The sequence below is a fragment of the Serratia sp. PL17 genome (genome assembly GCF_017832355.1).
Taxonomy (GTDB): domain Bacteria; phylum Pseudomonadota; class Gammaproteobacteria; order Enterobacterales; family Enterobacteriaceae; genus Serratia.
In genome coordinates this window covers 343,934-400,943 of record NZ_JAFIBY010000002.1, presented here as the reverse complement: position 1 = coordinate 400,943, position 57,010 = coordinate 343,934, and the positions used below count along the sequence as shown (strand labels likewise).

58 protein-coding genes and 3 tRNA genes (2 of these 61 cut by a window edge) are annotated in these 57,010 nt (G+C 55.4%); 16 read left to right on the top strand and 45 right to left on the bottom strand.

Annotated features, from left to right (window positions below):
- Positions 1-698, bottom strand: the 5' end (the start) of a protein-coding gene (sltY, locus tag JOE25_RS10625) for a murein transglycosylase (protein WP_209634952.1). The gene continues 1,231 nt to the left of window position 1, outside the view; the window shows 698 of its 1,929 coding nt (coding positions 1-698); it begins with the start codon at positions 696-698; its stop codon lies off the left edge, out of view.
- A gap of 383 nt (positions 699-1,081) precedes the next feature.
- Between sltY and JOE25_RS10620 the strand changes: the two genes are divergently transcribed.
- From JOE25_RS10620 to ettA, 5 genes are all read left to right on the top strand, one after another.
- Positions 1,082-1,456 (top strand): hypothetical protein, encoded by a 375-nt coding sequence (locus tag JOE25_RS10620; protein ID WP_209634949.1) that lies wholly within the window; start codon positions 1,082-1,084, stop codon positions 1,454-1,456.
- Entirely contained in the window at positions 1,440-2,054 is a 615-nt protein-coding gene (locus JOE25_RS10615) for a YfiR family protein (RefSeq protein ID WP_209634946.1), read from the top strand. Before JOE25_RS10620 ends, JOE25_RS10615 begins: the two co-directional genes overlap by 17 nt.
- Positions 2,051-3,298 carry a diguanylate cyclase gene (locus tag JOE25_RS10610; protein ID WP_209634944.1) on the top strand — a complete coding sequence of 416 codons (1,248 nt, stop codon included), beginning with the start codon at positions 2,051-2,053 and terminating at the stop codon, positions 3,296-3,298. Before JOE25_RS10615 ends, JOE25_RS10610 begins: the two co-directional genes overlap by 4 nt.
- Before the next feature lie 160 nt (positions 3,299-3,458).
- Positions 3,459-3,956 carry an OmpA family protein gene (locus tag JOE25_RS10605; protein ID WP_037420612.1) on the top strand — a complete coding sequence of 166 codons (498 nt, stop codon included), beginning with the start codon at positions 3,459-3,461 and terminating at the stop codon, positions 3,954-3,956.
- Between the two features lie 265 nt (positions 3,957-4,221).
- Positions 4,222-5,889: an energy-dependent translational throttle protein EttA gene (gene ettA / locus JOE25_RS10600; RefSeq protein ID WP_037420609.1), complete on the top strand. Its 1,668-nt coding sequence runs from the start codon at positions 4,222-4,224 to the stop codon at positions 5,887-5,889.
- Positions 5,890-5,918: 29 nt separating this feature from the next.
- On the opposite strand, the gene JOE25_RS10595 is transcribed toward ettA, so the two are convergent.
- Positions 5,919-6,830 carry a LysR family transcriptional regulator gene (locus JOE25_RS10595; protein WP_209634942.1) on the bottom strand — a complete coding sequence of 304 codons (912 nt, stop codon included), beginning with the start codon at positions 6,828-6,830 and terminating at the stop codon, positions 5,919-5,921.
- 98 nt (positions 6,831-6,928) lie between these two features.
- Between JOE25_RS10595 and JOE25_RS10590 the strand changes: the two genes are divergently transcribed.
- Positions 6,929-7,930 (top strand): zinc-binding alcohol dehydrogenase family protein, encoded by a 1,002-nt coding sequence (locus JOE25_RS10590; protein WP_209634940.1) that lies wholly within the window; start codon positions 6,929-6,931, stop codon positions 7,928-7,930.
- On the opposite strand, the gene JOE25_RS10585 is transcribed toward JOE25_RS10590, so the two are convergent.
- From JOE25_RS10585 to serB, 4 genes are all read right to left on the bottom strand, one after another.
- A complete protein-coding gene (locus tag JOE25_RS10585; RefSeq protein ID WP_209634938.1) occupies positions 7,924-9,399 on the bottom strand; it encodes a glycosyltransferase family 39 protein in 1,476 nt (491 codons plus the stop codon). The two genes, JOE25_RS10590 and JOE25_RS10585, sit on opposite strands and share 7 nt — an antisense overlap.
- Positions 9,400-9,526: 127 nt before the next feature.
- Positions 9,527-10,801, bottom strand: a complete 1,275-nt coding sequence (gene nadR, locus JOE25_RS10580) for a multifunctional transcriptional regulator/nicotinamide-nucleotide adenylyltransferase/ribosylnicotinamide kinase NadR (protein WP_209634937.1) — start codon at positions 10,799-10,801, stop codon at positions 9,527-9,529.
- A gap of 56 nt (positions 10,802-10,857) precedes the next feature.
- Positions 10,858-12,243, bottom strand: a complete 1,386-nt coding sequence (gene radA / locus JOE25_RS10575) for a DNA repair protein RadA (RefSeq protein WP_020825123.1) — start codon at positions 12,241-12,243, stop codon at positions 10,858-10,860.
- A 144-nt stretch (positions 12,244-12,387) separates the two neighbouring features.
- Positions 12,388-13,365, bottom strand: a complete 978-nt coding sequence (gene serB / locus JOE25_RS10570) for a phosphoserine phosphatase (RefSeq protein WP_209634935.1) — start codon at positions 13,363-13,365, stop codon at positions 12,388-12,390.
- A 104-nt stretch (positions 13,366-13,469) separates the two neighbouring features.
- Between serB and JOE25_RS10565 the strand changes: the two genes are divergently transcribed.
- On the top strand, positions 13,470-14,156 hold the full coding sequence (locus tag JOE25_RS10565) for a YtjB family periplasmic protein (RefSeq protein WP_209634933.1): 687 nt from the start codon (positions 13,470-13,472) through the stop codon (positions 14,154-14,156).
- A gap of 17 nt (positions 14,157-14,173) precedes the next feature.
- Here JOE25_RS10565 and yjjJ read toward each other — a convergent pair whose 3' ends face one another.
- From yjjJ to JOE25_RS10495, 14 genes are all read right to left on the bottom strand, one after another.
- Positions 14,174-15,517, bottom strand: a complete 1,344-nt coding sequence (gene yjjJ, locus JOE25_RS10560) for a type II toxin-antitoxin system HipA family toxin YjjJ (protein WP_209634932.1) — start codon at positions 15,515-15,517, stop codon at positions 14,174-14,176.
- A gap of 139 nt (positions 15,518-15,656) precedes the next feature.
- Positions 15,657-16,388: a purine-nucleoside phosphorylase gene (gene deoD / locus JOE25_RS10555; protein ID WP_061807400.1), complete on the bottom strand. Its 732-nt coding sequence runs from the start codon at positions 16,386-16,388 to the stop codon at positions 15,657-15,659.
- A gap of 167 nt (positions 16,389-16,555) precedes the next feature.
- On the bottom strand, positions 16,556-17,779 hold the full coding sequence (gene deoB, locus JOE25_RS10550; protein ID WP_209634929.1) for a phosphopentomutase: 1,224 nt from the start codon (positions 17,777-17,779) through the stop codon (positions 16,556-16,558).
- A 186-nt stretch (positions 17,780-17,965) separates the two neighbouring features.
- Positions 17,966-19,288 (bottom strand): thymidine phosphorylase, encoded by a 1,323-nt coding sequence (gene deoA, locus JOE25_RS10545; RefSeq protein ID WP_209634926.1) that lies wholly within the window; start codon positions 19,286-19,288, stop codon positions 17,966-17,968.
- A 69-nt stretch (positions 19,289-19,357) separates the two neighbouring features.
- Complete coding sequence (deoC, locus tag JOE25_RS10540; protein WP_209634924.1) at positions 19,358-20,137, bottom strand: deoxyribose-phosphate aldolase; 780 nt, start codon at positions 20,135-20,137, stop codon at positions 19,358-19,360.
- Positions 20,138-20,510: 373 nt separating this feature from the next.
- The gene (locus JOE25_RS10535; RefSeq protein ID WP_209635291.1) at positions 20,511-21,776 is read right to left on the bottom strand and encodes a NupC/NupG family nucleoside CNT transporter; all 1,266 of its coding nucleotides are present in this window, start codon (positions 21,774-21,776) and stop codon (positions 20,511-20,513) included.
- A gap of 210 nt (positions 21,777-21,986) precedes the next feature.
- Entirely contained in the window at positions 21,987-22,763 is a 777-nt protein-coding gene (locus JOE25_RS10530; protein ID WP_209634921.1) for a TatD family hydrolase, read from the bottom strand.
- Positions 22,760-23,881: a patatin family protein gene (locus tag JOE25_RS10525; RefSeq protein WP_209634917.1), complete on the bottom strand. Its 1,122-nt coding sequence runs from the start codon at positions 23,879-23,881 to the stop codon at positions 22,760-22,762. The genes JOE25_RS10530 and JOE25_RS10525 overlap by 4 nt, the downstream gene beginning before the upstream one ends.
- 10 nt (positions 23,882-23,891) lie before the next feature.
- On the bottom strand, positions 23,892-24,077 hold the full coding sequence (locus JOE25_RS10520; protein WP_209634914.1) for a stress-response protein: 186 nt from the start codon (positions 24,075-24,077) through the stop codon (positions 23,892-23,894).
- Positions 24,078-24,136: 59 nt separating this feature from the next.
- Entirely contained in the window at positions 24,137-24,298 is a 162-nt protein-coding gene (locus JOE25_RS10515) for a DUF1328 domain-containing protein (RefSeq protein WP_004955572.1), read from the bottom strand.
- Positions 24,299-24,454: 156 nt separating this feature from the next.
- Positions 24,455-25,069, bottom strand: a complete 615-nt coding sequence (gene osmY, locus JOE25_RS10510) for a molecular chaperone OsmY (RefSeq protein WP_209634911.1) — start codon at positions 25,067-25,069, stop codon at positions 24,455-24,457.
- A gap of 532 nt (positions 25,070-25,601) precedes the next feature.
- Positions 25,602-27,191, bottom strand: a complete 1,590-nt coding sequence (prfC, locus tag JOE25_RS10505) for a peptide chain release factor 3 (RefSeq protein WP_209634908.1) — start codon at positions 27,189-27,191, stop codon at positions 25,602-25,604.
- A 168-nt stretch (positions 27,192-27,359) separates the two neighbouring features.
- Positions 27,360-27,803, bottom strand: a complete 444-nt coding sequence (gene rimI / locus JOE25_RS10500) for a ribosomal protein S18-alanine N-acetyltransferase (RefSeq protein WP_209634904.1) — start codon at positions 27,801-27,803, stop codon at positions 27,360-27,362.
- On the bottom strand, positions 27,748-28,185 hold the full coding sequence (locus tag JOE25_RS10495) for a DNA polymerase III subunit psi (RefSeq protein WP_209634901.1): 438 nt from the start codon (positions 28,183-28,185) through the stop codon (positions 27,748-27,750). Before JOE25_RS10495 ends, rimI begins: the two co-directional genes overlap by 56 nt.
- Before the next feature lie 316 nt (positions 28,186-28,501).
- Between JOE25_RS10495 and rsmC the strand changes: the two genes are divergently transcribed.
- Positions 28,502-29,545, top strand: coding sequence for a 16S rRNA (guanine(1207)-N(2))-methyltransferase RsmC (rsmC, locus tag JOE25_RS10490; RefSeq protein WP_209634898.1), 1,044 nt, complete (start codon positions 28,502-28,504; stop codon positions 29,543-29,545).
- A 64-nt stretch (positions 29,546-29,609) separates the two neighbouring features.
- Here the strand turns inward: rsmC and JOE25_RS10485 are convergent, their stop codons facing one another.
- Entirely contained in the window at positions 29,610-30,602 is a 993-nt protein-coding gene (locus JOE25_RS10485; protein ID WP_209634895.1) for an aldo/keto reductase, read from the bottom strand.
- A gap of 119 nt (positions 30,603-30,721) precedes the next feature.
- Here JOE25_RS10485 and JOE25_RS10480 point away from each other — a divergent pair, with 119 nt between their 5' ends.
- The 4 genes from JOE25_RS10480 to JOE25_RS10465 all read left to right on the top strand — a co-directional run bounded on the left by JOE25_RS10480 (position 30,722) and on the right by JOE25_RS10465 (position 32,076).
- Complete coding sequence (locus tag JOE25_RS10480; RefSeq protein WP_209634892.1) at positions 30,722-31,666, top strand: LysR family transcriptional regulator; 945 nt, start codon at positions 30,722-30,724, stop codon at positions 31,664-31,666.
- A 72-nt stretch (positions 31,667-31,738) separates the two neighbouring features.
- Positions 31,739-31,825 (top strand) — tRNA-Leu (locus JOE25_RS10475).
- Between the two features lie 34 nt (positions 31,826-31,859).
- A tRNA-Leu gene (locus JOE25_RS10470) sits at positions 31,860-31,946 on the top strand.
- Positions 31,947-31,989: 43 nt separating this feature from the next.
- Positions 31,990-32,076, top strand: a tRNA-Leu gene (locus JOE25_RS10465).
- An 83-nt stretch (positions 32,077-32,159) separates the two neighbouring features.
- Here the strand turns inward: JOE25_RS10465 and JOE25_RS10460 are convergent.
- Entirely contained in the window at positions 32,160-32,444 is a 285-nt protein-coding gene (locus JOE25_RS10460; RefSeq protein ID WP_037424165.1) for a DUF1435 domain-containing protein, read from the bottom strand.
- Between the two features lie 263 nt (positions 32,445-32,707).
- On the opposite strand from JOE25_RS10460, the gene JOE25_RS10455 reads away from it, so the two are divergent.
- The gene (locus JOE25_RS10455) at positions 32,708-33,781 is read left to right on the top strand and encodes a diguanylate cyclase (RefSeq protein WP_209634889.1); all 1,074 of its coding nucleotides are present in this window, start codon (positions 32,708-32,710) and stop codon (positions 33,779-33,781) included.
- Positions 33,782-33,798: 17 nt separating this feature from the next.
- Here the strand turns inward: JOE25_RS10455 and JOE25_RS10450 are convergent, their stop codons facing one another.
- The 7 genes from JOE25_RS10450 to JOE25_RS10420 form a co-directional block, all read right to left on the bottom strand.
- Positions 33,799-35,028, bottom strand: coding sequence for a sugar MFS transporter (locus tag JOE25_RS10450; protein WP_209634886.1), 1,230 nt, complete (start codon positions 35,026-35,028; stop codon positions 33,799-33,801).
- A 23-nt stretch (positions 35,029-35,051) separates the two neighbouring features.
- A complete protein-coding gene (locus tag JOE25_RS10445; protein ID WP_209634883.1) occupies positions 35,052-35,405 on the bottom strand; it encodes an L-rhamnose mutarotase in 354 nt (117 codons plus the stop codon).
- Positions 35,402-36,178, bottom strand: a complete 777-nt coding sequence (locus JOE25_RS10440; RefSeq protein WP_209634880.1) for an SDR family oxidoreductase — start codon at positions 36,176-36,178, stop codon at positions 35,402-35,404. Before JOE25_RS10440 ends, JOE25_RS10445 begins: the two co-directional genes overlap by 4 nt.
- Complete coding sequence (locus JOE25_RS10435) at positions 36,156-37,019, bottom strand: amidohydrolase family protein (protein ID WP_209634877.1); 864 nt, start codon at positions 37,017-37,019, stop codon at positions 36,156-36,158. Before JOE25_RS10435 ends, JOE25_RS10440 begins: the two co-directional genes overlap by 23 nt.
- Positions 37,020-37,033: 14 nt before the next feature.
- Entirely contained in the window at positions 37,034-38,311 is a 1,278-nt protein-coding gene (locus JOE25_RS10430) for an L-fuconate dehydratase (RefSeq protein ID WP_209634874.1), read from the bottom strand.
- A gap of 14 nt (positions 38,312-38,325) precedes the next feature.
- On the bottom strand, positions 38,326-39,171 hold the full coding sequence (locus JOE25_RS10425) for a fumarylacetoacetate hydrolase family protein (protein WP_209634871.1): 846 nt from the start codon (positions 39,169-39,171) through the stop codon (positions 38,326-38,328).
- A gap of 125 nt (positions 39,172-39,296) precedes the next feature.
- Positions 39,297-40,037: an SDR family oxidoreductase gene (locus tag JOE25_RS10420; protein ID WP_209634868.1), complete on the bottom strand. Its 741-nt coding sequence runs from the start codon at positions 40,035-40,037 to the stop codon at positions 39,297-39,299.
- A gap of 235 nt (positions 40,038-40,272) precedes the next feature.
- On the opposite strand from JOE25_RS10420, the gene JOE25_RS10415 reads away from it, so the two are divergent.
- Positions 40,273-41,031 (top strand): FadR/GntR family transcriptional regulator, encoded by a 759-nt coding sequence (locus JOE25_RS10415; protein WP_209634865.1) that lies wholly within the window; start codon positions 40,273-40,275, stop codon positions 41,029-41,031.
- Between the two features lie 160 nt (positions 41,032-41,191).
- Complete coding sequence (gene ampH / locus JOE25_RS10410; protein WP_209634862.1) at positions 41,192-42,334, top strand: D-alanyl-D-alanine-carboxypeptidase/endopeptidase AmpH; 1,143 nt, start codon at positions 41,192-41,194, stop codon at positions 42,332-42,334.
- 36 nt (positions 42,335-42,370) lie between these two features.
- Here ampH and hpaC read toward each other — a convergent pair whose 3' ends face one another.
- From hpaC to JOE25_RS10355, 11 genes are all read right to left on the bottom strand, one after another.
- A complete protein-coding gene (gene hpaC, locus JOE25_RS10405; protein WP_209634859.1) occupies positions 42,371-42,883 on the bottom strand; it encodes a 4-hydroxyphenylacetate 3-monooxygenase, reductase component in 513 nt (170 codons plus the stop codon).
- Positions 42,884-42,900: 17 nt separating this feature from the next.
- A complete protein-coding gene (gene hpaB / locus JOE25_RS10400) occupies positions 42,901-44,463 on the bottom strand; it encodes a 4-hydroxyphenylacetate 3-monooxygenase, oxygenase component (RefSeq protein WP_209634854.1) in 1,563 nt (520 codons plus the stop codon).
- A gap of 193 nt (positions 44,464-44,656) precedes the next feature.
- Positions 44,657-45,553, bottom strand: a complete 897-nt coding sequence (gene hpaA, locus JOE25_RS10395; protein WP_209634851.1) for a 4-hydroxyphenylacetate catabolism regulatory protein HpaA — start codon at positions 45,551-45,553, stop codon at positions 44,657-44,659.
- Positions 45,554-45,640: 87 nt separating this feature from the next.
- A complete protein-coding gene (hpaX, locus tag JOE25_RS10390) occupies positions 45,641-47,011 on the bottom strand; it encodes a 4-hydroxyphenylacetate permease (RefSeq protein WP_209634848.1) in 1,371 nt (456 codons plus the stop codon).
- An 87-nt stretch (positions 47,012-47,098) separates the two neighbouring features.
- Positions 47,099-47,893 carry a 4-hydroxy-2-oxoheptanedioate aldolase gene (gene hpaI, locus JOE25_RS10385; RefSeq protein ID WP_209634845.1) on the bottom strand — a complete coding sequence of 265 codons (795 nt, stop codon included), beginning with the start codon at positions 47,891-47,893 and terminating at the stop codon, positions 47,099-47,101.
- A 75-nt stretch (positions 47,894-47,968) separates the two neighbouring features.
- Positions 47,969-48,772: a 2-oxo-hept-4-ene-1,7-dioate hydratase gene (hpaH, locus tag JOE25_RS10380; protein ID WP_209634842.1), complete on the bottom strand. Its 804-nt coding sequence runs from the start codon at positions 48,770-48,772 to the stop codon at positions 47,969-47,971.
- A gap of 10 nt (positions 48,773-48,782) precedes the next feature.
- A complete protein-coding gene (locus tag JOE25_RS10375) occupies positions 48,783-49,169 on the bottom strand; it encodes a 5-carboxymethyl-2-hydroxymuconate Delta-isomerase (RefSeq protein ID WP_209634839.1) in 387 nt (128 codons plus the stop codon).
- A gap of 9 nt (positions 49,170-49,178) precedes the next feature.
- Positions 49,179-50,036: a 3,4-dihydroxyphenylacetate 2,3-dioxygenase gene (hpaD, locus tag JOE25_RS10370; protein ID WP_209634836.1), complete on the bottom strand. Its 858-nt coding sequence runs from the start codon at positions 50,034-50,036 to the stop codon at positions 49,179-49,181.
- A gap of 51 nt (positions 50,037-50,087) precedes the next feature.
- Positions 50,088-51,542 (bottom strand): 5-carboxymethyl-2-hydroxymuconate semialdehyde dehydrogenase, encoded by a 1,455-nt coding sequence (gene hpaE, locus JOE25_RS10365; RefSeq protein ID WP_209634833.1) that lies wholly within the window; start codon positions 51,540-51,542, stop codon positions 50,088-50,090.
- Positions 51,539-52,303: a fumarylacetoacetate hydrolase family protein gene (locus tag JOE25_RS10360; protein WP_209634830.1), complete on the bottom strand. Its 765-nt coding sequence runs from the start codon at positions 52,301-52,303 to the stop codon at positions 51,539-51,541. Before JOE25_RS10360 ends, hpaE begins: the two co-directional genes overlap by 4 nt.
- On the bottom strand, positions 52,300-52,932 hold the full coding sequence (locus JOE25_RS10355) for a fumarylacetoacetate hydrolase family protein (protein WP_209634827.1): 633 nt from the start codon (positions 52,930-52,932) through the stop codon (positions 52,300-52,302). Before JOE25_RS10355 ends, JOE25_RS10360 begins: the two co-directional genes overlap by 4 nt.
- A 325-nt stretch (positions 52,933-53,257) precedes the next feature.
- On the opposite strand from JOE25_RS10355, the gene hpaR reads away from it, so the two are divergent.
- Positions 53,258-53,710, top strand: a complete 453-nt coding sequence (hpaR, locus tag JOE25_RS10350) for a homoprotocatechuate degradation operon regulator HpaR (RefSeq protein WP_209634824.1) — start codon at positions 53,258-53,260, stop codon at positions 53,708-53,710.
- Positions 53,711-53,847: 137 nt separating this feature from the next.
- Here the strand turns inward: hpaR and JOE25_RS10345 are convergent, their stop codons facing one another.
- The 5 genes in view from JOE25_RS10345 to JOE25_RS10325 are tightly spaced (at most 10 nt apart) and all read right to left on the bottom strand, a layout consistent with a single transcriptional unit that may run on beyond the window.
- Positions 53,848-54,639, bottom strand: coding sequence for an SDR family oxidoreductase (locus tag JOE25_RS10345; protein ID WP_209634821.1), 792 nt, complete (start codon positions 54,637-54,639; stop codon positions 53,848-53,850).
- 4 nt (positions 54,640-54,643) lie between these two features.
- Entirely contained in the window at positions 54,644-55,441 is a 798-nt protein-coding gene (locus JOE25_RS10340) for a MoaF C-terminal domain-containing protein (protein WP_209634818.1), read from the bottom strand.
- A 10-nt stretch (positions 55,442-55,451) separates the two neighbouring features.
- Positions 55,452-56,234 carry an SDR family oxidoreductase gene (locus JOE25_RS10335; RefSeq protein WP_209634816.1) on the bottom strand — a complete coding sequence of 261 codons (783 nt, stop codon included), beginning with the start codon at positions 56,232-56,234 and terminating at the stop codon, positions 55,452-55,454.
- Positions 56,227-56,814, bottom strand: coding sequence for a DUF3156 family protein (locus JOE25_RS10330; RefSeq protein WP_209634813.1), 588 nt, complete (start codon positions 56,812-56,814; stop codon positions 56,227-56,229). The genes JOE25_RS10335 and JOE25_RS10330 overlap by 8 nt, the downstream gene beginning before the upstream one ends.
- Positions 56,789-57,010, bottom strand: the 3' end of a protein-coding gene (locus JOE25_RS10325; protein WP_209634811.1) for an APC family permease. It continues 1,272 nt past the right edge of the window; the window shows 222 of its 1,494 coding nt (coding positions 1,273-1,494); its start codon lies off the right edge, out of view; its stop codon occupies positions 56,789-56,791. Before JOE25_RS10325 ends, JOE25_RS10330 begins: the two co-directional genes overlap by 26 nt.

Here is a 57,010-nt window from a genome sequence, read left to right as displayed (position 1 = left end):
ACGCTCCGAGCAAAGGACTCCACCGTCGTCGGATCATTTTGCAGCCGTACCAGTGCGTCGCCCATTGTCTGATAATCTGAGGGTAACTGGCGGTAAAGGCTGTTCACCAATCCGCTGTTCCCTTCTTTCAGTGCCAGCTTCATACGCTCCAGGATAAGCGACGGCGTTTGCTTACCCGCCCCCTGCCAAACGCTGAACAGCTTGTCACAGGCGCCCGGCAACGATTTGCCGCTCATCCAAACGTCGCTTGCACCACTCCAGGCCGCCTGTTGATCGCCCGTGGCCCATTTGGCGTAGTAATAATTACAACGCGCAGCGATAGGTTTCGGTGCCTGTGGACTGAAAGCCAACAGACTGCGCCAGTCTTCACGCCGTGCTAGCTCATTAACAAAGCGCGGAGCTAATGATTTGGCCGGCGGCAGTGTCGGGTGCTGCTTAATAAAGTCATTCACCTCAGAGAACCCCGCCTGGCTGAGATCTTGCGTCAGCTCGCGGTACTCCAGGTAAGGGTACAGTGGATAATCGCGCAACGTCGGCATCAGTTGTGCCACAACGCCCATTTGATTACTGTCCCACGCCTGCTTAATCTGCAGGTAACGTTGACGCTGGGCATCCAGGGAATCCGCCAATGCCGCGCCCGAAAATGCCGTCAGACACAGGCCCACAGCCCAAAACCGCCACTTGTCTACCTTGACCATACTGACTCTTTCCTCGCTAATGCTTATGTGTTGCCAGAGACGACGCCCCCCGTTGCCGCGCTACGCCAGCAGTCAACGGACGGGGAAATCGGCTCTCCGAGTGTTTCACGTCCTGTCGTGGAAAATCACCGTCATCACGCCAGAACAAAAGGGTGCGCTAAGCGACCGGCTCAGCCATCTATCATAGACAGCACGATTGCTTATCCATTCACTACTGTAGAAGAAGTTTATCGTCACGATGGGCTATAGGTAAAAAAGGTTTACCGTCGCTGACAAATAAAATAAAGCCGGCGGCAATTTCTGCCGTATTAATCATTTTGGCCAGGTGTTATCACTGAAAAATGACGCGCTCAGCCATTATTAATGACGACGTCGATAATAAGATGAAGTCATTTGAAATTATTAGCCACCATAGAATTCCACTGTCGGAACAACGAAAGAACGATGTTGCGCAAACCGCTGAATCCCTGACCTGCTGCACCAACTTTGCTGAAAACGCCTGGCAAACTCGGGGGCACGTTTTTATACTGTTAAAAAAAGATAAGATAATTCCGAGAAAACGGCACATAAAGCGCGCAACCGAGATATCTTATAATACAATCCGCGCCAATTATGGGTTAGATAGTGTTCATCAGGCAGTGCGATTGACAGTTTTCAGTAAGATAATTATCCCTTCAACCGGGTCAGGCTTCTCATTGTTACGTTGCCGCAACAGTGCGCGGACGTGGGCAGGAATGGCAGATGAAGATGGCGAATAATGCCGCGTTATTGGCAACCTGCGCAAAAAACTCATTTATGAGTTTCATTTGCGCACGTCTAAATTATGGTCGCTTATTGTCGCTGCTTCTTGCCACACTGCTGGTCTTTCCCAGTTTAGCCAGCCCCGAGACGGCCGATCCCTATAAAAATCGCACCCATGCTGTTACCACCGTGGTCGTTGGCATTATCAGCTACGCACGCTGGAACAGTGAACCCAACCCGATACGGTTATGCGTGACGGCGCCAACCCAGTATGACAAGGGCCTGTTCGATCCCATTCTACTGAGCGCCCCTCGGCCAATCAAAACTGAGCGTATTCCCTTCGATAGTCCACTGCTGAGCACCGGCTGTGATGTGATCTATCTGGGTAATGTCAGCGCCAGCCAAAAACAGAACTTTATGCAACGCATTAGCGGACGTTCCATTCTCAGCATCAGTGAGAACGACGGTGAATGTTCTGCCGGCAGCGCGTTTTGCCTGCAGATCGAAGGTGACACCGCCAGCTTTAAAGTGAACCTTGACGCACTGGCACGCAGCGGCGTACGTGTTCACCCTAACGTGCTTCAACTGGCACGCAAACAGGCGCCTCCGTTATGAAGTGGTTGCGCAAGAACAGATCGGGTCAATCACGACCTACGCTGGGCGGGGTGTTGCAACGCGTACATCTTGCACTGGCATTGATTGCTGTCGGCACCGCCGGGATTTTCCTGACGTTGGTCGCGCTGTTTGCGCTACGTGCCTATGCCAACCACAACTTGCACCTGATCGCGCGCTCCATCAGCTATACCGTCGAAGCTGCTGTCGTGTTTGAAGACCGCACCGCCGCACGCGAAGCGCTGGTGCTGATCGCCTCCAATGAGGAAGTGTCAGAAGCAAAAATCCTGAACAATAACGGCAAGGTGCTCGCCAGTTGGCGTCATCCTAAAGACGGTCCTTTACACGGTATGGAGCAAGTCGTCGCTCACTGGGCGCTACCGGAACCGGTGATCCTGCCGATTACACATGAAGGCAAAGTGGTCGGTAAAGTGTGGCTTAGCGGGCATGGGGGTAGCCTACTGCGCTTCCTGCTGCGCGGTATGGTGGGGATGCTCGCCTGTCTGGTGCTCAGTACGCTGTGCTCATTGGTTCTTTCCCGCCGCATGTTGCTAGGGATTGTCAGCTCATTGGACGATATTGCCAACGTGGCACATGCGGTGCGACGCGATCGTACATTTGGTCTGCGGGTGCCTTCTGCCCCCATTGCCGAACTGCATGAGTTGAGCAGTGACTTTAACGGCCTGCTCGACGAGCTGGAAGCCTGGCAAGCGCATCTGAAACAGGAAAATGACTCACTGACGCACCGGGCGACCCATGACAGCCTTACCGGTTTGCCAAACCGCGCGTTCTTTGAAGGCCGACTGAGCCGTGCGTTAGGAGACATTAAGCCAAAAGAAAAACTGGCGGTGCTGTTTATAGACGGCGACCGCTTCAAGGAAGTTAACGACAGCTACGGGCACGCCGCCGGCGACGTAGTACTGACCACCATTGCCGGGCGTATTCGCGCGCAACTGCGTGAAAGCGATCTGGTGGCACGTTTAGGAGGTGATGAGTTCGCCGTATTGTTGGCGCCGGTCCACACTACGGAAGATGTGCTGCAAATTGCCGATAACATTATCGACTGCATGACCCAACCGGTAATTTTGCCGAACAACGAGACGGTGATTTCCTCTCTGAGTATCGGTATTGCGCTTTACCCTGAACATGCGGTAACGCCTCAGGGGCTCTTGCACGAAGCTGACGATGCCATGTACCAGGCAAAACATCGTTATAACGGAGGCTGGCGGCTAGCAATACAGAAATAAAGCCCCGGCGATACCCAACATCATTGGCGTTGCATCAAGGCGGCCAGAACGTCAGACCCAAAGCACTGACTGAAGTCAGTGACTGGGGCGAGCGCTCGCAGCCAACACAGATGCAGCATCAAGAATGACGGGTATATAAAATAAAACTAGGGATTTGATTATGATACAGCAAACACTAAAACGCCGTTTTTCACTGCTGACGATGATGTTTATCGCCTTGTTAGCCCTTGCCGGCTGCCAGAGCAAACCGCAGGGCTTAACCCCTGAGCAAATTGCGCTGTTGCAGTCACAGGGATTCAAACTGACGGATAACGGCTGGGAATTTGGACTGTCCGACAAAGTACTGTTTGGTAATAACGTCGGCAAGCTGAACCCGGAAAGCACCGAAACGGTACAAAAAATGGGTCGCGCACTGATGAGCGTTGGCATCACCCAATTCCGTCTGGACGGGCATACCGACAATTACGGTGAAGACAGCTATAACGATCAGCTGTCGCTGCGCCGTGCCGATGCCGTCGCCGACTTGCTGGCCAGCGTAGGCATTCCTCGCGCCAATATTGAAACGCGGGGTATGGGCAAGCGCGATCCTGTAGCCGATAACCGCACTTCCAGCGGTCGTGCGGAAAACCGCCGCGTCGCGATCGTCGTCACGCCTTAAGCAACCAATATGCGCCTTCACGGGCGCATAAAGAGTTATACTTGGCGATCGCGGAGTGATGTCTGGGATCCGCTTTCGAAACGGGCTACACTCCGCAGCCAGACATCCTATCTACCCCAAATAATTGGCGTTGCATCGCGACGGCAACTAAATGCATCCCCGGAGCGTACGCGTAGTCCGTGACAGGGGTAAATGCAGGCAGCCAACTAAGATGCAGCACCAAGTATGACGGGTATAAAAACTGATATAGAGAGGCTAGAGCAACGTGGCTCAATACGTCTATACCATGCATCGCGTCGGCAAAGTGGTTCCGCCGAAGCGTCACATCTTGAAAAATATCTCTCTGAGCTTCTTCCCTGGCGCCAAAATTGGTGTGCTGGGTCTGAACGGCTCGGGTAAATCCACCCTGCTGCGCATCATGGCTGGCATCGATACCGATATCGAAGGTGAAGCTCGCCCGCAGCCAGGGATTAAAATCGGCTACCTGCCACAGGAACCGCAACTGAACCTGGAGCATACCGTCCGCGAGTCGGTCGAAGAGGCGCTGGCGGAAGTGGTTGGTGCTCTGAAACGCCTGGATGAGGTGTACGCGCTGTACGCTGAAGAAGGCGCTGACTTTGACAAGCTGGCCGCTGAACAGGGCCGCCTGGAAGAGATCATTCAGGCTCATGATGGCCACAATCTGAATACCCAGCTTGAGCGTGCCGCCGATGCGTTACGCCTGCCAGAATGGGACGCGAAAATCGCCAACCTTTCCGGTGGTGAGCGTCGCCGCGTAGCGCTGTGCCGCCTGTTGCTGGAAAAACCGGACATGCTACTGCTCGACGAACCAACCAACCACCTGGATGCTGAATCCGTGGCTTGGCTGGAACGCTTCCTGCACGACTTCGAAGGTACCGTTGTGGCGATCACGCACGACCGTTACTTCCTCGACAACGTGGCCGGCTGGATCCTCGAGCTTGACCGTGGTGAAGGTATTCCATGGGAAGGTAACTACTCTTCCTGGTTGGAACAAAAAGACGCTCGCCTGGCACAGGAAGCCTCTTCTGAAGCCGCTCGTCGTAAATCCATTGAGAAAGAGCTGGAGTGGGTTCGTCAGGGCGCTAAGGGCCGTCAGTCTAAAGGCAAGGCCCGTTTGGCGCGCTTTGAAGAGCTGAACAGCACTGAATACCAAAAGCGTAACGAGACCAACGAACTGTTTATCCCACCTGGCGCACGCCTGGGGGATAAAGTCGTTGAAGTCAGCAACCTGCGTAAGTCTTACGGCGACCGCGTGCTGATTGACGATCTCACCTTCGCAGTACCTAAGGGCGCGATTGTCGGCATTATCGGCCCGAACGGCGCCGGTAAATCGACGTTGTTCCGCATGATGTCCGGTCAGGAACAGCCTGATTCCGGCAGCATCGTGTTGGGCGATACCGTTAAGCTGGCCTCGGTCGATCAGTTCCGCGACAGCATGGACAATGCCAAAACCGTCTGGGAAGAAGTCTCCGGCGGTCAGGACATCATGCGTATCGGCAACACTGAAATGCCAAGCCGTGCCTACGTCGGCCGCTTTAACTTCAAGGGCGTCGATCAGGGCAAACGCGTAGGCGAGCTGTCCGGTGGTGAGCGTGGCCGCTTGCACCTGGCCAAGCTGCTGCAGGTTGGCGGCAACGTGCTGCTGCTCGACGAACCGACCAACGACCTGGACATCGAAACCCTGCGCGCGTTGGAAAACGCCCTGCTGGAATTCCCAGGCTGCGCGATGGTTATCTCGCACGACCGTTGGTTCCTTGACCGTATCGCCACCCACATTCTGGATTACCAGGATGAAGGCAACGTCGAATTCTTCGAAGGCAACTTCACCGAATACGAAGAGTACAAGAAACGTACGCTGGGCGCTGAAGCGCTTGAGCCACACCGTATCAAGTACAAAAGAATCGCCAAGTAATCCGAAAGGCGCCGCATGCGGCGCCTTTTTTAATCCCGCGCCAGCTCGCGGGCGTAATCGTCAAATACCGGGTGTTGCAGCACCACGTCAATAAAACAGGCCAGCGCCGGCGAATTCAGCTTGCGGCTCGGATAGACCAAATACAGCTCATTGCCTTCTGCCTGCCATTCCGGCAGCACTTCTACCAACTGCTTCTGCGCGACCACCTCACGGCTAAGAAATGCCGGCAAGAGGGTTATCCCGGCCCCGGCAATGGCACATTCACGCGCGTACAGCAGGTTATCGGTAATATGCCGCGTCGGCAGCTGCCAACGGAAATATTCATCCCCCCGGCGCAGGTTCCAGGCCGGCCAGGAACTGTGTGCAATACACCGATGCTGCTGCAACTGCTGCGGGTGAAGGATCGGTGAGTGCTGCGCCAAATAAGCCGATGAGGCCAGTAAATAACGTGGCGCATGGCCCAAACGGCGGCCAATCAGTGAAGAGTCCTGTGGCTTGCCGGTCCGCAGCGCTGCGTCATACCCTTCCTGCACCATATCTACCATCGCATCAGACACCGACACTTCCAGTGAGACATCTGGATATTGGCGTTGAAAATCCGCAGTCAGCCGCGGTAACAAGGTTGCGCCTAAGCCTGCGGGGGTCGATATACGTAACCGGCCGCTGGGATTATCACGCAACCGTTGCAGCGCCAGGTCTGCCCGTTCGGCGGCGGTGAGCATTTCCTGACAGTGTTCCAAATAACGCTCACCGGCAAAGGTCAGGTTGAGCTGACGGGTGGTGCGATTCAGTAACCGCAGGCCCAGCGTTTGTTCCAATTGGCTAATCCGCTGGCTGACGCTGGATTTTGGCAAAGCGGCGCGTTTGGCGGCGGCGGTAAAACTGCCGCACTCGGCCACCAGCGCAAACAGCGCCATGTCCTGTAACTGTTTAAACCGCATTGTTCACCTCAAACGAACACTTAGTTAGTTATTGTCCATCTTATCACTCCCCATCAAGAGGTCTACACTGTGGCTATTCATTCGAAAGGAGCACAGTCATGCCGATTAAAGCCATTGCCGTAGACCCCAAAAACCCCGCAGCCTTCATTGAGATCAACCCGGAAAAGCCCACTCCCGGTCAATACGATCTGTTGGTGGACGTTAAAGCGGTGTCGGTCAATCCGGTGGACACCAAGGTCCACGCTGGCCTGCAAAAAAGTGGCCTGCAACAGCCGCGCATCCTCGGCTGGGATGCCAGCGGTATCGTGGTTGACGTGGGCAGCAGCGTCAGCGGCTTCAAACCCGGCGACGAGGTCTGGTACGCCGGCGATATCACTCGCCCAGGCAGCAACAGCACCCTTCAGTTGATTGACTCTCGTATCACGGCCCACAAGCCGCGCAGCCTGAACTGGGCAGAGTCCGCCGCCATGCCGCTGACTGCCCTGACCGCCTGGGAGGCCTTGTTCGAACACCTGAAAATTCAGGACGCGGCAGCAGGGAAAACCCTGTTGATTATTGGCGGTGCCGGTGGCGTCGGTTCGCTGGCGATCCCCTTTGCCGCACAGCGCAGCCAGGTGAAGGTGATTGCAACCGCCTCACGCCCGGAATCAGCAGCCTGGTGCCTGGAGCGCGGTGCCGATCTGGTCGTTGATTATCACGATCTGAAAGGCAACCTTGCACAGCAAGGCATTGAGAACGTGGATTATATTCTTTGCCTGAACGACACCGACGGTCACTGGAAAGCAATGTCTGACTTGATCGCGCCGATGGGCCACATCTGCACCATCGTAGAAAATGCGCAACCGCTGGACCAGAGCGCCCTGAAGTTGAAAAGTGCGGCACTGCACTGGGAATTAATGTTTACCCGCAGCATGTTCAACACGCCGGACATTGCCCAGCAAGGTGAGATCCTCAAGCACGTTGCGCAGCTGCTCGACGAAGGGAAGTTAAGCACCACCCTGAGTGAGACGCTGCATGGGTTGACGGTAGACAACCTGACCGCCGCGCATGAAAAACTGCGCGATGGCCATATGCAGGGCAAATTGGTGATTGTTTACTGATGAGGCAAAGCGCGTGGCGTTATGGCGTCACGCGCCTTTTCCGGCCGCACAAAAGCAATGCACACCGGTTGCGGCGCAGCTTTAGGATCGGCTTGGAACGGCAGGCTTTGCTGCACGTCAATGCGTATCTTGGGCCAACTGGCCAGAGCGCCATCGAAATCCGTTTGCTCACAGGACTCCCCCAAGTGACCAAACAGCACGGCCCCGTGCTGCGCAATCTGCGCATAACTGACATGGGCGTTATAAATGTTCGGCCGCTCATGATTGGACCAACGCGTAATCGTCTCCGGGCGCGAAGCGGCATACACCGTCATCCATTGTGATAAATAAGCGCCGCCGACATAATTTAATTCCATTGCGTAATGTTGCAACCAACGCTGTTCAACTCCAGCACTGAACGCCTTGATCCCCACCATCTTTTGCCCAGCATTACGCACGTTGCCGACCATGATGGCGGCATAACCCAAATAAATCACCAGCGCTGCGCACATCATCCCCACGACAGCACTGCGCAACGAACGGTGAGGCGGTTGTTTTACACAACCCACCAACAACGCGGGAGCCAACACAAAGAAAGGCTGCAGCCACTCGGTCAATCGGCCCCCCACATTGAAGGAAAACCAGAAAGTAATAATGCCCAGCGGCAACAGATAGATGCCTAACAGCACCCGCATCGAAGGATCGTCAGGCCAGGCCAGCACCGCTCCCGCACGTCGCAAAATCAGCCACAGGAACAATGACGGATAAAACACCAACAGCAGCGATTGCAGCATATCCAGGTTTAACTGCATTTTGACTTGCGAGTCGACCCACTTGAATGCGGCAAAGTCATGCTGCCACAGCCAAACCAGGTTTGGCACGACAATAGCCAGCCAAGCAGCAACTGCGAGGTAAAACTGAGGCTGTCTGTAGCAGCGGCGAATATGGGGTATAAACAGCGTCGACAGGAAAGCGAAATAAACAAATGCAAAGGTTGAGTACTTCGCCATCGTCGCCAAACCCGCCGTGACGGCAAACGCCAGCCACCAGTTAGCGGAACGGGTGATCGCCAGATGAAAGCACAGCATCATCCAGGGCCACAGCATCACCAGCAAATAGTTGTCGTTATAGGGGATAATATCGAAATTAATGATGCCTGAAAGGTTCAGCGTCAACAGTGCCAACCAAGCCAGCCGGGTACTGCCACTCAGGTGCCGCGCCAGAAGCCATACCCCCAGCATACCTATGGCGATTGCCACAAAGTGGCTCGCATACCAATAGATATTTAACGGCAACCAGGGCAACCAAATCACCGGGTGCATCGCTACACCCACTAGCCACGGGTTTTTCGGCGAGCCCCACTCTGCATTGATGCCCCAGTTTACGGCTTCGACAGCATCGTAAGGCACGGTTGGATCGAGGTGAACAGTCAGCAGTGTCCAGGCAGCGGCATAGAACAGTAACCAGATAGCAAGTAAGCGATACGTCATAGTCTCTACGGCATTTGTTTCGACGAAACGCTTAACCTAATAAATGATTAATGAACCTTAACTAAACAACAGTGAAATCCAGCGTTTAACGGCTAATTTTGCCCAGGTGATCACACATTGGGCGACATCAACCAATGACGTGCTGATTTTCAGGTGCCGCTATCAAACGGCTGGCGTCGGCCGCCAACAGCTGTTTTACCAAGTCGACACAGCGCAGGAAACGCTCGTCATAGCCGCTGGATTCTACGTGCACGTACTCGATATTATTGGCGCGCAGCATCTCCTCCAACAACTGCTGGAAGGCTTTGCGATCGTTGGGATTGCCGAGGCTCCGCAGGCCGTCCGCCACCCATGGGGTGTTATTTTCCAAGAGTATCACCAGATCAAACCGATACTCATCAATCAGCGCCTGCACAAAGGGGTGCTCCCTGCCTTCGTACTTCTTGCAGAATGCCTGGGTGGTAACAAAGTCGGTATCGATAAACGCCACTTTATTGGCATATTTAACCGCGAAATCAACGTATTGAGCCTGACCCAACGCGATCTTGTCGTAGTCAGAATACTGCAACGCCATTTCATCACCACCCAGGTGCGAGAACACATAGTCGCGGCCATATTCCCAGGCGCTGGTGGTATTAAAAATGTTCGCCAGCTTATTCACCAACGTCGATTTGCCACTCGACTCACCGCCGAGAATCGCCACGGTGCGGACAAAGAAGGGTTTCACTTCGGTCGGGATATAGTCCCAATAGCGGAACGGATCCTGGCGGATCTGGCTGCCGCTGATATTCATAAATGAACGTTCTGGATCGATCAGGATGGTTTCAATCGCCAAATGTTCGCGATAACGCGGGGCGTCCTGCGCCTCGCTGGAATAGATAAAACTCGGCACGATGGCTTTCTGTTCCAGAAAAGCTTTCATCCCGTCGCTCCATACATTCCAGCCGTGCGGGTAGGGTTCAATACCCTGCTCGTCGAATGAATGAATATGGATGTTTTTCTGGTACTTGAAGGTTTGCAGTAGCCAGCGCAGACGATCGCTGACCGTCGGCTGCTGCGACATCGAGCTATTGTCGAACAGCTCCCGATCGCGCGGTTCGTCGTGGCACAGGATCACGTGCAGTTCATCTACCTGGCTGCAGGCACGTTGAATCAGGTAAATATGGCCAGTATGCAGAGGGTAAAATTTACCAAACACCACACCGACCTTTTTCTCACGACGCGGAAACTCCAGACCCAGATAACGGTGTAGCGCTTCCAGTTTCTGGGCGCTCGGGCTTTTGATTTTGTCGTTTAACAGCTGGCTAAGATAGCCTTTGGTCATGCCACTGGCATCTGCCACCTGTTGCAGGGTACAGTTCTTCTGCTTAATCGACGCCTTCAGGTAATCAAATTGCCGCATAACCCCTCCGTTTAGTATGCTAAACAAAATAGCATAATCTTCACCCCGCGTGGCAATTAATAAAACTGTTCCAGCACGTCCAGTGCATCCGCCAGCTTCTTCACGCCGAACACCTGCATGTTGGCCGGCGGTTTTTTCGGTACGTTGGCGTGCGGTACGATAGCCCGTTTGAAGCCATGCTTGGCCGCCTCAGAAATACGCTCCTGACCACTGGGCACCGGACGGATTTCTCCCGCAAGACCGACCTCACCAAACACCACCAGATCGTTTGGCAGCGGGCGATCTCGCAGACTGGATACCAGCGACATCAGCAACGCCAAGTCGGCGCTGGTTTCACTCACTTTCACCCCGCCGACCACGTTAACAAAGACGTCTTGATCGGACATCTGCAAGCCACCGTGGCGGTGCAACACCGCCAGCAAGATAGCCAGGCGGTTTTGCTCCAGGCCAACCGCCACCCGCCGCGGGTTGGACATCATGGAATGATCGACCAGCGCCTGGATCTCTACCAGTAACGGCCTTGTGCCCTCCCAGACCACCATAACCGAACTGCCTGAGGTCACCTCATCACCCCGGCTCAGGAAGATGGCCGACGGGTTGCTGACCTCACGCAGACCTTGTTCGGTCATGGCGAACACGCCCAGTTCATTCACCGCACCGAAGCGGTTTTTGTGGCTGCGCAAGGTACGAAAACGCGAATCGGCATCGCCGTCCAGCAGTACCGAGCAGTCGATACAGTGCTCCAAGACTTTCGGCCCGGCCAGAGAACCGTCTTTGGTCACGTGGCCAACCATCACTATCGCCACACCGCGTGTTTTGGCAAAGCGCGTCAGATAAGCGGCAGTTTCACGCACCTGTGCCACGCTGCCCGGCGAAGACTGAATATCCGCCATGTGCATCACCTGGATGGAGTCAATCACCATCAGCTTTGGCTGCTCCTGCTCGGCGATCAGGCAGATCTGTTCGATACTGGTTTCCGACAGCATATTCAGGCCCCCCGTCGGCAAACCGAGACGGTGGGCACGCATGGCAACCTGTTGTAAGGATTCCTCACCGGTAACGTACAGGGTCTTCATTTGTTCGGACAGTTTGCATAATACTTGTAACAGCAACGTACTCTTACCGGCACCGGGATTACCGCCAATCAGGATCGCGCTGCCCGGCACCACGCCCCCACCCAGCACGCGGTCAAACTCAAGAAAACCGGTAGAGAAACGCGGCAACTCTTCGAGACTGATATCCGACAACTTTTGCACTTTGCTGATGCCAGCATCGCCGGCATAACCGCTAAGGCGCTCGTTGCGAGAAGAAGAAGACACGGCAGCCAGGCGCACTTCTGTAATGCTGTTCCAGGCGTGACAAGCGCTGCACTGCCCCTGCCAGCGCGGATAATCAGCCCCACACTCATTACATACAAACGCCCGTTTTGCTGCTTTTGCCACGTATTACCTCAATCATTTTTTATACCCTAGATAATTGGAGTTGCATCAAGGCAGCCAGTGCGGGAATCCTCAGGAGCTTACTTAGGTAAGTGACTGGGGTGAGCGCACGCAGCTAACGCGGAGGCAGCTTCAAGTATGACGGGTTTAGCGAACTTCGTGTTTCAGGCTGCCGGTCAGTACACACAGCACACCGATAAGGTCAGCATGGCGAATCGACACCTGCGCCTTCTCATACACTTTCGGTTTGGCGTGATAGGCGATGCCTAATCCGGCAACCTGCATCATTTTCAAATCGTTGGCACCGTCACCGATGGCGACAGTTTGCTGTATTGGGATGCCCAGCTTTTCGGCCAACGCAACTAACGTATCCGCTTTGAACTGCGCGTCGACTATCGGCCCCAAAACGTCACCGGTCAGCTTGCCGTCACGGATTTCCAGCTCATTGGCCGCCACCGCGACCAATTTCAGTTTGTCGCGCAGGTACTCGGCATAATAAGTGAAACCACCAGAAGCAATCGCCACATGCCAGTCCATTGCCTGTAACTTACGCACCAGGCTGATCAATCCAGGCATCAACGGCAACTCATCACGCACCTGCTTGAGAATATTGGCGTCGGCACCTTTAAGCGCACCTACGCGCTGGCGCAGGCTGGCAGTAAAGTCCAATTCGCCTCGCATCGCACGTTCGGTGACTTCCGACACTTGCTCGCCGACGCCTGCCAGTTTGGCTATCTCGTCAATGCATTCAATCTCAATTGCGGTCGAATCCATATCCATCACCAGCAACCCTGGAGTGCGCAGATGCGGGATCTTGCCGAGCGGTGCCACATCCAGCCCGCTCTCTGCCGCCAGCAGCTTGGCGCGCGCCGTCAACGTACCGGCCAGACGCACAACCTGATAATCCTCAACACACCAGGCGGTCACGATCACCATCGCCGCACCCAACTTACGCTGGAAATCGGTGATGCGCGTTTTGTTCAGTTCTCTGCCATATAATAGCCAACCGGTATGACCCGCCCGATAATCCAGCGGCATCACTTCGTCACCGCTCAGCGAAAGGGGAAGACCCGGCCATTGAGAGATCTCTGCCGGGAGATCGCAATAGGTCAGACTATTCGACATCCTTAACTCCTGAAAAAACACTGCATGATAAAACGACGCATCAAGCTATCCTATCGCCATTGGTTCTGGCAACATAAAGTGTCCAAGATGCCCAAGGAACCTGCATGGCTCGCGCTAAACTGAAATTCCGCCTGCACCGCACTGCTATTATCCTGATTTGCCTGGCTTTACTGGTTTTGTTGATGCAGGGTGCGTCCTATTTTAGCCTGAGTCACCAGTTGGCGCGATCCGAACAGGTGGAAGAACTGGCACAAACGCTGACCAAACAGGTGGCGTCGAGCCTTGCTCCCCTGATGGACGACGACAGTGATGTCGACAATCAGCGCATCAATGCCATTCTCAAACAGCTCACCGATCACAGCCGTATTCTGGACGCCAGCGTCTATCAGCTTGACGGCACATTGATTTCCCATGCCGGTGAGCAAATAAGTATACGCGATCGCCTGTCGCTTGATGGCAAACGCGCCGGGAGTTACTTCAACCACCAACTGGTGGAGTCTATTCAGAGCAAAGACGGCCCGATTGGCTTTATCCGCATCACGCTCGATACCCACGTGCTGGCAACTGAATCCAAACAGGTGGACAACACCACCAACCTGCTGCGCCTGATGATCCTGCTGGCGTTGGCGATCGGCATTATTCTGGCCCGAACCTTACTGCAACACCGTCGCAGCCGCTGGCAACAGTCACCGTATCTCCTGACCGCCAATACCCCCTTGGATGAGGGTAACACGGTGGAAAATGACGATGACGAACAGCAGGAAGAAAAGAAAGAAGAGAGGAAGCCTTAAACCGGCAGACAGCCAGTTTAAGCCATGCGCTGGATGTGTTCGTTCATTCCCTGAACCTGTTTCAGCATCTGCTTGGCAATATCGCGGAACGCTTCGCTGATCGGTTCATGTTGTGACACACGTTGCCAAAACTCCAGCGCCATCAATTCGGCCTGCCGCCAAACAGCACCCTTGACCTCATGGCCCAGTCGGATCTCCACCGCTTGATGACGCATGTTACCGCTGCTGGTTGGTGCAAATGCCATCGGCAACATATCATACAAAGGTGCTAAAACCACTGGCCGCTGTTCGGGGCGTAGAAACGACAAGTTACCCTGATGCATATCGCTATTGGCAATCAACCTGCCAAATGCCCAATACAGAGCCATTCTCTGACAGGTATGGCGATCTATCACACCCTGTTTCAATAACCCTTCAGCCGCTGTGGCCCAATTGGCATTACCACTACCGCTAAACTCGGCATCCAATGCTTCCAACGAAACCATCGCCACCCGACCAAAGGGACCGATGCGATCGAACCGTTCAATTTCCAGAAAACACTGCCGATCTTCACCCAGCAAGATGTCACTTTGTGCCGCAGGCAACCCCGCCTCCGCCACGACCTGCAACGCCAGTGACTCTGCAATAAGCAAGTCGCTCCAACGCTGAGCATTAGGGTTTGTCGGAACCGAACAGAACTTAACCAGCACATGACGACATCGGCCGCCCTTCAGTTCAGCATAAGCGATAAACTTGGGTTGCTCGCCACCGGCAGACGATCCAACCAGTTCCCCCGCCAACGCCTGCTTAGCCAGTTCCGCGTAACGAGTATTTTTATCCAATACCGGTACAGCGCTCTCTGGACCCCTTACCAACCAGCGTTGATAGCTGCCATTGCCGGGCAGTAGGTTGCCGCTCATGTCGTCACCAAAGTGGCAAAGCGCCAATAGGCGCTGATCTTCATTCCAGAGCTGCGTATCTTCCGGCAAACGCAGTACTTGCGAGACGGCTTTCCCCCAGGCTCGTCCAAGAAAGCCTATCGGTCGCAGATCGTTTAGGTACCAAGGCAAACCGTCATAAAGATGCCACTCGCCATTTTGCTCATGCTGAACGGCATAGCAGCCCGCCGGATAGACAGGATAAAGTGTGAGCAGCTTAGAAACCTTGCCCAGTTCATCCACCTGATACAGCGGAAAATACGACTCCCCTCCCACAACCCGGCACAATGCATAGCGAGTGGCGCGACCTTTGCCAATGGCCAATACCCTGCCCGCCAGGCCGCGAATACGGCGCGACAACGTTGGTTGGCTAATGCCCAACGCATCGGTAAGCACTTTTGACGCAGCCGGGCCATTCCGCAGAACCTGCTCAAGGGTAGTCATAATTGAATAGATTGGTGAATAGATTGATGAATAGATTAATAGCGCTAATTACCTATAAGGTAAAGTTTTTCAAATAATAAGTGGGGCAGGATGAATAGATTTATCCGAGGCGCGGCAGGGTGCCGCGCCCGCAGTGTTATTACGCTTTGTCACCCAGCAGTACAGATTCCAGCGCGATAACGATCATTTCGTTAAAGGTGGTCTGACGCTCTGCCGCGGTGGTCGCTTCATGACGCAGAATGTGGTCTGAAACGGTACAAATGGTCAGTGCTTTACAACCGAACTCTTCGTACATCTCCGCAGCCACACCGTAGATGCCGGCGGCTTCCATTTCCACACCCAGGATGCCGTACTTCTTCATCACTTGGAACATGTCTGGATCTGGCGTGTAGAACAAATCAGCAGAGAAGATGTTACCCACGCGCGCCGGGATACCCTGCGCTGCCGCTGCGTCTACTGCGTTACGCACCATGTCAAAATCGGCAATCGCCGCATAGTCATGATCCTTGAAACGCATGCGGTTCACTTTGGAATCGGTGCAAGCACCCATACCGATCACCACGTCACGCAGTTTGACATCGTCACGAACCGCGCCACAGGAACCCACACGGATGATTTTCTTCACGCCGAATTCGGCAATCAGTTCACGCGCATAAATGGAGCAAGATGGGATCCCCATACCGTGGCCCATGACAGAGATCTTACGACCTTTGTAAGTCCCGGTGAAGCCCAGCATACCGCGCACGTTATTCACTTCCACCGCGCCTTCCAGGAAAGTTTCCGCGATGTATTTTGCACGCAACGGATCGCCCGGCATCAGTACTACGTCAGCGAAATCACCCATTTCAGCATTAATATGCGGCGTAGCCATAATTGTCTTCCTTTAGAAATCGTATTGAATAAAAACGTCAAACATCCAAACCATTGAACGCCAAACTGCAGTGTTCTCACTCGCGGGCGAGTCCCCAGCCACTGACCTGAGTCAGTCACTGGGACCCACGCATAAAGCTAATAACGCTGCAGCTTGAAATAGGGGGCTTAGAGCATGGATTTACCGTAATCCATCGGTGACACGCCAAAGTAGCTGGCGACCGTCTGGCCGATGTCGGCGAAGGTCTCACGGTGACCCAATGAGCCTGGTTTTACTTTCGGACCGTAAACCAATACCGGAATGTGCTCACGGGTATGGTCGGTGCCCGGCCAAGTTGGATCGCAACCGTGGTCAGCGGTGAAGATAATGATGTCTTCATCTTTAACCAATTTTAACAGCTCAGGCAGGCGGCGGTCGAACAGCTCCAATGCTGCGGCATAGCCTGCAACGTCACGGCGGTGGCCGTAAGAGGAGTCAAAATCAACAAAGTTCGTGAACACAATGGTGTTGTCACCGGCTTTTTCCATTTCGATCAGGGTTGCGTCAAACAACGCGTCGATACCGGTCGCCTTGACCTTCTTGGTGATGCCCACGTTAGCGTAGATATCGGCAATTTTACCGATCGACACCACTTCACCGCCCTTCTCGTCCACCAGCTTTTTCAGCACGGTAGGGGCAGGTGGTTCTACTGCCAAATCATGGCGGTTACCGGTACGCTGGAAGTTGCCCGGCTTGTCGCCCAGGAAAGGACGCGCAATCACGCGGCCGATGTTGTAACCGCCTTCCGTCAGCTCTTCACGGGCGATTTCACACAGCTCATACAGACGGTCCAGGCCGAAAGTTTCTTCATGGCAGGCAATCTGGAACACTGAGTCAGCAGAGGTGTAGAAAATCGGCTTGCCGGTTTTCATGTGCTCTTCACCCAGTTGGTCGAGGATCACCGTGCCGGATGAGTGGCAGTTGCCGAGATAGCCGGGCAAATTGGCACGTTCAACCAGTTTGTCCAGCAGTTCTTGTGGGAAGCTGTTGTGCTCGTCGCTGAAATAGCCCCAGTCGAACAAGACCGGCACACCGGCGATTTCCCAGTGGCCTGACGGCGTATCTTTACCAGAAGAAAGCTCGCTGGCATAACCGTAGGCACCAATGATATCCGCATTGCGATCCAGCCCTTGCGGGAAGGTGCCAGTGGACTCTTCCGCCGCTTTACCCAAGCCCAAACGGCTCAGGTTAGGCAGTGTCAACGGGCCCTGACGGCCAACGTTGGCTTCACCGCGCGCGCAAACATCGGCAATATGGCCCAGCGTATCGGAACCCTGATCGCCAAATTTCTCAGCATCTTCGCTTGCGCCAATACCGAATGAGTCTAATACCATAATAAATGTGCGTTTCATCATGCTCTCCTGTATACCCGTCGTCTTTCAAGCCGCAGGTGTGTGTGGGTTGCCTTCACTCACCCCAGTCACTGGATTTACCAAGCTCCTGGGATTCCTTCCGTTGCCGCCTACCTGCACCTTGAAATTCATTGGGTATAGCGGCAGCGAGTTTGGCTACCGCTATAAATGTTGTAAAGGTAATACTTATTCCGAAATGCGTTTGTAAACTACCGGCGTCTCTTCCGGTGCTTTGTCGCTTAGCGTCATGGCACTGCGGACCGCTTCGGCCGCCTGCTGCCAAGTTTCTTCGTCGTTGGCATGGATCACCGCCAGCGGCTGCTGAGTATCCACTTTGTCGCCCAGACGTGCCATGCCAGTCAGGCCCACGCTGTAATCAATACTGTCGGTCGCACGACGACGGCCACCGCCCAGTGACACGACAGCCATGCCCAGCGCGCGAGTATCCATCGCGCTGATAATGCCCTGCTTCTCGGCATAAACGGGCTTGCTCAGGGTTGCCGCAGGCAGATAGCTGTCGTAACGCTCAACGAAATCGGTCGGGCCTTGTTGTGCAGCCACCATCCGACCAAACACCTCTGCTGCCTTACCATTGTCCAATACCGCCTGGAGCTTGGCACGCGCATCGGCGTCGTCTTTCGCCAGCCCACCGGAAAGCAACATCTCCACGCACAACGCCATGGTCACTTCCAACAGGCGTGGGTTGCGGTATTCACCGGTAAGGAAGCGCACCGCTTCACGCACTTCCACCGCATTACCCGCGCTCGAAGCCAGTACCTGGTTCATGTCTGTCAGCAATGCCGTGGTTTTGCAGCCCGCACCGTTGGCCACGCCAACAATCGCCTGTGCCAAATCAGCCGACAACGCGTAAGTTGGCATAAAGGCACCAGAACCGACTTTAACGTCCATCACCAAGGCATCCAGGCCTTCTGCCAGCTTTTTCGCCAGAATAGACGCGGTGATCAGCGGGATAGAATCCACGGTCGCGGTAATGTCACGGGTCGCGTAGAAACGCTTGTCCGCCGGTGCCAGCGAGCTGGTTTGGCCGATAATCGCAACGCCTACGTCCTGAATAATCTTACGGAAGGCATTGTCGTCCGGGAAAATATTAAAGCCCGGGATGGCCTCCAGCTTGTCCAATGTCCCACCGGTATGGCCCAAACCACGGCCAGAAATCATTGGGACATAACCGCCACATGCGGCGACCATGGGACCGAGCATCAACGACGTCACATCGCCCACACCGCCTGTGGAATGCTTGTCGACTAAAGGTCCATTCAGCGACAGACTTTTCCAGTCCAGCACGGTGCCGGAATCACGCATTGCCATGGTAAGCGCCACGCGCTCCGGCATGGTCATATCGTGGAAATAAATGGTCATCGCCAGCGCGGCGATCTGACCTTCGGAAACCACATTGTCACGGATCCCATTGATGAAAAAGCGGATTTCCGCTTCGCTCAACGGCTGACCGTCACGTTTCTTACGAATAATTTCTTGTGCCAGGAACAAGGCATCCCCCTGTTTTAGCGAATGTAGGGTGCAGGCAGGCGCCGTATCGCGCGTTGCCGACGTAATCGATCAGTAACCGCTACCGGACGTCTCGGCACTGTGGCCCAGCGTCGTCAGCAGGCTGGCTAACAAGCTGGACGCCCCGAAGCGGAAATGACGCGCATCGGCCCAGCCTTCACCCAGAATACGATCGGCAAGTTGCAGATAATGCAGCGCATCTTCCGCCGTACGAACACCACCGGCCGGCTTAAAGCCCACGGTTTTGGCGACATTCATATCGCGGATCACCGACATCATTAGCTCAGCACTTTCCAGCGTCGCGTTGACGGGCACTTTACCGGTAGAGGTTTTGATAAAGTCAGCACCGGCCTTGATGGCAATCTCCGACGCCTTACGAATCAGATTCGCCTGCTTTAGCTCACCGGTTTCGATGATCACTTTCAGCAGGACATTAGCCGCCTGACAGACCTGTTTGCACTGTTTTACCAGTTCAAATCCCACTTGCTCATTACCGGCGAGCAACGCGCGATAAGGGAATACCACATCCACTTCATCAGCACCGTAGGCGATAGCCGCACGGGTTTCCGCCAGCGCGATGTCGATATCGTCGTTGCCATGCGGGAAATTGGTTACGGTCGCAATGCGGATATCCGGCGTCCCCTGTTCGCGCAACGTTTTACGCGCTATAGGGATAAAACGCGGGTAAATACAGATGGCCGCCGTATGGCCTGCCGGGCTGTTAGCCTGACGACACAACGCGATCACCTTCTCGTCGGTGTCATCATCGTTCAGCGTGGTTAAATCCATTAAGGTCAGCGCACGTTGCGCTGCTGCGGTTAGTTCGGTCATAAAACTCTCCAACTGAGAATCTGGATGTTGGCGAGCGGACTTGGTTCCTTGAAGACAGCGCTGGGGAACAGAGCTCCCACGGCGGCCACTGAGATCCTTCTCACCGCGCATGACCCTTCGTTTCGTGCAGGGTCAGTAATAGCTATTTGAACACGATCGCCCGAGGCGATTCGCGCTCACAGTCACACTATATGAAATAACACTGTAACAGGCCGGAATTATATGTGAAGAGCATCACAAAATAACGCGATATCGTTCACAAATTCGCTAAAGAAACGGACAAAGACAACGGGCACAGCATCTGTGCCCGTCTTAGAGTATAGGCGGAGTCCTGCCATAGAGCATGTTGTGCCAGGGCAAGACAGAACCTGGCTTACAGTGCCAAGAAGAACCCGGCAATGGTTGCGCTCATTAAGTTGGAGAGCGTGCCGGCAGCCACGGCTTTCAGACCGAAACGCGCAATATCGTGACGACGGTTTGGCGCCATGCTGCCTAAGCCACCCAGCAAGATCGCCACCGATGATAGGTTGGCGAAGCCGCACAGTGCAAAGGAAATGATGGCCTTGGTATGCATAGACAGCACCTGCAGCCCGTCAGCCGCAACCACATCGTCTGGACGTAGGTAAGCGCCAAAGTTCATGTAGGCGACAAATTCATTCACGATAATCTTCTGGCCGATAAACGAACCGGCAGTCATCGCTTCATGCCATGGCACACCAATCAGGAAGGCGATCGGTGAGAATACCCAACCCAAAATCAGTTCCAGCGACAGTTGCGGATAGTCGAACCAACCGCCAATACCGCCGAGAATACCGTTCAACAACGCAATCAATGCGATAAACGCCAACAGCATCGCACCGACGTTCAGCGCCAATTGCATGCCCGAAGCCGCACCGGAAGCCGCCGCATCGATCACGTTAGCCGGGCGATCCTCTTCGGCGATCAGCTTCATCGCATCGTCTTTATCGTGGGTTTTTTCGGTTTCTGGCACCATCAGCTTGGCAAACAGCAATCCACCCGGCGCTGCCATGAACGACGCGGCAATCAGGTATTCCAGCGGCACACCCATCTGGGCGTAACCCGCCAGCACTGAACCGGCGACCGAGGCCAGGCCACCACACATCACGGTGAACAATTCAGACTGGGTCATGGTAGCGATATAGGGACGTACCACCAGCGGGGCTTCGGTCTGGCCAACGAAGATGTTGGCGGTTGCAGACAGCGACTCGGTACGTGAAGTACCCAGCAGTTTTTGCAAACCACCCCCCAAAATACGAATCACCAGTTGCATGATGCCGAGGTAATAAAGCACCGCAATCAGCGAGGAGAAGAACACGATTACCGGCAGCACGCGCAGTGCGAAAACAAAACCGCCGCCGCCGAAGACTTCAAACATCTTGTCGGAAACCAAGCCGCCAAAGATAAATGAAATCCCTTGGTTGCCATAAGCGATGACGTTAGCGACACCCGCCGACATACCGCCAAGAATGGCTCGGCCAACCGGGACATACAGCACCAGCGCGCCGATGGCGACCTGAATAACAAATGCCCAGACAACGGTGCGCAATTTAATCGCGCGGCGGTTGCTGGAGAGCAGCACGGCAATGGCGATCAGCGCCGCCATACCGACCAGGCTCATGATGAGTTGCATGCAAAGTATCCCTGTTGCGAAAAAAAGAAATGCATCCCTGTCCGGTAATACCGCGAGGGTTGCTTATGAGTGATTTCGGGATGCGATTATACGGAGCGAAGCCGCACCCGCACCGATTTATGTCACAAATGTATACAACAGGAAGCAAATGAAAATCTTATAACGTGATGGACATCACATTTATGACGGGTTTACATCTCAGAGCTTAAACAGGGTGTGAGTGTTGTGTTGCAGATGGGCCGCAATATCATCAGGAGATTCAGCACGCAGTTGGCATAACACCTTAAATACCTCTGCGGCACGCTCAGGGCGGTTGGCCTGGCCTTGATAACCGGCTAGCGGCATATCCGGCGCATCGGTTTCCAGCAGTAAAGAAGTCAGCGGCAGTTGGGCCATGACGTTGCGGGTTTTCTGCGCCCGCTCATAACTGATGGTGCCCCCGACGCCGATGTAATACCCCAGACGAATGAACGCTTGCGCTTGCGACAAGCTGCCGGCAAAGCCATGCACCACGCCACAACGCGGCACCGGGGTACGGCGTAACAGTGCAGCCAACTGATCGTGGCTACGACGAGAATGCAGGATCACCGGCAAATCGTATTGTTTAGCCAGCGCCAATTGGGCCGCCAACACCCGCTGCTGCCGTTCAAACTGCGGGTTTTCCATATACAAATCGAGGCCGATCTCCCCCACGGCGACCAGCTTCGGGGGTTGACTTGCCAGGAATGCCGCCAGTTGCTCGAGTTCAGGCTCCTGATGCTGGGCAATATACAGCGGATGCAGCCCCAGAGCGGCAAACAGCGGTGGGTATTCGCGCGCCAGCTTCAGAACCCGGGCAAAGCGATCGGCGGTCACCGTCGGCACGATGATCCGTCGCACGCCCGCCTGTTCGGCAAGAGCCAGGCTTTCTGGCTCATGGCCGTAAAACGGCGGGAAATCAAAATGGCAGTGTGTGTCGGTGAAGTCGTGACTCACAACTGTCCCCCTTCGCCCGGCGGCACGTCGCCCGGCAGGATAATATCCATCGCAGCCAACTTGGCTTCCGGTTGTGCCGCAAGATCGCGCGGGTGTGTGACGTCGGTAATGATCGGTGAAGGCATGACAACGTTTTCCGGTTGGATCAAACGGCGCGACAACGCCTTTTTCACCTTCATGCCATCCAGCTTATCCTGTTGAACCAACCAGTGACCGACGGTTGCCAGGAAGTAACGTCCACAACGGCGACCCAAGTGATAGTCCTGATTAAGTGACGTCAAACGGCTGCCCAAGGCATTACTGGCCAACGGCTTTGGTGGGAAAATTTCAAAGATACGCAGCTTGCCGGGCGGTTTCTCAATAAACTGCTGGATGCGGTGATAGCTTTGCTCATGGTGTTGCAGGATGCGCACCATCTGTTGCAGGCTACTCTCGCTCAGCCAGTGCTCCATGCGCTTCATCCACTGCGGCGTGTAGTACATCTGTGACGGCACGGTGCGTATCACCACAATGGTGTCTGCGCCGCGGCGATAGGCCTCTTCAACCGGAATCGCGTCACTGATACCGCCATCCTGATAGCTCACGCCATCGAGTTCCACCCCCATCCGGTAAAAACCAGGGATGGCGCTGGATGCCTTGATGGCTGGCAACCAGTTTTCGCGCTGTGCCGACAGGTAGGTGGGCTCAAAATCATCGCTGCGGCAAGCGCACATCAGGAGTTCACGGCCATCGATCAGGTGCTTTTCCGCCACGTCCATTGCCAGCGGCAGCTGTTGCGACGTAGTGTCGATGAGCCAGTCAAGATCAATCAAATGCCCGCCGCGCACAAAACGCAGCGGATTGAAGAATTCAGCAGAGGTGGTATAACGCGTGATCACTCGCCGGGCGTAACCCATCTGGCCACAAATAAAAGCCGAGAGATTTTGCGCGCCGGCAGAAGTGCCGATCATCAGATCAAAAGGATTAAAGCGGGCACGCTGAAACTCGTCCAGTACGCCGGCGGTAAAAATACCGCGCTGCCCGCCCCCTTCACATACCAACGCCATTTTACCGGGCCGGTAAGGTTTATACGCCAGCGGTTCTATATTGCCGAGCGTGATGGGTATTCTGTATCCCAACCCTGAATCCTCAGTGAGACGTTTTACCCGAGGATACCTCGTCTTGCTCTCTTCCGTAATCCTCTTGCAGTACACCAGAGAGGCAGTCATTGCTTCCCATCAGCCAAATGCAGTCATTGTCGGACCACTCTGCCAATGCTTGGCAGGCCCGGCCCTTCAACTGTTTCCAGCGTCCGAGAATGATATCGCTGTTCATGACTGGCCTCCCTACTGCGAGAAAACGGATTAAGCTTTGTTACACTTTGTCTTAAGAAGCTAAGGACGTCGGCGGCCGGTAAACAGGCTGACCAGGAACAGAATGATCCCAACGACGAAGACGATTTTTGCTGCCCAAGCGGCGGTACCCGCCAGCGTCCCAAAACCCAACGCCGCAGCAATCAATGCAATGACTAAAAAGATAATGCCCCAACGAAACATAAGCTTCTCCTTACCATAGTGAAAAAACACATCGCAGCCTGTGCCCTTGTCAGGCTCTCTCAGGTTGCAGGTCAGTTTCTTTTTTTGATGGTGCATCCTGGGTTAACCTCACGACCAACCCAGGATTTGGTGCTTGTTGTCACGTGTTCTAAAAATTTATGGTTTAACGACCAGGTCGTTCTTAACGCTTTTCACGCCGTCGATAGCCTTGGCGATGCTTTCAGCACGCTCAGACTGCGCCTGGCTTTTCACTTCACCGGAAAGCTGCACGACACCGTCGGTGGTTTCCACTTTCACGTTACGCGAAGGCACGATGTCATCGGCCAGCAGTTTAGCTTTCAGTTCGCTGGTGGTCGCAGTATCACCGGCATAGGCTTTCATGGATTGCTTGCTTTCATCTTTCACGTGCAGCTTGTCGCTGACGGATTTAACGCCTTCAACCTTACCGGCCACTTCTACCGCATGCTCGGCCTGCGCTTGGCTACCGACAAACCCGCTCAGGGTGACGGTCCCTTTCTCGGTTTTCACCGAGATATCGCTGCTGGTGATGGTTTTATCATCCACCAACGCACTTTTAACTTTAGCCGTTGTTGCGCTGTCATCCATGTAGCCGTCAACTTTTTTCATGGAGCTATCGATTTTGGCACCCGCACTATCAGCGGCACTCGACGCTTTATTGAGCAGCGTATCTTCAGCCAGCGCGCTGCCACTAACCAGAACGGAACCCAAAACAACAGCCATCAGTGATTGTGCAAATTTAGTATTTTTCATCGATCTCTTCCTTTGGTTGTGAACCCAAAATGGTGACGGATTCTTCAGCCGCCATAACGCGGCCCATTCAGTAAATACTTCACAATTTCTATACGATCAAATATTCACGTAAAACGATTGTTGCCACATTTGGACTGTTGCAACGGCTGTGCCAACTTTAAAATTAACTTTAAAATCAATAACAAAACAAAAACCGCTTACTTTTCAAACTAAAAACTGTCGTCTATTAACGACAACCTCTGCCCGTAAAATCGATGTTATCGCTATGTTATTGATATTTATAACATCATACTGTCTCTAATTGGCAACAGTACCGAACAACTCGCTACAGTTATAAGCAAATTCAGTGAATTACGCTTACCCAACAGTTAGCGCCCTGTTAAATATAGACCATATGACAAAAAAAGCAGGTAAGGCCGGGAAATTGCTGATGATGACAAGAGAGAATGAACTGATGAGGGGAATTTACTAATTAGCAGGCTGAGAGGGAATTCAATAGCAGCAGGGCGCCCTAAGGCGCCCTGCTGTTCTGTTAGTGCTCGCGCGTTTTGCGGAACACCACTTCAGGGTAACGTTCCTGTGTGATGTTCAGGTTAACCATGGTTGGCGCGATGTAAGACAGGTTGTCTCCGCCGTCCAATGCCAGGTTAAGCTCACACTTACGTTTAAATTCTTCAAACTTCTTCACGTCACTGCATTCAACCCAGCGGGCGGTCGACACGTTGACGGACTCGTACAAGGCTTCAACGTTGTATTCGCTTTTCAGACGCGCTACCACCACGTCGAACTGCAGCACACCCACCGCGCCAACGATCAAATCGTTGTTGGCAATCGGACGGAAGACCTGTACAGCCCCTTCTTCGGATAGCTGAACCAGACCTTTCAACAATTGTTTTTGCTTCAGCGGATCACGCAGACGAATGCGGCGGAACAGTTCCGGTGCAAAGTTTGGAATACCGGTGAACTTCATATCTTCACCCTGGGTGAAGGTATCGCCAATCTGAATGGTGCCGTGGTTATGCAACCCAATGATATCGCCCGGATAGGCTTCTTCCACGTGCGAACGGTCGCCCGCCATGAAGGTCAGTGCATCAGAGATTACGACGTCTTTACCGGTACGTACCTGACGCAGCTTCATGCCTTTTTCATAGCGGCCGGAGACCACACGCATAAAGGCAACGCGGTCACGGTGTTTAGGATCCATATTGGCCTGAATCTTAAAGACAAAACCGGTGAACTTCTCTTCGGCAGCGACCACTTCACGGGTGCTGCTTTGACGCGGCATCGGCGCAGGGGCCCAGGCAACCAGACCGTCAAGCATATGGTCCACACCGAAGTTACCCAGTGCGGTACCAAAGAATACCGGCGTCAAATCACCGCTGAGGAAAGCATCTTGATCAAACTCGTGGGATGCGCCCTGCACCAGCTCCAGCTCTTCGCGCAACTGCGCAGCCAGATCCTCACCGACGGCAGCGTCCAGTTCCGGGTTGTCCAACCCTTTGACAATGCGCACTTCTTGAATGGTGTGGCCTTTACCGGTCTGATAAAGGTAGGTTTCATCCTTATACAGGTGGTAAACCCCTTTAAACAGCTTGCCGCAGCCGATAGGCCAGGTGATCGGTGAGCAGGCGATTTTCAGCTCACGCTCAACTTCGTCCATGACTTCCATTGGATCACGGATATCGCGGTCCAGTTTGTTCATGAAGGTCAGGATCGGGGTATCGCGCAGACGGGTAACTTCCATCAGTTTACGGGTACGATCCTCAACCCCTTTCGCCGCGTCAATCACCATCAAACAGCAGTCGACAGCGGTCAGGGTACGGTAAGTATCTTCGGAGAAGTCTTCGTGTCCCGGGGTATCGAGCAGGTTAACCAAGCATTCGCGATACGGGAATTGCATCACCGAGGTCGTAATGGAAATACCACGTTGTTTTTCCATCTCCATCCAGTCGGATTTGGCATGCTGGTTTGAACCGCGGCCTTTTACCGTACCGGCGGTTTGGATCGCCTGTCCGAATAACAACACCTTTTCGGTAATGGTGGTTTTACCGGCATCGGGGTGCGAGATGATGGCGAAAGTTCTTCTTTTCGAGACTTCGCGGGCAAATTCACTAGGAGACATGTTTTTCAGATTCTACAGTTAGTCCGCCCTGCGAAAGCATCAGAACGCGCCGATCGCGGCGCCAGGCAAAGCGGTAAATAAAAGATAATAGCCGGGTATTTTCGCTGATTTGTCAACCGGTGACAATCAATGCTTTTCCCGGCGGAAAAGTTAGAAGCGGGCTACCCGCTAACCTAGCGGCAGCGCCATCACAATCGCATCTTCACGGCCATGGGTGCCTGGGTAGTAATTCCGGCGGATGGTCACTTCGTTAAAGCCGAGATCTTCGTACAACGCGATGGCAGCACGGTTAGAAGCGCGGACTTCCAGCCACAACGTCACCACGCCACGGGTTTCCAATTGTGCAATGAGCGCCTCCAGCAGTTGGCGGCCGAACCCCCGACGTTGCCAGTCTGGATGAATGGCAATGTTGAACAGCGTGGCTTCATCCAGCACGATCTGGGTAATGGCAAAACCGGCCATCTGCCCGTCGGATTCCAGCTTCAGATTCAGATAGCGGTCGCCCTGATTGCTGGTAAAGGTGGCCTGTGTCCAGGGAAAGGCGTGGCTGGCTTGCTCAATCTTGAAGGCTGTGGCCAGATCGGCCGCGTTCAGGGTAGAAATAGTGTTCATGATGACCAATCTGCTGCCAGAGTGCGCGTTTGGCACTCGCATCGAGAGAGAGCTCGGCCAATGCCGGGCTATATAGCTGCGCGCCGGCCACCGCAAGTGGCTCCGCAACGCCCAACCGCCAACTGTTGCATTCGGTGTCCTCAGGCAGCATAGCCACCTGATCCGGCGTCAGGCCGTAGGTTTGCGCCGGGGTCAATCCCAGGCTGCGCAGCACGTCGCAAAACAGCGGATCGTTATGCTCAGGCAAGGTCTGCGCCACAACCAGCAAGCGCACCTCGGGTGGCAGGCTGACCGCGACTTCGCCCTGCAACACGCCCGGGCGGCGCAATGTCCACTGCGTAATACCCAGTTGTTGTAACAGCCAGTCGCGTTTTGATGCCATGCCGATTCCTGTCAGGATCTACCTGTTGTGGTGCGCCATGCCTGCCATGCGCCGCGCTATGCTAACAAACCCGCACGGCCTGCGCCAACATCCCGTCATCTTTCATCTTAACGGTACTCTTTATACCCAATAGCTTTCAAATTGCAGGAAGGCGGCAAGCGAGTGAATCCCCAGCAGCTTACTCAAGTAAGTGACTGGGGTGAGGTCGCGCAGCCAACACACCTGCGATTTGAAAGATGACGGGTATATAAACCCGTCGAACATATCGCCACAAAGCTCTATAATCCCCGGTCTAATTTCTAGGAGCCAAAACCTGATGTCTGCATTAACCCCCGCCAGTGAAGTTATGCTGCGCCACAGTGATGAGTTTATCGAACGCCGCGTTCTGTTTGCCGGTGACCTGCAGGACGCCCTGCCGGCCCAATTCGAGGCCGCGGATGTGCGTGTCCATACCCAGCAGTACCATCACTGGCAGTTACTGAACCGGGCGATGGGTGACAACGTGCAGTTCGGTCTGACCGTGGATGCCGCGTTTGTCGCCGAGTGCGATACGCTGATCTACTACTGGCCGAAGAGCAAGCAGGAAGCCCAATTCCAGTTGTGCAACATTCTGGCATTGCTGCCCGTAGGCGCTGATGTGTTCGTCGTCGGCGAGAACCGCAGCGGTGTTCGCAGCGCGGACCAGATGCTCGAAGACAACACCACACTGGTTAAAATCGACAGCGCTCGCCGCTGTGGCCTGTATCACGGTCGTCTGGATACGCAGGCCGAATTCGCACTGGAAGACTGGTGGGAAAGCTATCAATTACACGATCTGGAAGTGAAAACACTGCCGGGCGTGTTCAGCCGTGACGGCCTGGACGTTGGGAGTTCGCTGCTGCTGTCTACTCTGGATAAACACATGAAAGGCAAAGTGCTGGACGTGGGTTGCGGTGCCGGTGTCATGGCGTCAGTGTTGTCCAAAATGTCACCAAAGATGAAGCTGACCCTCAGCGACGTCAACGCAGCCGCTATTGAATCCAGCCGTGCAACCCTGGCTGCCAACGGCATTGAAGGTGAAGTCATCGTCAGTAACGTCTATTCCGACATTACCGGCCGCTTTGATTTGATTATCTCCAACCCGCCGTTCCATGATGGCCTGCAAACCAGCCTGACAGCGGCCGAAACCTTGATCCGCGGCGCATTGAAACACCTGCCGATTGGTGGCCGCCTGCGCATCGTGGCCAACGCCTTCCTGCCGTACCCGGACATTTTGGACGCCACCTTTGGCAGCCATGAAGTGCTGGCACAAAACGGCCGCTTCAAGGTTTATCAGGCAACCGTAGCCCGTGCGCCACGCGATACCAAGAAGAAGAAATAAGTCGGATTTCGCCCGTTAACCCCGGGTATCAGGGCGCCGCGTTCATACGCGGCGCCCTTTTTATTTAACCGTTAATATACGTCATCGACTCCGCACTGTAGCGATTACCCGCCACTGCCTCCACCGGGAACACGGCCTCGATTGCCGCCAGATCCGCCTGGCTCAATGTCAGTTCCGCTGCCGCCATGTTCTCCTCCAGATAACGACGCCGTTTGGTACCCGTAATCGGCACAATATGCTCGCCTTGCGCTAACACCCAGGCCAACGCCAACTGCGACGGTGCCACGCCTTTCAGTTTCGCCAGCTCGGTCACTTTCGCCACCAGGGCCAGATTGCGGGCAAAGTTATCGCCCTGGAAGCGCGGATTGCTACGGCGGAAATCGTCGGCATCCAGGTCCTCCGGCCGCTGGATCGCCCCAGTCAGGAAACCTCTCCCCAGCGGACTGTAAGGAACAAAACCGATGCCCAGACGCTCACAGGCGGCCAATACGCCTTGCTCGGCATCACGCGTCCATAGCGAATACTCGGTCTGCAACGCGGTAATCGGATGCACCTTATGCGCACGCTCAAGCGTAGCAACCGACGCTTCGCTAAGCCCAATGTGGCGGATCTTCCCTTCACGGATCAGATCCGCCATGGTACCCACGACATCCTCAATGGGCACCTGCGGATCGACCCGGTGCTGGTAATAAAGGTCTATTTCATCGACCCCCAGTCGTTTCAGGCTGCCTTCAACCGACCGGCGGATGTATTCCGGCCGGCTGCTGACGCCACGCGCGGCGGGATCGGTGGGATCGCGCAAAATACCGAACTTCGTCGCTAAAAACACCTGCTGCCGCTTGCCCTTGATTGCCTTCCCCACCAGTTGCTCGTTCGTGTGTGGGCCGTACATGTCGGCGGTATCCAGCAGGGTGACGCCCAGTTCGAGCGCCCGATGCAAGGTGGCGATGGCTTCCTGTTGATCGCTGCCGGTTGAGTAAAAGTCACTCATCCCCATGCAGCCCAAGCCCAGCGCAGAAACAGTCGGGCCATTGGGGCCTAATTGACGTTGTTGCATTGTGTTGCCCTCATACCGTGGATTGATAACGCAACAAAGTCTGGTTGTTTACCCTGCAAAGATAAATAATGCGAATGGCTCATCACTGTTCATAAATCGCTAACAATACGGAGAAGCCGATGGATCAGATCCAGGCCATGCGCATTTTTACCCGTATCGTCGAGTTGGGCAGCTTCAGTCGGGCAGCCGAGCGTCTGCAATTGCCACGAGCCACCGTCAGTAATGTGCTCAAGCGACTGGAACAACGCCTCGGCGTACGCCTGCTGATCCGCACCACCCGCCAGGTACAGGTGACCAGCGAAGGCATGCTTTATTACCAACGCTGCGTGCAATTGCTAGGGGCATTGGAAGAAGCGGACACACTGTTTAGCCACCATAAACTGAAGCCTTCCGGCAACATACGTATCGATATGCCGCATTCGCTGGCTCGCGAAATCGTTATTCCCGCGTTGGGTGACTTTTATCAGCGCTATCCAGAGCTCACCCTGTCGCTGGGGGCCAATGACACCCACGTCGACTTGCTGCGTGAGGGCGTGGATTGCGTACTGCGCGCATGGGAAACCGAGGACGACAGTCTGGTGGCACGACGCATAGCCATGATGCCGCAGCTAACCTGTGCGTCACCCGGCTATCTGGCGACGTTCGGCGTGCCGCAGTCGATTGATCAATTACAACCGCACCAGGCGGTGGGTTACTTTTCCCTCGCCAGCAACCGCAATTACCCGCTGGAATTTTGCCGGAATGGCAAAGTGGAATTACGCGAACTCCCCACCCGGCTAAACGTCAGTGGCGCAGATGCCTACACCAGCGGCTGTCGCGCCGGCCTGGGGCTCATACAAGCTTCTCGCTATTCGTTGACGCCCTGGCTGCAAAATGGGGAATTGGTGGAAGTATTGGCAGAAACACCGCCCCCGCCGATGCCCATTTACATCATGTATCCTCCCGGTCGTTTCCTTGCACCACGGGTCAGGGTGTTGATTGACTGGCTGATTTGGCTGTTTGAGCACGGCAAAAGTAGTGATATGGCTATATTTCCAGCAAACACCAGCAAACAGGGGAAATAACTATTGACGTACCCGCCAAAATCTCTAGAATTCGCCTCCGTGGTAGCGTTACTCCGGTAATGTTTCTGGTATGCGAAGGTGGCGGAATTGGTAGACGCGCTAGCTTCAGGTGTTAGTGTCCTTACGGACGTGAGGGTTCAAGTCCCTCTCTTCGCACCAAATAACCACATGATTTATATTGCACAGCATCAATGCGAAGGTGGCGGAATTGGTAGACGCGCTAGCTTCAGGTGTTAGTGTTCTTACGGACGTGAGGGTTCAAGTCCCTCTCTTCGCACCAAGCTGGTGATATAAATCGAAAGCAAAATGACAGTATCGACTGTGCGAAGGTGGCGGAATTGGTAGACGCGCTAGCTTCAGGTGTTAGTGTTCTTACGGACGTGAGGGTTCAAGTCCCTCTCTTCGCACCAATCGATAACTCTCTCCGGTAACATCCCCAAAGAAGCATTCCATTGAAACGATAAAGAACACGCGAAAGCGTGGTTTTGCGTTTTCAGCCCAGGTTGAAGTTCAGACCGATAGCCGCCAATCCCCCCGCTAACGCCATGCAAGACGGCAGCAGCAAGTAGTGACGCCAGCGGCTGTTAAACAGCATCACCAATGTGGCCAGCATCGCGATCACAATGAGCGTACGCAGTTGCATCATATCCAGGTTGATCAATGCCAGTAACGGCATTAAAGCGCATGGCAACAAAACGCCCCAGGCGCTGGCCAAACGGTTGCCCAGGCACCAGCTGACGCCCCACAATCCGCATGCGGTAATCATGGCTGCAATCATGATAACCCTACCCTTTAAGTGATAATGATAACCAATATCATATACCACTTTTTTTCACTGCGCATCATTTTCACCCCGTCGACCAAACACGGATGACATAACGGTGGAAAAATGATAGTTTGCCATAAGAAAATTCTTAGTCTTATTCGCATGTTAATAATCACAATCAAAAATCATACAATGCGAATGCTTAATTCATACCGAAAGAATTTTTCGCCACCTTCATTTTTCGACAGATCGATATTGTAAAGAGTGAACTCCGTATGAACGCGCGTTCTTATCAGGAACTGCTAAATAGCAAGCACCGCTTATCATTATTTTTATTTTTGTTGATGAACGTCGCGTCTTCCCTATTTACATTATTGGTTCCGTTTAATAACAAGCCCGCTTTTACCCTGCCTTTATTAGGGATACCGCTATTTTGTATGGCAGCACTGTTATTCACCTTGCAGTCTCCGCGGTTATACGTAAAAAAATTGAATCTATTTTCCTTTGTTATTGGTTTGCTGTGGGCGGCACATATTTACCTTAAAAGTCAGTACTGTGCGCCAAACAACCAAAGTTTTCTATTAATTAGTCTGTTCAGTATGTTTTTTATAAGTGCTATTGCCCTAACGGATAACTTTATCGCTTTCTGCCTGCATGCCGTGCCTTCCGCATTGGTCATTCTATTACTGGATGGGATGCACAATACCGTACGGATCGTATTCACCACGGTATTGCCGATTATCGCTTTCTCTATCCACCACTTGATGCTCAAACGCAGTGAGATCTTTACGCAAACGCTGGTGGCTAATCTGTATAACGAACGGGACAGGTTCAGCAATTTAAGCATGATCGATCCGCTAACCGGGCTTTATAACCGCCGTGGCCTGGAAAATAAAATCAATATGCTGAGTGCCTCGCCATCGGGTTGCCATTTCGTTGTGTTACTCGATATCGACCACTTTAAGGCTTATAACGATAATTATGGTCACACCATGGGTGACCAGGCGTTGGTGCAGGTGGCGATCACCATCCGTGATTCGGTCCGTTCGCGCGATATTGTGGTGCGCTATGGTGGGGAAGAGTTTCTGGTGCTGTTGACCAACGTAAGCGAGGAATACGCCACCCTGTTGGCCGAAAGAGTACGGCAGCGGGTGCAGGAATTAAAAATCCCACACCGCTTCAACCAGTTGGAAAGCACGACCGTGACGCTCAGCGCCGGGATATCCGCATTGGATAAACTTGACGTGTCTGCAGCGATCCGGGCCGCCGACGCCGCACTGTATCAGGCGAAAAACAATGGTCGTAACAATATTCAAGTGGCGCCAAACGTGCAGCCCGCCGCTGTCTGAGCCGGCGGGCCTGGTGCTTAGCGGCGGCGCTGCTGCAAACCGTAAGCAAACACCACGCCGAAGCACAGCAACGGCAGCACATAGGACAGCGCCGTACTGTACTTGTCCGCCAACGCCCCCATAAAGTAAGGCATGATGGCGCCCCCAACGATCGCCATGATCATAAAGGAACTGGCACGCTTGGTGTGTTTACCCATGTTTTTCACGCCCAGGGCAAAAATGGTTGGGAACATAATCGACATGAAGAAGAACACGGCGATCAACGCCACCACCGAAACCCCGTCCATGCTGAGCATCACCACGCCACACAACACCATGTTAATCAGCGAGTAAAACATCAACAACGTGGCCGCTTTGACTCTGCCCATCAGCCAGGTACTGAAAAAACGTCCCACCATAAAGCAAATCATGGCGATAGAAAGCAAGTAGGATGCGCTTTGGTTGGAAACGTCGCGCCAGTGCTCAGTGGCATAGTTAATAAAGAACGCACCGACGCCGACCTGTGCCGCCACATAGAAGAACTGGGTAATCACCCCCCCGACAAAGTGCTTGTGTTGCCACAAGCCTTGAGCGATTTGACCGTGCTCAGGCTGTTCTTCTTCACGAATATCCGGCAGCCGTGTACGACTGAACAAAAAGGCAATCAGCAGCACCAACACGGCAATTGCCACGTAGGTCATCTTCACTGCCCCCTGGTCACCGCTACTTGCGCCCTGAGTGGCAGAGAAAAACAGCGTGCCGCCGATCATCGGACCGATAAACTGCCCCAGACCGTTAAACGACTGGGAAAGATTCAGCCGCCGTTCAGCGCCCTGCGCATCCCCCAGCACCGTTGCATACGGGTTAGCGGCCGTTTCCAGGCAGCCCAACCCACAGGCAATAACAAACAGCGCGAACAGGAACATGGCAAAGCTGTTGGCAGACGCCGCCGGCACAAACAGCAATGCCCCCAGCGCATACAAACACAGCCCAATCAGGATTCCGGCCTTGTAACCTTTTTTATCCATAAAATAGCCGGCAGGCAGCGCCACCAGGAAATAGGCGCCGAAATACGCGGCCTGCAATAATCCTGATTGCGCCTTGGTAACGTGCAACGTTTCTTGAAAATGTTTATTCAATACGTCCAACAGGCCATACGACAGCCCCCACATGAAAAACAGGCTGGTGACCAAGATAAACGCCCAACGCAGATTGGCAGTCGCCCTGGCGCCCGCCTGAGGTGGGGCCACAGTTTTTTCAGCAAGCATTGATATATCCTCGGTAGGGTAGGTTATTGTTGTTGCAAAGAGAATATCCGCTCCATCACCACCCATTTATCGCCCTGCGGCGTCCAGGGGGTGGCGACCTGGTAGTGCCACATCAGGGCTTCCCAGCGCTGCACGTGGGGATTGCTCAGGCTGACGGCATCAAACCGCGCAGCATCGAACTCGGAACTGACCTCAACGATCATGAACAGCCGGGTACCCAGCCGATAAATCTCCATATCCAGGATGCCGTGCTCACGCAGATGAGCGGCGATTTCTGGCCAGATCTGCCGGTGATGGCTCAGGTATTCCTCGATCAGCGCCGGTGAGTCGACCAGATCTAACGCCTGACAAAAGCGCTGCCCTGCCGCGCCGTTCATGTGATTGCCCGATCAAGATGCAGGTAACCGCCGTCCACCGACAGCCATTGCCCGGTGGTGTGCGACGACCGCGAAGAGATCAAGAACACCACGGTATTGGCAATTTCCTGTGGCGTGGTCATCCGCTGTTCTAAAGGAATACGCGCAGTAATTTTCTCACGCTGCTGTTCCGGCTCCGCGAAGGTGTTAATCCAGCGCTCATACTGCGGCGTGATCACTTCTGCCGGTACCACCGCATTCACCCGTACGCCCTCATGCCGCAGCGACACCGCCCACTCACGCGTCAACCCCAGCACGGCGCCTTTGGCAGCGGTATAGCCGCTGGTGCCGCCCTGCCCACTGAGCGCGGTCTTGGACGCGATGTTGACGATGGCCCCCTTGCTCTTTTGCAAGGCTTGCTGGCACAGGTGCGCCATCAAGTAGTAATGAATCAGGTTTTTCTCCAGCGAGCCGACAAAGGCTTCACGTCCGGCGTCCAATCCCACCCCGTCGTTAACACCCGCGTTATTCACCACCGCATCGATACGACCAAAGGTTTCCTGCGTTTGTGCCACAGCCCGCCGACAGGCTTGTTCTTCACACAAATCGGTGATGATCACGGTGCTCTGTGGCTGCAAGCGGCGCAGCGTTGCCAGAAAATCCCCCTCCGGCATGGCGTTAGTGACAATCACCGGGATCGCCCCTTCTTCCGCCAACAATTGAGAGATGGCTGCGCCGATGCCAGAACCGCCACCGGTGACAATCACCACCTTATCTTTCAGATACAGATCCATAACCAGACTCCGTTAACCCATAAATTCGGCAGGCGGTGCCGCCCCAAATTTCCTCCTGCTGCGAAGGACTCAGCGTGGCGATCGCCTGCTCATTCAGTTGATAAACCTGGCTGTATTCACCCGCCAACAGGCACACCGGCCAGTCAGATCCGAACATCAGCCGCTGCGGCCCGAATGCCTCCAGCGCCGCCTCAAAAAACGGGAGCAGCTGCGACGCCTGCCACTGCCCGCCGGGTGCTTCCGTGATCAGCCCGGACAGCTTGCAAACCACGTGCCCCAACGCCGCCAGGGGTTTGATTTGCTGCGCCCAGTGTTTAGCCCCCTGCGCAATATCCGGCTTGCCGAGATGATCCAGCACCAGCCAGTAATCGTCGTGCTCCGCGGCAAACTGCGCTGCCGCAGCCAAATGCCGGTGGGTGACCAAAATGTCGTAGGTATAACCCTGTCGCTGCAACGCCTGCATGCCACGCCGCACTTCCGGTCGTGCCAACCACACGTCCGGCGTAGGTTCGTCCTGCACTTGATGGCGTAAACCCCGCAGCAAAGGTTGTTGGCGCAGTACGTCGAGCCGCTGCGCCAGCTGCGGTGCGGTTATGTCCAGCCAACCCACCACGCCACATACGCCACGGCTCTGCTGTACCTGCGTCAATAGCGTCTGGGTTTCCTGCTCGCAGTGACGAGCCTGTACCACCAGCGCACCGTCAAAACCGTGGCGTTTCAGCAAGGGCTCAAGCTCTGCCGGGCCAAAATCTTGCCGTAACACCGCCATCTGTTCGCTGATCCACGGATAGCGTTGCGGATGGTAATGCCAGTAATGTTGGTGGGCGTCGATGCGTAGCATGGGCTGTTTCCCGTTCAACCGCGGAACCGGTACTGTTCAAGCGACGATGCATGCATTTCGATCGAATAGCCGGGATTGAGTGGTGGCATGTATGCCGCCCCCTTGATGTCACAGGGGTGGACAAAATGTTCATGCAGATGATCGACGTATTCAATCACCCGGCCGTCGTGGGTACCGGCAATGCACAGATAGTCAATCATCGATAGATGCTGGACGTATTCGCACAACCCGACGCCGCCCGCATGCGGGCATACCGGCAGGTTGTACTTGGCGGCCATCAACATCACTGCCAGGACTTCGTTAACGCCACCAAGGCGACAAGCGTCGATCTGCACCACGTCAATCGCCTCACGCATGATGAACTGTTTGAATAGGATGCGGTTTTGGCACATCTCGCCGGTGGCAACCTTCACCGGGTAAACGCCTTCGCGGATGCGGCGATGCCCTTCCACGTCGTCCGGGCTGGTCGGTTCTTCGATAAACCAGGGTTTGGCGAAGGCCAGATGCTTTACCCAGGGAATAGCGTCGTTAACTTCCCACACCTGATTCGCGTCAATCATCAATTGACGATCGGGGCCGATGACCTCGCGCGCGATGCGCACCCGACGGATATCGTCTTCCAGATCGCGCCCCACCTTCAGTTTCAGGTAGGAGAAGCCCGCGTCGACCGCTTCCTGACACAACCGACGCAGTTTGTCGTCCGGGTAACCCAGCCAGCCGGCAGACGTGGTGTAACAGGGGTAACCTTCCTGCAGTAGGCGCTCCAGGCGCTGCGCTTTGCCTTCGGCCCGCTGCTTGAGCAAGCTGAGCGCTTCCTGCGGCGTAATGCAGTCGGTGATGTAACGAAAATCGATGCAGCGCACCAGTTCCTCGGGTGTCATCTCTGCCACCAGTCGCCACACTGGCTTGCCTTCTGCTTTAGCCCACAGATCCCACACCGCGTTGATCACCGCTCCGGTCGCCAGGTGAATCGCCCCCTTGTCCGGCCCAATCCAACGCAGCTGGCTGTCGCCGGTGAAGCGCCGCCAGAAGGCCCCCATGTCGGCGGTGATCTCCTCAAGCCGGACGCCGACGATCTGGTGCTCCAATGCGCGGATCGCGGCACAGCAAATCTCGTTGCCGCGACCAATGGTAAAGGTCAATCCGTGGCCGTTAAGATCGGCGCGATCGGTTTCCAGAATCACATACGCAGCGGAGTAGTCCGGATCCGGGTTCATCGCGTCGGAACCGTCCAGCGCCAGCGAGGTCGGGAAACGAATATCTTCAACCCGCAGTGCGGTAATCGTCGTCATGGCAATGCTCCTCATCAGGCTTGTACGGTTGTTTGACGCTGTTCACCCAATCCTTCAATGCCCAGGCGCATGGTCTGCCCGGCTTTCAGGTAGATGGGCTGCGGTTTTTGTCCCATGCCGACGCCTGGCGGCGTACCGGTAGAGATCACATCGCCCGGCTGCAGACTCATAAAACGGCTCAGATAGCTGATGATGTGCGGAATGCGGAAAATCATGGTGCTGGTGTTACCGTCCTGATAGCGTTTGCCATCGACTTCCAGCCACAGATTCAGGCTGTGGGGATCGGCAATTTCGTCGGCCGTCACCAGCCAGGGGCCTGTGGGGCCAAAAGTGTCGCACCCTTTCCCCTTGTCCCAGGTACCGCCGCGTTCAATCTGGAATTCACGCTCAGAAACGTCGTTAATCACACAGTAACCAGCAACGTGGCGCATCGCGTCCTGCTCGCTGATATAGCGTCCGCCCTGGCCGATAATCACGCCCAGTTCCACTTCCCAGTCGGTCTTTAGCGAGTCGCGCGGGATTTGCACTTCATCGTTCGGCCCGACCACCGCGCTGGTCCATTTGTTGAACACCACGGGTTCAGACGGGATCGCCGCGCCGGTCTCCGCGGCGTGGTCGGCGTAGTTAAGGCCGATGCAGATAAACTTGCCGATGCTGCCGACGCAGGGGCCAAGCCGCGGCTGACCTTCGACTCGCGGCAATTGGTTGATGTCCAGCGTGCGCAGCTTGTCGAGCGCGGCTGGCAGCAACGCCTCACCGCTCAGGTCGGCAATATGCTGCGAAAGGTCGCGGATCTGTCCGTCTGCATCCAATATCCCTGGGCGTTCCTGCCCCGGTGCGCCATAGCGTAAAAGTTTCATTCAATCCTCTCCAAGAAAGTGAAGGTCTGGGTCAACGGGCGTTGTGAACGTACACGGCCTAGATGAGGAGTCCGAGTACTGCCCAAGCGTGAAATGACAGGCGCAACGGCCCGATCGCCCATTCCTCAGTTGCTCCAGCCACCGTCAATAATCTGCACCGTACCTGTGGTGTAGGAACTGGCGTCAGAAGCCAGATACAGCGCCAGCTGGGCTATCTCGCCCGTGGTGCCGATGCGGCCAATCGGTTGGCGGGCAACAAATGCCTGATACACCTCTTCTTCGCTGCGCCCCTGCTCGCGTGCCTGCTCGGCAATTCGTTGACGCAACGACGGCGACTCTACCGTTCCGGGGCAAATGGCATTGCAACGAATACCCTGCGTGACGTAATCCGCCGCGACGGAGCGCGTCAGGCCGATCACGGCGGCTTTGGTCGCGCTGTAGGCAAAGCGGTTCGGCACCCCTTTCACACTGGAGGCAACTGAAGACATGTTGATAATCGAGCCGTTTTTGCGCGCCAACATGCCGGGCAAAAAGGCGCGGATCATGCGGAACATCGCCGTCACATTAAGATCGACGGCGAATGCCCACTGTTCTTCACTGCATTCCAGGATCGAACCGCTGTGCACCACGCCCGCACAGTTGAATAACACGTCGATCGGCCCGAGCGTTTTTGCCGCTGCGGCGATCGCCGCCGGATCGGTCACGTTCAGGGTCATCGGCTGAATGCCGGGCAATCCCTGTAGTTGCTCGGTGTTGATATCGGTGGCAATGACATCAGCGCCTGCCTCGGCAAAAAGCCTGGCGGTGCTCAAGCCAATGCCCTGCCCAGCTGCGGTGATCAGCACGCGTTTTCCGGTTAAATTCATTTTCGCTCCCTTGGCTTAAAGGTCTAATGGTCAGGCCACTAAAGGCGATTAAAGGTCAGGCCTTTAACATGACAAAAGACGCTGTTCGCGTTATGGTTTGGTGATAATGTTATAAGACTCGTTTAAAACAGCATTTTGATTAACCAACTTTTTACACTTGATTAACCATTACTCAAGCAGCTTGACTAATAATTGTGCGCTGAATCACTTTTACCCGAACAGCCTAAGGTAATATATGCCGATCACAAGACTGGAAAACCCAAGGATTTACAGGCAGATAGCCGACCAATTGAAACGGCTTATCGATAATAATGAATTTCCTCCCGGCAGCCGCCTGCCCTCCGAACGGGATCTGGCCCAGCAATTACAGGTCAGCCGTGCTTCCGTCCGTGAGGCGCTGATTGCGCTGGAAGTGATTGGGCTGGTGGATGTCAAAGTCGGCAACGGGGTGATTGTCCGGGCCCAAACGCCGGTGATGGCGTCGCAAGAACCGGTCATGGCGCAAGCCGGGCGCGATCAGTGGGCGGAAATCGATGATGAGTTGAATATCGAGCTGGATTTTAACGCCGAGCTGCCGCCATTCTCCCTGTTGCAAACCCGCCTGTTGATCGAGCCAGAAACCGCCGCGTTGGCGGCACGCCATGCCACCGATCAAGAACTGGCGGGCATCCGCGAGGCCTACGAGCAAAACTGTCGCGACAACCGCGCGGGATCAGCCACCCACCCCGGCGATCGGCTATTTCATATTCGTATCGCCCAGGCCAGCGGTAACCCGGCTTATGCCTTTATCATCGGCCATCTGCTCGGCCACCGTTACGGAAGCATGTTCCGCGTGCTGCAACGCCACTACACGCCTGACGATATGCCACACCGTTCCGAGCAAGAACACCGGGAGATTCTGGCGGCGATTGAAGCCCGTGACGTACGCGGAGCGCGCAAGGCAATGAAAGCCCATCTGGATGAAGTCATCGCCATTTTCACCCGCGCGCAGTAGACCCATCAGGCGTCATCGGGGCGGTGATAAATTATTTATCAAACCGCTCTTTTTTCCACATGCAGCCAAGGCCGAGGCACATTACACTGACAGCAGACAAGACCGGGCTATGCCACGGTTTGGGCCTTTCTCTGCTGCCTTTTTAAATGGATAACGACCGTTGAAGAACTCTTTCTCCACTTCATTGCTGGCGCTGTGCCTGTGTGCCGCGCCGCTGGCTGCGCAGGCCGCCGCCCCGCAACTGGCTTCGCAAATCGTCGACCAGTATGCCGAACATATTTTCTACAACAGCGGTGCCACCGGTATGGCGCTGGTGGTGATCGACGGGAATCAGGTGGTTAACCGCAGCTTTGGTGACACCAAACCCGGGAATAACCTGCGCCCACGGCCGGATTCACTGATCCGCATCGCCTCGATCACCAAGCTGATGACCAGTGAAGTCATGGTCAAGATGGCGGCAGAAGGCCGGGTTAAGCTCAATGATCCCTTGCGTAAATATGCCCCGCAGGGCGCTTACGTGCCGGCGTATAATACGCGCCAACCTATCACGCTGCTGAACCTGGCAACCCACACCAGCGCACTGCCGCGCGAACAGCCGGGCAAGAAGCCGCCAAAAACGCCCGTCTTTACCTGGCCGACCAAAGCGCAACGCTGGCAATGGTTGGAGCATGCCAACGTCACCGTGCCACCGGGCGTACGTGCGTCTTATTCCAACCTGGCGTATGACCTGCTGGCCGATGCACTGTCACGGGCGGCGGGCAAACCCTATAGCGCGCTGTTGAAGGAAAAAATCACCGCGCCGCTCGGCATGGTAGACACCACCCTCACCCCAAGTGCCGAACAGTGTTCACGCCTGATGGTGGCCTCGGCCGGGCCGAGCGCCTGCCGCGACACGACGGCGGCAGGCGGCAGCGGTGGTGTTTACTCTACCCCACGCGACATGCAGCGCTGGATGCAACAGTTCCTTACCTCTAACGTCTCAGGCTCACGCAAATCGACCGCCGCCAGCGAGCAAACCATGTACTTCCAGCGTAACGATCTGGTCTCGCTGAAAGGGATGGACGTACCGGGCGAAGCCAGCGCACTGGGTCTGGGTTGGGTGTATATGGCACCGAACGGTGAGCTGCCGGGGATTATTCAGAAAACGGGCGGTGGCGGCGGCTTTATTACCTATATGGCAATGATTCCGCAGAAAAATGTCGGCGTATTTGTGGTGGTCACTCGCTCAGAACTGAGCAAATTCACCAACATGAGCGACCCGGTTAACCGTCTGGTGGGCGAGTTAGCCGCCAACAAAAGCTAAGTTTAAGGGGGCAGCTTGCCGCTGCCCCCCTTAATCTCAGGCTAAACTCATCTCGTGCATGACCGGATGGAAGTTACGCTTGAAGTAGATCAAACCGTTCCCTGCCGCACTTACCACGATCTGGCGGATCTGCACCAGATACACCTGATGGGTGCCAATACTCTGGATCTGCTCGATCTCGCCTTCCAGACTCGCCAACGTATTACGCAACACCGGTTGGCCCAACGCACCATTTTGCCACGCATCCAGGCGGAAGCGCTCCTCCATGCTCACCTCCGTCATACCGGCAAAGTGGCGCGCCATCAGCTCTTGTTCGTGGTTCAATACGTTGACGCACAGCCGCTGATTCGCCTGGAAAACCGGGTTCATCGCGCTATTGCGGTTGATACACACCAGCAGCGTCGGCGGTGTATCCGTCACCGAGCACACCGCAGTGGCGGTGATACCACAGCGCCCTGCCGGGCCATCGGTCGTCACGATATTTACCGCCGCTGACAGGCTGGCCATCGCGTCGCGAAACAGCAGACGGTGTTCATTTTCCTGAGACATACAAACCTCCTACCGGATCACTTAAGCAGTTTATCCAGTTGATTAATATCATCATTGTTATGCAGATGCGGTACTTTCCAGCCGTGCTGGTCGTAGTCGGACAGGCATTTGTCGACCATTTCCATCATCTTGCCCATGGTGCCGGATCCTTGCGCATGGCGCAGACATTGCAGGCGGATCTCATCTTGGCTGCCGGCATAGTTAATCTCATACAACTCGTGACGACCGCCGAATTCACTGCCGATCGCATCCCACATCAACTTGAGGATCTTGATACGTTCAACATGATCCATGCCGTCAGATCCACGCACATAGCGCGACAGATATTTGTCGATCTCTGGGTTGTTCATGTCACGGACACTCGACGGCAGGTAGATCAAACCGCTGGTAACGTTCTTTTCGATGATGTTCTTCACCTTGGCATAGGCCATCGGCGCCATCACGCGATAGGTCTGAATCGCGGCGGAATCTGGCAAATAAGCGCCGTTTTCCCACTTGGTGGCTTCAGCGCACATGGCATCGCTCAACGACCAGAACAGATTACGCCAGGCAACCACTTCGCCGAGATCGGCCTGCACGCCGCGGAACTCAAGCACCCCGGTACAAGACAGGCTTTTTTGCAGCAGTGCGGTAATGAAGTCCATCTTCACCGCCAAGCGTACGCACGCCTGTAACGGGAATAGCCGGGCAAAACCACCTTCGGTACTCCAACGGCGGCAACGATCGAAATCACGGTAGATCAGGACGTTTTCCCACGGGATCAACACATGATCCATAATCAGGATCGCATCGTTCTCATCAAAACGGCTCGATAGCGGATAATCAAACGGCGATCCCGTGGCACCTGCGACCAATTCATAAGAAGCACGAGAGATCAGCTTCACCCCTTCAGCGTCCATCGGTGCGACAAACATCAGTGCGAAGTCCGGGTTATCGCCCATCACCTGCGCGGAGCCAAAGCCGATAAAGTTGTAGTGCGTCAACGCCGAGTTGGTCGCCACCACTTTGGCACCGCTGACAATGATGCCGGCGTCCGTCTCTTTCTCCACCTTAATGAACACGTCTTTCACTTCGTTAACCGGCTTGTGACGATCAATAGGCGGGTTGACGATAGCGTGGTTAAAGTACAGACCGGTTTCCTGGATGCGTTTGTACCAATGGCGTGCGTTGTCGGCAAACTGACCATAAAATTCGGGATTGGCGCCCAGTGCGCAGCCAAACGCCGCTTTGTAATCTGGGGTACGCCCCATCCAACCGTAGCTCTGGCGCGACCAGTCGGCGATAGCATCGCGCTGCTGGCGCATCTCTTCAGGGCTGCGGGCGTAGCGGAAGAATTTGTGCGTGTAACCACCGTTGCCGGTATCGGTATTCCAGCACAGGCGATCCTGACCGATCGGATCGTGCAATGCGTCATACAGTTGGCCGACTGACGCCGCCGCATTACGGAACGCCGGATGAGTGGTAACATCTTTCACTCGCTCGCCATAAATGTAGATTTCACGGCCATCCTGCAAACTTTTCAGGTATTCGGCACCGGTGAACGGGCGTTTGCTGTCAGCACGAAAGTCTTCTGGTTTCATTCGTTGTCTTCCTCGTAATCGGCATTTTATGGGCCGTGTATTCGGCCACTTGTTAAAATAATGTTTTCTTTTGGTTGCTTAATTGAAGCTCCCAACGCCGATTTCGAGAAGAGACTTTTGCGGCAATCGCGGGTACTTTTCAGGTGGGTTTGCCGCTTTCGCGGCAAACTGTGATCCAGGCCGTATCCGGCCGTTACGAAAGGGAATGTTGTGCAGCGCGGTAACTTGAGGGAGAGCACCCTTCCAGCCGGTTGAAAAAACGCGCGAAATAGGCGGGATCCTTAAAGCCGAGGCTATAAGCGGTTTCATGCACCGTGCAGGCGCTGAACAGCAGCATCCGCTTGGCTTCACGCAATACGCGATCAAATATCAGCCGCTTGGGGGGCTGATTGGCAAAGCGCCGGCACAGATCGTTCAACCGTGATTCAGTCACCCCCAGCGCCTGAGCGTAGTCCGGTACCGGCAGGTGATCGCGGAAACGTTCATCGACCATCTTGTTGAAACGCTGGAACAACTTGAGCTCGCCGCGCACGCCGCTGGTCGCGGAATCCTCCAGTGCGGCATTGCGTAGCAACAGGGTCAATACCGCCTGCGCCAGCAGAGCCAGCGTCTGCTCGCGGCCGGCCAACCCTTGGCTGAACTCACGGCGAATCAGCGCCCAGTAATGACTGAGCGCCGTTAATTCCTGCGGTGCGTCTGCCATCGACAAACAGATACCTGGCATATCCAATGCCAGATTGCTGCCGGGGTACAAGCGCTCCAGCAGCGGCCATATCAACTCCTGACGCACCGTCAGTACGTGGCCGTCGCTGTCCGGTTCAGTAAAGAACGCGTGCGGTACCGAGGGCGGCGTCAGGATAAACAGCGGGGCCTGCACCGAATAGTGCTGGCTGTCCAACTGCAACTCAATCTTACCGGTCTCCAGGAAATGTACCTGGAAGAAACGGTCATGCCAGTGCACCTGCATATCGCGGCCAAAAAATGCCGCCAGCCCGGCGAAGGTTTCGTAGTGCACTTCATCCGTGGCGTAACGCGCATCGTATTCTTTGCAGATATCGATATTGGCGATAAAACCGGTACTTTTCTGCATTATTGTCCTCACTCTCCCCGAAAACGGGTTGAGCGTGCTCAACCCCTACAGGTGTTCGGTAGGGGCCCAGCATGCTGGGCCCGTCCATTACGGCGTGGCCCGTGGGCGCGAGCCCTGCATTGGGATACGCCAGACAAGTAACGCACCGATGATCAACAATGCCGAAACGAAGTACAGCCCAGAGTTAAAGCTCCCGGTCAGATCCTTAAACCAGCCGATCAACAACGGACTGACCGCCGATCCAATATTGCCGGTGGCGTTGATCACCGCGATCCCAATCGCCCGCGCCTCCAGACTGATCGATTGATCCGGCGTGGTCCAGAAGATCGCCATGGCGGTGAAGGACCCCACCGATGCCATCACGATCCCCAGCAATTGGATCATGCTGTGATCGGTCGCCGAAGCCAGCAACCAACCGGCCGCGGCAAACAGATACGGCAGTGCCGTATGGTGTTTTCGCTCCTGCAATCGATCCGATCGTTTACTCCACCAAATCATCCCGGCAATGGTACAGATCTGCGGGATCGCCGCCAGAATACCGATCACAATGTTGCTGCTGCCCTGGTTAAAGCTCTGCAAGATCTGTGGCGTCCAGATGTTGATGGCGCTCAGCGTATTGGTCAGGCAGAAATAGGCCAGCGTATACATCAGCACAATTGGCGTGAACACTTCCCGCCACAGGCTGCGCTGCTGCATCGCCCGGTGGCTACCTGGCCCATTAGGCTGCACCAGTTGCAGCTTGTCGGCATCCATCATCGCTTTCAGGCTGCTTTTTTCTTCATCGGTCAGCCATTTGGCTTTGGCCGGGGTATCGTCCAGATAGAACCACACCACCACACCCAGCAGCACTGAAGGAATCCCCTCCAACAGGAACAGCCATTGCCAACCCTTAAGGTTCATCAAGCCGTCCAGCGCCAAAATATAGCCGGATACCAGTGAACCGATCGCCATCGTGACCGGCATGGCGATCATAAACAGCGCGTTGGCACGGGCGCGGTAAAACGCCGGGAACCAATAGGTGAGATAAACCAAAATACCCGGCAGAAAACCGGCTTCGGTGATGCCGACGATCATCCGTAGCACATACAAGCTGGTCGGCCCGGTGGCAAACAGGGTGCAGGTTGAGGCGATCCCCCACAGCACCATGATGGTGGCGATCCAGCGCCGTGCCCCCACGATCCCCAGCATAATGTTGCTCGGAATACCAAAAATCACATAGGTGACGTAGAACAAGGTCGCTGCCAAACCAAACATGGTCGAGCTGAGGCCAAGATCCTTACCCATCGTCAGCCCGGCGAAACCGATATTGATGCGGTCGAGGAAAGAGAAAACAAACAGCACAAACAGGAAAATAATCAGTCGCCGAAATAACTTTTTAATCACCGATTGCTCGGCGGCGGTTAACGCTTTATGTTGCTGCGCCGGGTTGGCCGGTGGCAGCGAATCGACGTTGCTCATGGTGTCTCCAATAAGATTGCACCTATACCTTTATCTTTCACATCGCAGGGGTGTTGCCTGCAGCGTGAAATCTATTGGGTATACAACCTAATAAACGCTCGGGGATTGCACGGGGGCTTGCGCGTGTTTAAAGCGGCCTGCCAGCGTTTCCGCTGCCCGCGCCAGCAGAGTGGTATCCACTCCCACCGCGACAAACAGTGCGCCGGACGCCAGATAATGCTGCGCCAGTTCCGGATTCGCCGTCAAAATGCCCGGTGCCTTGCCGGCTGCGCTGATACGCGCAAGGGCGTCGTCGATGGTGCGCTGCACCTCCGGCTGCTGCGGATTACCGGCAAACCCCATATCTGCACTCAAATCCGCCGGGCCGATGAATACCCCGTCGACCCCGTCGACCTGCAGGATCTCGTCCAGATTTTTCACCGCCTCACGCGTTTCGATCTGCACTAACACGCACATCTGCGCGTCAGCCTGTTGCAGATAATCTGGCACCCGATTCCAGCGCGATGCACGCGCCAACGCACTGCCAACACCGCGTATACCGCTCGGTGGATAACGCGTGGCTCGCACCGCATCACGCGCCTGTTCGGCGTTTTGAATCATCGGGATCAGCAGCGTTTGCGCGCCAATATCCAGCAGTTGCTTAATCATCACCGCGTCATTCCACGCCGGGCGGACCACCGGCTGGCTCGGGTAAGGTGCGATCGCCTGCAACTGGCCCAGCACCGTTTGCACGTTGTTAGGCGCGTGCTCACCGTCGATCAACAGCCAATCGAAGCCAGAACCGGCCAGCAGTTCTGCGCTGTAACTGCTGCATAACCCCAGCCAGAGGCCAATCTGCGGGCGCTTTTCCTGCAACGCCTTCTTAAAAGAGTTGGTTAACATCGCATTCTCCCTGATTAACGGGCGCAGCCAGCAGCGCCCGGACACGCTTAAGGTTCGGCCTGCCGAACCCGCTGATTACACAAATCGGCAGCTAATGCAGCCCATCGGGCCATAATCCGCATGGAAGGTATCACCGCGCCGGGCGGCGACCGGCCGGGTGAAGGAACCGCCAAGGATCACCTGTCCCGCTTCCAGCTCCACGTCATACGGGAACAGCTTGTTGGCCAACCAGGCGACGCCATTAGCCGGATGGTTCAGCACCGCCGCCGCGACGCCAGACTCTTCGATGACGCCATTGCGGTACAACAACGCACTGATCCAACGTAGATCCAGTGCATCCGGTTTGATCGGTCTGCCGCCCATCACCACACCGGCGTTGGCGGCGTTGTCAGAAATGGTGTCGAATACCTTGCGGGGACGCTGCGTTTCGGGATCGACGTTATGGCTGCGTGCATCGATGATCTCCAGCGCCGGAATGATGTAATCAGTGGCGTTGTAGACATCAAACAATGTGCAGTTTGGCCCGCGCAGAGGCTTGGCCAGCACAAACGCCAGCTCAACCTCAACCCGTGGCACGATAAAACGATCGATGGGAATGTCGCTGCCGTCATTGAAAAACATGTCATCGAGCAAGGCACCGAAATCCGGTTCCGTAATCTGCGAACTGACCTGCATAGCACGCGACGTCAGGCCGATCTTATGGCCCTTTAATGTGCGGCCTTCTGCAACCTTTAGCGCCACCCACTGCCGCTGAATGGCGTAAGCGTCTTCAATGGTGATCTCGGGATGATCCAGTGATAACGCGCGGATCTGTTCACGGCTCTGCTCCGCCTGATGCAAACGCTGCACGGCACGGCTAACCAGTTCTTTATCCAACATTGACGGCCCCTTACTCTTTGCGGAATAGCGCGTGGACATTGTTTTGTTTGTAGTTCAACACCGGATCCAGCTCTTCCATGGTGAAGGACAGCGCCAAATAGCGGCTGGCCATCAGCGCAGCAAAGTGCTCGGTGATCAGCGCGAACAACATTTCCCCTACCTGTTCACGACTTTCCAGGCTGCGGCCATGACCAATCTTCAGCGTCATGTGTACGAAGGCGTAATCCTGCTTGCCGTCAGCCATCTGCCAGGTATCCAGCCAAATAGCGCGGCTGCGCACCCCGGCCAACGGGAAAATGCCGGTGTCCGCCAGTGCCTGGTTGACCTTGGCGAACAGCGTGGGCAAATCCGCCTCACGGCGGATATTGTCGGTACATTCAGCGTAAAAATGGGGCATGGCGACTCCTCAGGCTTCGGCTGGCAGCGGGAACACGGCATTGACCTGCCCGGTGCCGGAACTGGCGAACAGCGGCGTAATGAACTCCACCTTGCCGTCATATTTATCCCACCCCAGCAAGCCGAGCAGCATCACGGTGTCATGCATGTTGCCTTCGCCGTAGCAGTAATCGGCGTATTCCGGCAGCATTTCGCAAAACTCGCGGAAGCGCCCTTCCTCCCACAGCTTGACGACCCGTTCGTCCATTTGCTGGTCGAACTGACGCGTGTAACTGTTCATGCCTTCTTCAGCGCGCTGGTCGTCAATAAAACGATGAGAAAGCGACCCGCTGGCCAGTACCGCCACCGTGCCATCGTATTTATCAATCGCGGTTTTGATCGCTTCACCCAAACGGCGGCTATCGGCAAAGTCATGCACGGTGCAGAACGCAGAGATCGATATCACCTTGAAATGCTTATCGCTGTTCATGTAGCGCATCGGCACCAGCGTGCCGTATTCCAGCTTCAGGCTTGGGATCTCATGCGCTTTGGCGCGCACTCCGAGTGCGCAGGCTTCGGCGGCAATCAACTGACCCAACGGAGGATTACCTTCGTATTCGTAGGTCATGTCGCGGATGAAGTGCGGCAGTTCATTACTGGTATAGAGCCCCTCGAAGTGCGGGCTGCAATTGATGTGATAAGCGCTGTTCACCAGCCAGTGGGTGTCGAACACAATAATGGTGTCGACGCCCATTTCACGGCAGCGCGCGCTGATCTCTTTGTGGCCGTCGATCGCCGACTGGCGGCAACCAAAGTTTTTTCCAGGAATTTCCGACAGATACATCGATGGAACATGTGTAATCTTGGCGGCTAACGCTAACTTACCCATACAACCTCACATGAAACAAAAATGATTCCGTGAAACAGTGCCGGTGCGGACTTAAACGCCCCAACGTGGGATCGGGTGATCACCCATGGAAATACACACGTTCTTCATCTCGGCGAACACTTCGAAGCTGTATTCCCCGCCTTCTCGGCCGGTGCCGGACGATTTCACGCCGCCAAAGGGCTGGCGCAAATCACGTACGTTTTGGGTGTTAACGAAAACCATACCCGCTTCAATATTGCGGGCCAGACGCAGCACCTTGCTCACATCCTGCGTCCAGATATACGACGCCAGGCCGTACTCCACGTCGTTGGCCATACGCAGGCCGTCTTCTTCTGATTTGAACGGCAGCAGGCAGGCCACTGGCCCAAAAATCTCCTCCTGCGCGATGCGCATACGGTTATCGACATCAGCCAGCACCGTCGGGCGCAGGAAGTTGCCGTGGCTCAAGCCAGCCGGTTTGTCCGGGCCGCCTGCCAGCAGGGTGGCGCCCTCTTCCAGCCCAAGGCGAATATAGCCAGAGACTTTTTCCCAGTGCTGCGGGCTGATCAGCGCCCCCACCTGGGTGTTGGGATCCTGCGGATCACCCACGCGCAGGCGGTTGGCACGCTCGGCGAAGCGTTTGACGAATTCCGGATAAATGCTCTCTTGAATGAAGATGCGCGAACCGGCCGTGCAGCGTTCACCATTGATCGAGAAAATGGTAAACAGCGCAGCATCCAGGGCACGTTCGATGTCCGCATCTTCAAAAATCAGCACCGGCGACTTGCCGCCCAGCTCCATGGAAAACTTCTTCAGCCCTGCGCTTTCAATAATGCGTCGACCGGTGGCGGTACCGCCGGTAAAGGACACGGCACGCACATCTTTATGGCGTACCAAGGCATCCCCGGCAGTCGCACCGTAGCCCTGCACCACATTGAGCACCCCGGCCGGGATGCCCGCTTCCAGCGCCAGTTCCCCCAGACGATCGGCGGTCAGCGGCGACAGCTCGGACATTTTCAGCACTGCGGTGTTGCCCAATGCCAGGCAGGGCGCAGTTTTCCAGGTGGCCGTCATGAATGGCACGTTCCACGGCGAAACAAGCGCACACACCCCCACCGGCTGGATCAACGTGTAGTTGAGCATCTTGTCGTCCACCGGATAGGTGCGACCATTCATCTGCTGGCAGATCTCGGCGAAAAACTCAAAGTTGTGCGATGCGCGTGGAATCAACACGTTTTTGGTTTGGTGGATAGGCAGACCGGTATCGGCGGTTTCCATCTCCGCTATCTGCGGGACATTCTCGTCGATCAATTCACCCAAGCGACGCATCAGGCGTGCGCGCTCTTTCATTGGCGTATTGGCCCATTTCGGAAAAGCCTCTTTGGCGGCGGCCACCGCCTGATCGATCTCCAACTGCCCGCCAGACGCCACTTCTGCCAGCACCTCGCCGTTGGCCGGGTTGGTGGTGGTGAAATACGCTTTGCTGGCTACATTCTTACCGTTAATCCAATGGTTGATGGTTTTCATCGCAGGCTTTCCTCGTAATCTTTTTCACTGATGATGTGGTTAACCAAACGGCCAATGCCCTCGATCTCCACCACCACTTCGTCACCCGGCAGCACGTCAGCCAGCCCTTTCGGCGTGCCGGTGGCGATCATGTCGCCCGGCTGCAGCGTCATAAATTCGCTCAGGTAACTGATCAGGTACGGAATATCGAAAATCATATCGGCGGTGCTGCCGCGCTGGCGCAGCTCGCCGTTGACGTAGGTGCTGAGCGCCAGGCGGTGCGGATCGGCAATATCGTCACGATCCACGATGTACGGCCCAATCGGCGTCAACGTGTCGCGGCTTTTTACCCGCAGATTCGGGCGGTAGTAGTTTTCCAGGTAATCGCGAATGGCGTAGTCGTTGCACAGGGTGTAACCCGCGACATAGTCCATGGCGTTTTCACGGCTGACATTGCGCGCAGTCTTGCCGATCACCGCCACCAGCTCGGCTTCGTAGTGCATATACTCGACGTCAGCCGGGCGCACCGACACCTGGCGGTGCCCGGTCAGGGTGTTTGGCGCTTTCAGGAACACCAAGGGTTCTTCCGGTGCCTTGAACTCCAGCTCGCTGGCGTGATCGGCGTAGTTCAGACCCAGCGCGAACACCGTGCCCTGTGCAGGCGGCAACCACTCGGCCTCCAGCTCGTTCAGAACGCTGCCGTCCGGCAGGGTAACGCGTAATTGTTCATCGACGCTGACGTTAACAATTTTGCCGTGATGGCGAATACGGGCGTGTCTCATGATGCTTCTCCTGCCTGCGTCACAGGGTTGGTCAAGGTCGGCAGGCCGGCTGCGCGTACCCTGACTTCATCCCCCGGCATGATCTCCACACGTTGGTGTGGTGTGCCGATCAATACCGCGTCACCCGGCTGCAAGGTAATAAAATCGCTGATGGCCGCAATCAGCTCCGGCACCGAACGCACCAGATCGGCCGTTGACCAACGATCCCGCTCCACGCCATTGATTTCGGTGATGATTTCCAGCTTTGCCGAGGTCGCCAACTGGCCGATATCGCCTAACGGACAAAAGCCGTCGCGGCATTTCGCTTTGATTGCCGGCCGATAGAAGCTGCTTTCCGGCAGGCTGATGTCATTGGCCAGGGCATAACCGGCCAGATAATCAGCCACACGCTCGGCCGGCACCTTACGCGCGGTGTCGCCGATCACTACCGCCAAGGTTGCGCCGCTCTGTACCTGTTCACCGGCAGGAAACGGGATCGCCCCGCCGTTGGCGAGGTGGGTATTACGCGGCTTGATAAACCACACCGGGGTCTTCGGCGGGGTTTTATAAGGTAGCTCATGGAATGCCTGATCCCAGGCGTCAATTTGGCTGCGGTGGTTTAGCGCGACGGAAAATACGGTGCCTTTCATGCAAACTCCTTTCAATGACAGAACATGACAACCGGCATTCATTAATATGTTAATGATTACTTTTATACGCTGTTCAGCTTTTACGCAACGCGGGAGGGTTGATTTGTGATCGTGATAACAAAATATTCACAATCAGTGAACATTAGCGTGATTATTCAACGCATTAATCATTTTTAGGCGATTTTTCCACCCACAGGTACGTTTTCGCTTTATCCGGTAAGGTAAACTTGGCTACTATTAAGTTATTAATAAATCCAGGCAGTACATTGCGTTCTCTGCGATCGGTGCCGGAATAACAAACACCTTGATAGCAAAGGCTAAACCTATGCATGAATCCTTAACTATTGCCCTGCTGCAGGCACGTGAAACCGCCATGGGGTTTTTCCGCCCAATCCTGAAAAGCCATAATCTGACGGAACAGCAGTGGCGCATCATTCGCGTGCTGGCCAATAGCCGCTCCATTGAGTTCCATGAACTGGCGGCGGAAACCTGTATCTTGCGTCCCAGCCTGACCGGCATCTTGTCGCGTATGGAGCGCGATAAGCTGATTTTCCGCCTGAAACCGGTTAACGATCAGCGCAAGCTCTACGTTTCACTGACCCAGCAAGGTCAGGAATTGTATGAGGTGGCACGTCATCAGGTCGAACAGGGGTACGGTGAGATCGAAGCCGCATTCTCGCAGCAGAAGATGGACCAACTAATGGCACTGCTGGACGAGCTGATCACTCTGGGGGATAAATTGCCCGCCAACGTAACCGCCCATCCCACAAAGAAATGATCCTCCCGGCTCTCATCCTCAATGAATTGGCGTTGCCGCTTGGCGGGCGGTAGGGGCGCTGCGTGCTGCGCCCTGTTAGCCGGTCCGAATATATTCGCCCCCTGCGGTGAGCGTAGGCAGCCAACAACGCTGCAACTTCAGGCAAGAAGAGGATGGGCCTCGGGTAATAATGCGCCGCCATCCACCACCAGCGTCTGCCCGGTAATATAGGCCGCCGCCGGTGAGGCCAGGAACACCATCGCCGCAGCAATGTCTTCAGGTTCCCCCAGCCGCCCGAGTGGCACTGCGGCGGCAATGGCCTGATTGACCGTGGCACCGCCCAGGTTGGCCATCGCCGGTGTGCGGATCATCCCCGGCTCCACGCCGTTAACCCGCACGCCTGCCTCTGCCAGCTCCAGCGCTGCCGCGCGAATAAAACCGTTAACCCCGGCCTTGGAGGCGGCATAGTGCGCCAACCCCGGATAAGCCACCCGTGGGCCCGTCACCGATGAGGTCACCAGAATGCTACCGCCGCCCTGGCGCTGCATCCAGGGTAACGCCGCCTGCGCAAGAAAGAACGGCGCCATCAGATTGACGCTCAGCGTGCGTTGCAACAGCTCAGCATCGATTTCGGCAAACGGCGTCAGCGGGAAATACGCCGCATTGTGGATCACGACGTCCAGCCGCTGATAACGTTGCCCCACTGCCGCCACCCATTCTGCAATCTGCCCAGGGTCCGCCAAATCGCAGGCCATCGCCTGCACCTGCCAGCCCTGCTGTTGTAGCGTCTCAGCCGCTGCTTGTGCCTTTTGTCGCTGCAGATCCGCCATCACTACCGTCGCACCCAACTGGGCAAAAGCGCTGACAATCGCCAGCCCAATGCCCTGTGCACCGCCGGTTACCAGCACGACCTTGCCGCTGAAGGCATCGTCCGCATACGTCGTCTTCATCGGCTTATCCCCGTGGATGGCGGGTCGTATTGAGCACTTGCGCATGGGCACCCACCGCAAAATTGCTTAGCGCACTGAAATCGCTGCCCTGATAACCGAGGATCTTGCCGTCAGTTCGCATCCCTTGCAGATCGATCATTACCACCCCTAACGTTGGTACGATTTTCTCGCGCCAGACGAACAAGTAGAGTTTTTCAGCCACTTTCACGTAGTGGCAGCGATCGACATCCGCCAACCCTTTCTCCACACCGTCCAGACACTGCCAGGCGTAGAAATTGTCGTTCAGGTAGATATGTTCGTAACGTTCTGTCGGGCTATAGGTGTACATATTGCGCATACCGATCAACTCGTCGGTGAAATGCGGCGGCGTAACCTTGGCATCATCCAAGGTGCCAAATTGGAACTCGACGTTGACCGCCGTTAACGGCAGCCCCTGCTCAACGCGGCTGAAGGCATCCAGACGGGTTTGCTCCTCATTCGGCAACTGGCCGTACACCGCAGTAAAATTGCCCTGGTTGCGATCGCACACCAGCGTGATACTGGCGTTATCCTGTGCGGGATCGAGAAAATCGATAAACAAAATGCCGGGACGAATGCTGGTAGCCCGATAAGCAATGCCCCGGTACTCGCCCCAGCTCAGCGTCTGCTCGTCCACAAAATGACAGCTCAGCATTTCCCCGTCGGTAAAGCGCAATACCAACGTGCTGCCGCTCAATCCGTGCTGTTGCTCCAGCGTATTGCTGTGTGGGGCAAAACCTTCCGCCAACGCGCCAACCTGAATAAATACCGCTTCTGAACTCATTTGATGCTCCTTAAAGAGAAGTGAAAGCCAATGTCGGTACGTCAACAATGGTTGAACCGCCGTCCGCCACAAGCGCCGCGCCGGTGATGATTGACGCTTCCGCCGAACAGAGAAAACGACAGATGCCGGCAATTTCTTCGGCGCTGGCCGGGCGGCGCAGCGGCACGTCACGGCAGACATGCTGGTAGGCCTGTTCCAGCGTAAGTTGGTGCGCTGCCATTAACGGCTGCATTTCTTCATCCGCCATCGGTGTCGTGACCCACCCCGGGCAGACGGCATTGGCACGCACACCTTGTGGGCCATAATCGCGGGCGATGGATCGCATCAGCCCGATCAAGGCGTGTTTGGCGGTGACATAGCCGCAGACCTCCGGCCCGGCGGCCAGCGAGGCGATAGACGCGACAAACAACAGATTACCGCCGGTTTTAACCAGCTCCGGCAGGCAAGCACGGGCACTGGCAAACGCACTATTGAGATTGCTGTCCAACGCGTGGCGCCAGTGGTCATCGCTCATCTCGGTAATGCGCCCCAACCCCATGCCGCCCGCGCTTCCTATCAGGCAGTCGATGCGCCCAGCCTGCTGCAAAATGGCCGGCAGCAGCACGGTTTTCCAACAGTCCCCGCTGGACGCGTCGCCCACTAAAGCCTGTGCGCCAATGTCGTCTGCCAGCGCCATCAGGGGTTCACGACGACGGCCGATGATGAACACGCGGTCGCCGTTGCCCGCCAGCAATCGGGCACAGGCGGCGCCAACACCAGTGCCACCACCGGTAATCACTACGACTCTACTCATCCAGTTTCTCCATCAATTGGCCCATCATCAGCAAACTGCTCAACAGCAGCCGCCGCTGTTCCGGCTCCAGCCGCAGATAGCGGCGACCTGCCGGCAACCGGCTGACCACTTCCGAAGCGGCAAAATGCTCGATCTCCAACCGCCAACGGCCAGCGACCGCCGTCAGTTGAATACGACGAAAATCAAGCTGTTCCAGCGTTTGACCTATTTGCGGATAACGCTGCAGGGCAGCAATCACCTGTTGCGCCACGGCATCTTCTCGGCGGGTGCGGTACACCACGCCGCGTCGACGTAGCCAACCCCCTGCGGTGATACGTAGCGTCAGCGGCGCCTTCAGCGTGCAATCACCCTGCAACAGAAAACGGTGGCTGACGATATGCGCCATAAACAACGCGCTAACCTGTTCGCTGATGTCGATCACCGGCCCCTGCGGCAAGGTCAGGCGCAGCAAACAGGGCGACAGACGCTCACAGGCATAAGGCTGCAGGTTGTTTGCCAGGCGGCTCAGGGTTACCCCAGGTTGATAGCCGGCTGGCGCGCGCTGCCAAAGGCGGTTAAGTGAGGGAAGTAAGCCGATCAAACTGCGCCTCCTCGTTTTCTGCTTTCGCAAAGGCAGTTTCCAGCACCTGTTCAACCGGCACGGGCTTGAACGGGTTAACCTTCTGCACGCACAGGGTCCAGAACAGCGCATAGGCCGCAGTCAGGCCAATCATGATGCTGAAAGGAATGTAGACGGCTCGCGGGTTCATACCCGGCGGGGTGATATAGATAATCGC

Excerpts from the sequence above, each read along its gene's own strand:
- JOE25_RS10415 (WP_209634865.1), top strand. The coding sequence starts at position 40,273 with ATGCCGATCACAAGACTGGAAAACCCAAGGATTTACAGGCAGATAGCC.
- hpaX (WP_209634848.1), bottom strand. The coding sequence starts at position 47,011 with ATGAGCAACGTCGATTCGCTGCCACCGGCCAACCCGGCGCAGCAACAT.
- JOE25_RS10595 (WP_209634942.1), bottom strand. The coding sequence starts at position 6,830 with ATGCGGTTTAAACAGTTACAGGACATGGCGCTGTTTGCGCTGGTGGCC.
- JOE25_RS10335 (WP_209634816.1), bottom strand. The coding sequence starts at position 56,234 with ATGAGTAGAGTCGTAGTGATTACCGGTGGTGGCACTGGTGTTGGCGCC.
- deoD (WP_061807400.1), bottom strand. The coding sequence starts at position 16,388 with ATGGCTACGCCGCATATTAATGCTGAAATGGGTGATTTCGCTGACGTA.
- JOE25_RS10590 (WP_209634940.1), top strand. The coding sequence starts at position 6,929 with ATGCCGATTAAAGCCATTGCCGTAGACCCCAAAAACCCCGCAGCCTTC.
- yjjJ (WP_209634932.1), bottom strand. The coding sequence starts at position 15,517 with ATGACTACCCTTGAGCAGGTTCTGCGGAATGGCCCGGCTGCGTCAAAA.
- rsmC (WP_209634898.1), top strand. The coding sequence starts at position 28,502 with ATGTCTGCATTAACCCCCGCCAGTGAAGTTATGCTGCGCCACAGTGAT.
- JOE25_RS10535 (WP_209635291.1), bottom strand. The coding sequence starts at position 21,776 with ATGAGCCTGGTCGGTATGGCGGCGCTGATCGCCATTGCCGTGCTGCTC.
- JOE25_RS10345 (WP_209634821.1), bottom strand. The coding sequence starts at position 54,639 with ATGAAGACGACGTATGCGGACGATGCCTTCAGCGGCAAGGTCGTGCTG.
- JOE25_RS10485 (WP_209634895.1), bottom strand. The coding sequence starts at position 30,602 with ATGCAACAACGTCAATTAGGCCCCAATGGCCCGACTGTTTCTGCGCTG.
- hpaE (WP_209634833.1), bottom strand. The coding sequence starts at position 51,542 with ATGAAAACCATCAACCATTGGATTAACGGTAAGAATGTAGCCAGCAAA.
- hpaH (WP_209634842.1), bottom strand. The coding sequence starts at position 48,772 with ATGTTGGATAAAGAACTGGTTAGCCGTGCCGTGCAGCGTTTGCATCAG.
- JOE25_RS10425 (WP_209634871.1), bottom strand. The coding sequence starts at position 39,171 with ATGAAACTTTTACGCTATGGCGCACCGGGGCAGGAACGCCCAGGGATA.
- serB (WP_209634935.1), bottom strand. The coding sequence starts at position 13,365 with ATGTCGAATAGTCTGACCTATTGCGATCTCCCGGCAGAGATCTCTCAA.
- hpaD (WP_209634836.1), bottom strand. The coding sequence starts at position 50,036 with ATGGGTAAGTTAGCGTTAGCCGCCAAGATTACACATGTTCCATCGATG.
- nadR (WP_209634937.1), bottom strand. The coding sequence starts at position 10,801 with ATGCGGCAATTTGATTACCTGAAGGCGTCGATTAAGCAGAAGAACTGT.
- JOE25_RS10435 (WP_209634877.1), bottom strand. The coding sequence starts at position 37,019 with ATGCTACGCATCGACGCCCACCAACATTACTGGCATTACCATCCGCAA.
- JOE25_RS10565 (WP_209634933.1), top strand. The coding sequence starts at position 13,470 with ATGGCTCGCGCTAAACTGAAATTCCGCCTGCACCGCACTGCTATTATC.
- JOE25_RS10460 (WP_037424165.1), bottom strand. The coding sequence starts at position 32,444 with ATGATTGCAGCCATGATTACCGCATGCGGATTGTGGGGCGTCAGCTGG.
- prfC (WP_209634908.1), bottom strand. The coding sequence starts at position 27,191 with ATGTCTCCTAGTGAATTTGCCCGCGAAGTCTCGAAAAGAAGAACTTTC.
- osmY (WP_209634911.1), bottom strand. The coding sequence starts at position 25,069 with ATGAAAAATACTAAATTTGCACAATCACTGATGGCTGTTGTTTTGGGT.
- rimI (WP_209634904.1), bottom strand. The coding sequence starts at position 27,803 with ATGAACACTATTTCTACCCTGAACGCGGCCGATCTGGCCACAGCCTTC.
- JOE25_RS10495 (WP_209634901.1), bottom strand. The coding sequence starts at position 28,185 with ATGGCATCAAAACGCGACTGGCTGTTACAACAACTGGGTATTACGCAG.
- JOE25_RS10605 (WP_037420612.1), top strand. The coding sequence starts at position 3,459 with ATGATACAGCAAACACTAAAACGCCGTTTTTCACTGCTGACGATGATG.
- JOE25_RS10515 (WP_004955572.1), bottom strand. The coding sequence starts at position 24,298 with ATGTTTCGTTGGGGCATTATCTTTTTAGTCATTGCATTGATTGCTGCG.
- JOE25_RS10340 (WP_209634818.1), bottom strand. The coding sequence starts at position 55,441 with ATGAGTTCAGAAGCGGTATTTATTCAGGTTGGCGCGTTGGCGGAAGGT.
- hpaB (WP_209634854.1), bottom strand. The coding sequence starts at position 44,463 with ATGAAACCAGAAGACTTTCGTGCTGACAGCAAACGCCCGTTCACCGGT.
- JOE25_RS10480 (WP_209634892.1), top strand. The coding sequence starts at position 30,722 with ATGGATCAGATCCAGGCCATGCGCATTTTTACCCGTATCGTCGAGTTG.
- JOE25_RS10430 (WP_209634874.1), bottom strand. The coding sequence starts at position 38,311 with ATGACGACGATTACCGCACTGCGGGTTGAAGATATTCGTTTCCCGACC.
- JOE25_RS10520 (WP_209634914.1), bottom strand. The coding sequence starts at position 24,077 with ATGAACAGCGATATCATTCTCGGACGCTGGAAACAGTTGAAGGGCCGG.
- JOE25_RS10455 (WP_209634889.1), top strand. The coding sequence starts at position 32,708 with ATGAACGCGCGTTCTTATCAGGAACTGCTAAATAGCAAGCACCGCTTA.
- hpaI (WP_209634845.1), bottom strand. The coding sequence starts at position 47,893 with ATGTTAACCAACTCTTTTAAGAAGGCGTTGCAGGAAAAGCGCCCGCAG.
- JOE25_RS10615 (WP_209634946.1), top strand. The coding sequence starts at position 1,440 with ATGAAGATGGCGAATAATGCCGCGTTATTGGCAACCTGCGCAAAAAAC.
- JOE25_RS10445 (WP_209634883.1), bottom strand. The coding sequence starts at position 35,405 with ATGAACGGCGCGGCAGGGCAGCGCTTTTGTCAGGCGTTAGATCTGGTC.
- JOE25_RS10355 (WP_209634827.1), bottom strand. The coding sequence starts at position 52,932 with ATGAAAGGCACCGTATTTTCCGTCGCGCTAAACCACCGCAGCCAAATT.
- deoC (WP_209634924.1), bottom strand. The coding sequence starts at position 20,137 with ATGACCGAACTAACCGCAGCAGCGCAACGTGCGCTGACCTTAATGGAT.
- JOE25_RS10450 (WP_209634886.1), bottom strand. The coding sequence starts at position 35,028 with ATGCTTGCTGAAAAAACTGTGGCCCCACCTCAGGCGGGCGCCAGGGCG.
- JOE25_RS10360 (WP_209634830.1), bottom strand. The coding sequence starts at position 52,303 with ATGAGACACGCCCGTATTCGCCATCACGGCAAAATTGTTAACGTCAGC.
- hpaC (WP_209634859.1), bottom strand. The coding sequence starts at position 42,883 with ATGTCTCAGGAAAATGAACACCGTCTGCTGTTTCGCGACGCGATGGCC.
- JOE25_RS10440 (WP_209634880.1), bottom strand. The coding sequence starts at position 36,178 with ATGGATCTGTATCTGAAAGATAAGGTGGTGATTGTCACCGGTGGCGGT.
- JOE25_RS10420 (WP_209634868.1), bottom strand. The coding sequence starts at position 40,037 with ATGAATTTAACCGGAAAACGCGTGCTGATCACCGCAGCTGGGCAGGGC.
- hpaR (WP_209634824.1), top strand. The coding sequence starts at position 53,258 with ATGCATGAATCCTTAACTATTGCCCTGCTGCAGGCACGTGAAACCGCC.
- deoB (WP_209634929.1), bottom strand. The coding sequence starts at position 17,779 with ATGAAACGCACATTTATTATGGTATTAGACTCATTCGGTATTGGCGCA.
- JOE25_RS10585 (WP_209634938.1), bottom strand. The coding sequence starts at position 9,399 with ATGACGTATCGCTTACTTGCTATCTGGTTACTGTTCTATGCCGCTGCC.
- JOE25_RS10375 (WP_209634839.1), bottom strand. The coding sequence starts at position 49,169 with ATGCCCCATTTTTACGCTGAATGTACCGACAATATCCGCCGTGAGGCG.
- hpaA (WP_209634851.1), bottom strand. The coding sequence starts at position 45,553 with ATGCAGAAAAGTACCGGTTTTATCGCCAATATCGATATCTGCAAAGAA.
- JOE25_RS10610 (WP_209634944.1), top strand. The coding sequence starts at position 2,051 with ATGAAGTGGTTGCGCAAGAACAGATCGGGTCAATCACGACCTACGCTG.
- JOE25_RS10620 (WP_209634949.1), top strand. The coding sequence starts at position 1,082 with ATGAAGTCATTTGAAATTATTAGCCACCATAGAATTCCACTGTCGGAA.